This is a genomic window from Flavobacterium xizangense (assembly GCF_054075145.1).
In genome coordinates, this window is sequence record NZ_JBSIPG010000001.1 from 720,837 (window position 1) to 778,507 (window position 57,671).

The window sequence follows — 57,671 nt, forward strand, 5'->3', positions numbered from 1 at the left end:
ATTCAAAATTAACAGAATTGATCGTAACCGATTCTATTCCGTTAAAGAAACATTCAGACAAAATTAGAGTAGTGAGTTGTGCACCTCTTTTTGCAGAAGTTATGCACATGGTGCACCACAACAATTCAATTAGCGGAAAATTCATTATGTAATTTTCGCTATAGCAAAATAGAATATTTATTTAATAACTATATTTTTTTACAATGAAATCGATTACAATTAAAGGATCAGAAAGAGAAAGCGTGGGCAAAGTGTCAACTAAAGCCTTACGTAATGCTGGAGCGGTTCCTTGCGTGTTATACGGAGGAAATCAAGCAGTACACTTCTCAGCAGACGCTGCAGCGTTCAAAAACTTGGTTTACACTCCAAATGCACACACAGTTGTGATTGAGCTTGGAAAAGGAAAATCATTCAATGCAATTTTGCAAGACATTCAGGTTCACCCAGTTTCTGACAAAATTTTACACATTGACTTCTTCCAATTATTTGATGATAAAGAAATCACAATGGAAGTTCCTGTGAAAATCGTTGGTACATCTAAAGGTGTTCTTGCGGGAGGTGTTTTACGTTTAAACCAACGTAAATTAAAAGTTAAAGCTTTACCAGCAAATCTTCCTGATTTTGTTGAAGCGGACATTACTCCACTTGAAATGGGTAACAAATTATACGTTACTAAAGTTGGAAAACCAGAGTACAAAATTATGCACCCAGACAACACTGTTGTTTGTCAAGTAAGAATCTCTCGTGCTGCGATGAAAGCTGCTCAAGAAGCTGCAAAAGCTGCAAAAGCTCCTGCAAAAGGAAAGAAAAAATAATTTTTTTCAACTATACAAAAAGCCTCAATCTTTCGATTGGGGCTTTTTTTTTGAGGTTCTAAAATGCTGATACACTAAGGTTCTAAGTTTTTTTACCGCCTGAGGACTTCGACTTCGCTCACTCTGACAATTGTATCAGATAAAAAAAATGGTTCATATCAGTTTAGTCAGCTTCATCCGCGTGCTCTCTATTGCGACCTTTGCGATTAAATCACCAACAGATAATTATCTAATTTTCAAATTATCTAATTGCCACATTCTCTAATTAATCTTACTTTTGCAAACATGATAAAATGGATAACAAAACTGTTTTCATCAATACCAAAAGAAGAGAACGCAGAAGACATTATGAAAAAATACTTAATCGTAGGTTTAGGAAATATCGGAGCTGAATACGTAAACACCAGACATAATATCGGATTTAAAGTGCTTGATTTTTTAGCCAAAAAAGAAAGCCTTTCATTTGAAACAGTAAAATTAGGTGCACTTGCAGAATATAAATTTAAAGGAAGAACTTTTTTTCTTTTAAAGCCAAACACTTATATGAACTTGAGTGGAAAAGCAGTAAAATATTGGATGGACAAAGAAAATATTCCGTTAGAAAATATTCTTGTCATAACAGATGATTTGAATTTGTCATTCGGGACCATTCGAATCAAGCCAAAAGGCAGTGATGGAGGTCATAACGGACTCAAAAACATCAATCTTGTCCTAAATACACAAAACTACACTCGTTTCCGATTCGGAATTAGCGACCAATTCAAAAAAGGGCAGCAGGTTGATTATGTTTTAGGAGAATGGAATGATGAAGAAAATGCAAAATTGACAGAACGTCTTGAAACTTCAGCTGAAATTATTAAATCTTTTGGAACAGCCGGATTGGAAAATACGATGACAACTTTCAATGGAAAGTAAAGATTTTTAGGTGTTTAACATTTTAAAAATCAATTTATCGATTAATTTAATTGAATTATAACGAAATAGTATTTTCAATTCCAAAGTTAAATGTCTAAATTTGGGATAAATTATTATAAACCATAAAAATTAGAAATATCATGGCTTTTGAATTACCACAATTACCTTATGCATATGATGCATTAGAACCACATATTGATGCTCGTACAATGGAAATCCATCATACAAAGCATCACAATGCCTATACAACAAATCTAAACGCTGCAATTGCAGGAACAGATTTAGAAGGAAAAACAATCGAAAATATCTTAATTAACTTAGATAAATCGAACGCTGCAGTTCGTAATAATGGTGGAGGTTTTTACAACCACAATTTATTCTGGACAGTAATGTCTCCAAACGGTGGAGGATTGCCAACTGGTGATTTATTAGCTGCTATCGAAGCTTCTTTTGGAACTTTCGAAGAGTTTAAAGCAAAATTTGCGAAAGCTGGCGCAACTCAGTTTGGTTCAGGATGGGCTTGGTTAACGGTTCAAAAAGGAGGAAAATTAGAAGTTGTAGGTACTCCAAATCAAGATAATCCATTAATGCCAGAAGTTGCTGGTAACGGTGGAACTCCAATTTTAGGAATGGATGTTTGGGAGCATGCTTATTATTTAAACTACCAAAACAGAAGACCAGATTATATTGAAGCTTTCTTTAACGTAATTAACTGGACTGAAGTTGCAAGAAGATTTGCTTTAGACAAATAGTCTGAGAAATTAGAATAAAGAGTAAAGAAAAAAGACGGATGACTTGATAGTTGTCCGTCTTTTTTTTATAAAGTCTTTTCTCTTTATTCTATGTTCTTTTCTCTAAAAAAGGAAAAATAAAAAAGGCGGAATCTCTTCCGCCTTTTTTGCCCCAAATCTACCATAAACTTAACCTACTAATGTTATGGTTCGGTAAATGTATAACGAGTATATTTTAAAAAAAACTTTTTTAGACGAATGGCAAATATATCCGATGAAGTAAAGAGAAAAGAGCATAGAATAAAGAAGATAGAATAAAGAAAATAGAACAAAGAAAATAGAATAAAGAGAAAAGACGGATGGCTTGATGGCTGTACGTCTTTTTTTGTTTTATAATTTACGCCACAATCAGCAATCTTTATTCTATGCTCTATTTTCTTTTCTCTAAAAAAGGAAAAATAAAAAAGGCGGAATCTCTTCCGCCTTTTTTGCCCCAAATCTACCATAGACTTAACCTACTAATGTTATGGTTCAGTAAATGTATGGTGACTATATTTTAAAAAAAAACTTTTTAGATGAATGGTCGATATTCTCGACGAAATGATTCTAGTGGACTGTTTTTTAAATACTTATCTGAATAAAATAAAAAAGGTGGAATTGCTTCCACCCTTTTTGCCCCAAATCTACCATAAACTTAACCTACTAATGTTATGGTTTCCCAAAAGTATTGTAGCTTTTCATTTTTACCAAACAAACAGGATGAACGGCAAAAATAATCGATGAAATGCACAAATTAACTTTTTCTTAGCGTTTTCTTAGTATGCTCTAGCGTCTTTTCCTTCGTAAAAATTCATAAATGCACGATTTACAACTCGGTTTCCGCCTGGAGTTGGATAGTCTCCTGTAAAATACCAGTCACCTAAATTTTTAGGACATGCAATATGTAAATCTTCGACTTTTTGGAAAATGATTTTTACTTCAGCATTGATTTCTGGAGAACTTAACATTTCTGCAATTTTATCTGAAATCTCTTCTGGAGTAAATTGATCGTATATTGCTGTAACATAATTTACAACATCTTTATCGGCGAAGTTTTCCTGCGCTTTACATTTCGCATAAACTTCGTCAACAATATGATATAAGTTTCTTTCTTTTAATAAAGTCAGCGCAGCTCTAAAAGCTACAAGTCCTTCTAGTTTTGCCATGTCAATTCCATAACAATCTGGATAACGAATTTGTGGAGCAGAAGAAACAATTACAATACGTTTTGGATTCAAACGATCCATCATTTTAATGATGCTCATTTTTAATGTTGTACCACGAACAATACTGTCGTCGATAATAACCAAATTGTCCTCTGGTTTAATTACGCCATAAGTAACGTCGTAAACGTGAGCTACTAAATCATCACGGCTGCTGTCTTCAGTAATAAAGGTTCTGAGTTTAGCATCTTTGATAGCCACTTTTTCCGTACGAATTTTTACAGCTAAAAGCTCCTGAAGCGTCTCTGCAGTAAGTGTGTTTCTGTTTTCCAGAATATAATTATTTTTTCTCTGATTTAAGAAATCCTGAGCAGCTTCAACTAAACCATAAAATGAAGTTTCGGCTGTATTTGGAATATAAGAGAAAACAGTATTATCTGTGTCACTGTCAATTGCGTTAAGAACAGCAGGCAAAATTAATTTACCTAAATTTTTACGTTCCTGATAAATTTCAGCATCGCTTCCTCTTGAAAAATAAATTCTTTCAAACGAACATGCTTTTTTAATCGTTGGTTCCAGGATTTGTTTCATAGAAACATTTCCGTTTTTCTTTATGATCAAAGCATTTCCTGGGTCAATTTCCTGTACGCTTTCAAAAGGCACATTAAATACAGTTTGAATAACAGGCCTTTCAGAAGCTACTACAACAACTTCGTCATCTTGATAAAAGTATGCTGGACGAATTCCGGCTGGATCTCTAAAAACAAATGCGTCACCGTGACCTAATAATCCGGCCATTGCATAACCTCCATCTAAGTTTTTAGCAGAACGAGCTAATATTTTTGCAATATCCAAACGCTCAGCAATTACTGGAGAAGCTTCTCTTTTAGAATAACCTTCAGCTTTACAGTCTTGGTACAACTGCATTACTTCTTTATCTAAAAAGTGACCAATTTTTTCCATTACCGTAACAGTATCTGCCATTTCTTTTGGATGTTGTCCAAGTTCAACAAGATTTTCGAAAAGCTCTTTAACATTTGTCATATTAAAGTTTCCTGCTAAAATCAAGTTACGGTGCATCCAGTTGCTTTGACGCAAAAATGGGTGAACACTTTCGATGCTGTTTTTTCCGAAAGTCCCGTAACGAACGTGTCCTAAAAACAATTCGCCTACATATGGAATTTCTGATTTTATTTTATGAATATCATCAGCAATTTCAGGTTTTGCTTTTAATTCCTCGCTGATTCGCTCATTGATTTGTTTAAAAACATCTTGAATTGGTTGTGCATGATTCGAACGAACTCTGCTGATGTAGCGTTGTCCAGGATCAACATCCAATTTAATGCTTGCAAAACCAGCACCGTCTTGTCCTCGGTTGTGCTGTTTTTCCATCATTAAATACATTTTCTGGATTCCGTAAAAAGCAGTTCCGTATTTTTCTTTATAATATTCAAGCGGTTTAAGAAGTCTAACTAAGGCTATACCACATTCGTGTTTTAAAGCGTCGCTCATTTTTTTTGTTTTTTTGTGTGTTGTAAGTTGTGTGTATTAACGTAATAAAAAAGCCCCGTTTTACCGAGGCTCTTAGGCATTATATTTCTATGTCAAACTGAGTTAACGACTTAAATTGTTGTAATCGAATCGCCACCTCGGCTTTGCTTAATGTTTCCATCCTTTCAGTTCCAAATTTCTCTACGCAGAATGAAGCTAAATTTGAACCGTAAATAATTGCATTTTTCATGTTTCCAAAAGAAATGTTTTCGCTTTGTGCAATAAATCCAGAGAATCCACCTGCAAAAGTGTCTCCAGCTCCAGTTGGATCAAAAACATCTTCTAATGGTAAAGCTGGTGCAAAGAATACTTCTCTATTATGGAATAAAAGCGCTCCATGTTCTCCTTTTTTGATCACCACATATTTTGGTCCCATGTCTTGGATTTTAGCAGCAGCTTTTACTAATGAATATTCGCCAGAAAGTTGTCTTGCTTCTTCGTCGTTGATTGTAATAACATCGACACGTTTGATAACGTCTAATAATTCAGGAAGAGCGCAGTCCATCCAAAAGTTCATTGTGTCTAAAACAACTAATTTTGGTTTTTTCTCCATTTGATCTAAAACACTGCTTTGTACTAATGGATGTAAGTTTCCTAACATCACAACATCAGCATCTTTATAGTTTTGAGGAACTTTTGGCTGAAAATCTGCCAAAACGTTTAATTCAGTAACAAGAGTGTCTCTAGAATTTAGATCGTTGTGGTATAAACCGCTCCAGAAAAAGGTTTTTCCGCCTTTTACAATTTCGATACCAGAAATATCAATATTTTTTGAAGTCAATAAATCTAAATGTTCTTGAGGAAAATCATCACCAACTACAGAAACAATAGCTGATTGCAAGTTAAAAAATGACGCTGATAATCCGATGTAGGTTGCGGCACCACCTAAAATTTTATCTGTTTTTCCAAAAGGAGTTTCAATCGCGTCGAAAGCAACTGTTCCAACAATCAATAGTTTATTCATTTTATGAATTTCGAATTAGGGTGCAAAGATACTCTATAAGTTACAATATTGCAACGGTTTAGGTTCTCAAAATTTTCTTAAAAAAACGGCAACGATTTCGGGCTAAAATTCCTGTAAATGAGCTTTTTAAAAATGATATTTTTGAGAGCTTAAAATAAGGTTTCTGGATTTAAAATGCAACTTCTGTTTTCAAAAAAAAACAATTCGATATCTGGAATGAATTTCTAAGTAGAAGTGTTACAAGTGATACTTCTTATCAAAATAGTTCTTCAAAACCCCAACTTGTACTAAAATCATAAAAGGAACAATCAAAATAGAATACAATAAAGTTTTTGAAATATGAATTCCAGAAATGATTGCTGAAATTTTATCAGTATATGATTTTCCGATTTCTAAATTATTTTCCGCTCCAGCAAAAAACATATTATAAATAATCAAAAGGACCAAAGCAATTCCAATAAAAATCCATGTTGAAATCGAAATCAAAGGTTTGTAAGGTTTGATTTTTGCTTTTTCAGCAACAAGAATTTGCGACATTAAGTTTGAAGTAAAGTCGGCAGATGGCGATTGCAAAGTGTTTTCGGCCATCATTTTCTCAATAAGATTCTCTAAGTTTTTATCGCTCTCTTTCATAATACTCAACTATTTCGGGTTCTAACTGCTTTTTTAAAATGGTGGCTAATTTTTGTCGACTTCTAAATAATTTTACTTTGACATTATTAGCGTTTATGTTCATGATTTTTCCAATTTCTTCTAAACTTTGATCTTCAAAATAAAATAGCGTCAAAAGGAAATTATCGTCACTTGGCAACAAATTTAAACAATTTTGAATGGCCTGCTTTCGTTCTGTATCAACTAAAGCGCTCAAAGCATTGTCCATTGTTTTTACTAAATGAGACGAAAATTCATCGATTGAAATATTTAGGTCTTCTTTTTTGTTTTTCTTTAAACGGTCTAAACAATTATTATAAGAGATTTTATAAATCCATGTTGAAAATTTAGAATCGCCTTTAAATTTGCTCAAAGAATTATATACTTTAATAAAAGTATCTTGTGCGGCTTCTTCAGCTTCTTCTCTGTTTTTGACCATCTTGAGTGACAAAGTAAAGATCATATCTTTATAACGATCTACCAGCACGGCAAACGCATTTGTCTCGCCCTGCAGAATTTTATCGATATAATGTTGATCTGGAATTGTACTCATATTATATAGGACGACGGTTTATTATTGTAGGTTACAAGAATTTTGAAATAATTTTTAATTTTTTAAAATTCCATATTCCAATTTTTAATTTTGAAATTCTACATATATATAAAGGATTATACTTTGTCAAAGCTTTACCATAGTATTGTTATTTCGACTCGTATTTGTTGCTAAATACTTTTAATAAAATTCAAAATTAGTTCATAATCAGCAAGTTTTGGAATTTGGAATTTATTTTTTAAAAAATTTTACCGAAAGTTGTAACCTCAATTTAAAAGGCGTCGTCATATGGAGTATCAATCAATTATAAAAACATAAAAATTATGGGACCACAAGTTTTAGTACCACTTAGTCTTTTTGCGATGATCTTTGGGATTGTCTATCTTTTTTACTCGACAAGAAATAGAGAGCGTTTGGCTCTTATAGAAAAAGGTGCAGATGCCAGCATATTTTTAAAAGGTAAAACAAATGGAGTTCCAGCATGGAAAATCTTTATTTTAAATTCAGCTTTTCTTTTAATTGGAATAGGACTTGGCTTTTTTATTGCCTTACTGCTTTCAACGTACACAGATATGAATTCTGATGTCATTTATCCGGCGACAATTATTACAATGTCTGGAGTTGGATTGTTAGTTGGGTTTCATAGAGCAAAAGATTTAGACAAAGAATAAATTGTAAGTAGGAATTTAAGTTAGTACAAAAAACGCATCAAGTAATTGATGCGTTTTTTTATTCTTTAGAACCAATGGTTTCGTAATATTCATCAATGGAAAGCTTCGGTTGCATTGACGCCATAACCGCTAGTTGATCACAACGTTCGTTTTGCGGATGATTGTTGTGGCCTTTTATCCACTTGAAATCTACCTGGTGTTTTCGATATGAAACTAAAAAGCGTTTCCATAAATCTGGATTTTTTCTACCTGCAAATTTCTTTTTTTCCCAGCCTAAGACCCATTTTTTTTCAACAGAATCTACAACGTATTTAGAATCTGAAATAACTAAAACCTTCATATTTGGTTTTTTCAATTTCTCTAAACCTACAATTACCGCCAAAAGTTCCATTCTGTTATTAGTGGTCAAACGAAAGCCTTCGTAGAATTCTTTTTTATGCGGAGTTCCTACCAATTCCATCACAACGCCATATCCGCCATTTCCTGGATTTCCTTTTGCGGCGCCATCTGTATATATATGTACTTCGTGATTCATTTTTTAGATTTCTTAGATTTTTAGATTATTAGACTTCTTAGATTTTTCTTTTTGGACCTTTTAAATTTTAGCCATAAGACTTCTTAGATTCTTAAAATGTTTTAGATAAAAACTTATTAATCTAAGAAGTCTAAAATCTAATCGTTTAATATTCTATGAATAATCTCAGGAAAATGTTTTTGCTCCAATTCATGAATTTTTTCGGCCACTGTTTCCGGTGTATCTTCGTCTGTTAGTGCTACATTGGCTTGGAAGATAATGCCGCCTTCATCATAATTTTCATTTACATAATGAATAGAGATTCCGGTTTCTTTTTCCTTATTATTAACTATAGCTCTGTGTATGTGCATTCCGTACATTCCTTTGCCTCCATAATTAGGCAAAAGTGCTGGATGAATGTTGATTATTTTATTAGGATATTTCTCGATTATATTTTCAGGAAATTTCAATAAAAATCCGGCAAGAACGATCAGATCCGGGTCGATTTCTTGTATTTTTTGTAGTACATTTCGCTCTAAAAGTTCGTTTTTTGAGAAGATTTCGACGGGAATTTGATGATTTTTTGCTCTTTCGATGACTTTTGCCGAAGCATTATTTGTAAAAACAGAAACGACCTTTGCAATTTCAGTATTCGAAAAATATTTTATAATGTTCTCTGCGTTAGTTCCTGATCCTGAGGCAAAAACGATAATTTTTTTCATAATTCGCTGTGTTTTGAGAATGCAAAAAACGGAATAAAAAACGAAAATAAATAGCTTTAAAACGGCTTTCTTGAAATTAATTTTATAAATTAGTGTTACATTTATAAACTAAATCGTGGTTTTAAAATAAAGTTTTTTATTTTTGCCAACAAATTAAATTCTAAAATTAAAGATTATGTCAGACATTGCATCAAGAGTAAAAGCGATTATCGTAGACAAATTAGGTGTTGACGAAAACGAAGTTGTAACAGAAGCAAGCTTCACTAATGATTTAGGAGCTGACTCATTAGACACTGTTGAGCTTATTATGGAATTCGAAAAAGAATTTGATATTCAAATTCCAGACGATCAAGCAGAAAACATTGCTACTGTAGGTCAAGCTATTTCTTATATCGAGGAAGCTAAAAAATAATAATACCACACCCGATTTCTAGATTTATTTTTAGATATCGGGTGTTATTATTTTTTTAAAATTTAAATTTCGATTGATTTTCAATCAAAAAGATATATTTATATTGTAATGCCCATGGCTCTTAAGTAACATTACTGTTAAGAAAGCGTGGGTTTTATTTGTTTAAAGTACAAAATACATATTTATGGCATTAAGGCGAGTTGTTGTAACAGGATTAGGTGCACTTACCCCTATCGGGAATAATATCCAGGATTATTGGAATGCACTTGTGAATGGAGTAAGCGGAGCCGCTCCTATCACATATTATGATACAGAGAAGCATAAAACGAAATTTGCCTGCGAAGTAAAAAACTTCAATATTGAAGATTACATGGATCGCAAAGAATCTCGTAGATTAGATAAATTCGCACAATACGCAATTGCTGCCAGTGATGAAGCTATTAAAGATGCTGGAATTACTAATGATAATATAAACAAGCAAAGAGTTGGTGTTATCTGGGGAGCAGGTATTGGAGGTTTAGAAACTTTTCAAGAAGAAGTAATGTATTATGCGAAAGGCGATGGAACTCCAAAGTTCAATCCGTTTTTTATCCCAAAAATGATCGCTGATATTGCTCCGGCACATATTTCTATGCGTAATGGTTATATGGGGCCAAACTATACAACAGTTTCTGCATGTGCATCTTCTGCAAATGCATTAATTGATGCTTTCAATTACATTCGTTTAGGAATGTGTGATGTTATTGTATCAGGCGGATCTGAAGCAGCTGTTACCATTGCAGGTATGGGAGGTTTTAGTTCAATGCATGCTTTGTCTACAAGAAATGAAAGTCCAGAAACAGCTTCTAGACCTTTTGACGCAACTAGAGATGGTTTCGTTTTAGGAGAAGGAGCAGGAGCTTTGGTTCTTGAAGATTACGAACATGCAAAAGCAAGAGGAGCAAAAATTTACTGCGAAATTGGCGGTGGAGGAATGTCATCTGATGCTTACCATTTAACAGCACCACATCCAGAAGGAATTGGAGTTATTGCCGTAATGGAAAACACTTTGAGAGATGCCGGAATGAAACCTGAAGATGTTGATCATATCAATACTCATGGTACTTCTACACCACTTGGAGATGTTGCCGAATTAAAAGCAATTAGTGCAGTTTTTGGCAGCCATGCAAAAAACATCAATATCAATTCAACAAAATCAATGACAGGGCATTTACTTGGTGCAGCTGGAGCTATTGAGGCAATTGCTTCAATCTTGGCTATGCAGCACGGAATTGTTCCTCCAACTATTAATCATAGTGTTGTGGATGAAAAAATCGATCCATCATTAAATCTTACCTTGAACAAACCTCAAAAAAGAGAGGTGAATGTTGCCATGAGCAATACTTTTGGTTTTGGTGGACACAATGCTTGTGTATTGTTTAAAAAATTGGTTGACTAATTTTCGTATATGAATATTATCAAAAAAATATTTTCTAAATCCCGTTCTCTAGAAGACGGGATTTTTTTTGACACTATTCAGAAAATTCTTGGTTTTCCGCCAGTTAATGTAGAATTTTACAGAAAAGCCTTTACACACAGATCATCAAATAAGTTAGACGAAAATGGACAGCCAATCAATTATGAAAGGTTGGAATTTTTAGGCGATGCGATGTTAAGTGCCGTAATTGCTGCACATTTGTTTAATAAAGCACCAAACGGAGACGAAGGTTATTTGACTAAAATGCGATCAAAAATTGTAAGTCGCGAACATTTGAACGAATTGGGGAAAGATTTAAATCTGGTTCGCTTTGTGGAGAGCAAAGTGCCAATTCAACATTTTGGAGAAAACATACACGGCAATATTTTTGAATCTTTAGTTGGAGCAATTTATTTGGATAAAGGTTATTCTTTCTGCGAGCGTTTTATTCAAAAAAGAGTAATTACGCCTTATGTTGATATCGCCCGCCTTGAAGGAAAAGTTATTAGTTATAAAAGTTTGGTTATCGAATGGTGTCAGAAAGAAAAGAGAATCTTTCATTATGACATTTTTGAGGATAATGGTATTGACGGTCAGCGCTTATTTGGCGTTAAATTGAGCATAGACAATAAAGTAATCGCAAGAGCGCGAGCAACTTCAAAAAAGAAGGCAGAAGAAAAAGCATCGCAAAGAGCTTATTTTGCATTTCAGGAGAAAATAGACAAGAAATAGCTACAAAAATGCTGTAACTATCTTAAAGCTATAACGTTTTCGTTTATAAATTAACAAAAACAACCACGTCATAACTATTGATGCTCCGTTAGAAATAGTATATTTACAACTTGATTTTTCATGACATGGCTATTCATAGATTGGATTTAGACGAATTTGACGAAATTGATTATTATTTAATGGCAATTCATACTTCATTAGAAGATTATAGACTGGCCTATTTTATCAATAAGATCCTTCCGATAAACTTAAGTAAGAGCAAAAACGAGATACATGCTCAGACTAAAGAAGGAGAGGCAAATTTTTCTAGATTTTATTATTATGATTCCGAAAAAGCAGTTTCATGGAATTTAATTCAGAATAAAAATGAAATCATTTCAGTGAGTACAAATGATTTCCAGAATTTGTTTTCTAATGAAACAAGTGAGGTTTCAACAACAATTCATTTACTTCCTGAATTCAAAAAAGTAGATTTTTTCCTGAAAATAGAGAATAGCGAGGAAACTCTAAATTTTTCAGAAATTCAACAACAATTAAATACCATAGAGAGTGTTGCGGCTATTTATGCCGTCGATACAAATAAAATAAAATCAAAAAACAATCTAATTTTTTAAAAAAAATGTTAACAAACAAGAAAACCAAAATTGTTGCTACACTTGGTCCCGCATGTAGTACAAGAGAGATTATCAAGGATATGATCGAGGCAGGGGTTAATGTGTTTAGAATCAATTTTTCGCATGCAGATTACGAAGGAGTAAAAGAAAAAATCGATATCATTAGAGGTCTAAACGAAGAGTTTGGTTACACTACAGCAATTTTAGGAGATTTGCAAGGACCAAAACTTAGAGTTGGTGTAATGGAAGAAGGAACTGTTGTACATGATGGTGATGAAATTACTTTCACAACAGCAGAAGATATTATCGGAAATGCAAAAAAAGCATTTATGAAATATCAAAATTTCCCAAATGATGTAAATGTTGGAGAGCGTATTTTGCTTGACGATGGTAAACTTATTTTCGAAATTGTTTCTACAGACAAAAAAACAGAAGTTGTTGCAAAAGTTATTCAGGGCGGAGAATTAAAATCTAAAAAAGGGGTTAATCTTCCAAATACAAAAATCTCTTTGCCGGCTTTAACAGAAAAAGATATTGCAGATGCGATTTTCGCAATTGAGCAAAAAGTAGATTGGATCGCACTTTCATTTGTGAAAACTCCTCGCGATTTACAAGATTTACAAGAACTTATCGCTAAACATTCAGAAGTTAAAATTCCAATTATTGCTAAAATTGAAATGCCAGAAGCTCTTGAGAACATGGATAAAATTGTAGCATATTGTGATGGTTTAATGGTTGCTCGTGGGGATCTAGGTGTTGAGCTTCCTGCTCACGAAGTTCCATTGGTACAAAAAGATTTGATCCGCAGAGCAAAAACGGCTAGAATTCCTGTTATTGTTGCCACTCAAATGATGGAAACAATGATTACAAGTTTAACCCCAACAAGAGCAGAAGTAAATGACGTTGCTAACTCAGTAATGGATGGTGCAGATGCTGTAATGTTGTCGGGAGAAACTGCAACAGGAAATTATCCTGTACAAGTTATTCAAAGAATGACTCAAATTTGTGAAGCAGTTGAGGATTCACCGCTAATTCAAGTGCCACAAAATACACCACAAATTAAAACAAAACGTTTTGTTACTAAAACAGTTTGTCATCAAGCTGCTTTATTAGCTAATGAAATTAGTGCAAAAGCAATTTGTACATTAACAAACAGTGGGTATACTGCTTTCCAGATTTCAGCTTGGAGACCATCTTCTGCTCATATTTTAGTGTTTACTTCAAACAGAAGAATTTTGACACAATTGAATTTATTATGGGGAGTTAAATCATTCTTCTATGATAATGAAGAAAGTACAGATGATACTGTAACAGATGTAAATAAAATTGCAGTTGAAAAAGGATATGCAACTAAAGGTGATTATTTAATTAACCTTGCAGCAATGCCTATTAAAGATAAAGGAATGGTAAATACCATGAGAGTTTCTGAAATAGAATAGTTTTCTTTTTAAGATATACTAAAAGCCATTCGAGAGAATGGCTTTTTTTTTTGTCTTTTTTGAATACTTAATTCTAGTTGTAGAAGTGAAAGAAAAGTTTCTTCTTCAAGAGTAATAATTTACGATAATCCAAATCGCCTCTTTTGTTTAATAAATTTCATAAAACACTATAATAATTTGTTGTAAAGTTCCTTTTTTAACGTTTCATTTTATAAAATGAAACCATCTCATGGCTCAAAAATACTGCAATCAGGTTTTTTATTATTTAATTTTGAGTTACTTAAATAAAAGTTAAGAAAAATCTTGTTTTCATTTTCCAGCAATTAATTGAAAATAAAATTTGAACCAACGATTTTTTCAGAATGATTTTTATTTAAGATAAAGCCCTGACATTTTCGCTTTTAGAAACCCGTCTCTTTATAACGCTAATTATTAACAAATTTTATTACCATGAAACAATTTAAGTTTTACTGCAGATTTAATAATGCGATGATAATATTTGCATTAATATCTTGGAGCCTTTCACTTTCGGCCCAAAACAAAAAACCTAACATTCTGATCCTTTGGGGAGATGATATCGGAACCACTAATATTAGTGCTTATAGTGATGGACTTATGGGTTACACAACACCTAATATTGATCGCTTAGCTAATGAAGGATTACGTTTTCTTCATTATTACGGAGAACAGAGCTGTACTGCAGGACGTGCCGCTTTTTTAACAGGACAGCACGGTCTTAGAACCGGACTTACAAAAGTAGGTTATCCAGGAGCGCCAATGGGAATTAGTCAGTTAGATCCTTCTATTGGAGGAATTATGAAAAGCCTTGGTTATGCTACAGGTCAGTTTGGTAAAAATCACGTTGGAGATCGCAATGAAAATCTGCCAACAGTGAATGGTTTTGATGAATTCTTTGGAAATCTGTATCACTTAAATGCAGAAGAAGAACCAGAATTGCCAGATTATCCTAAAGATCCAGAATATTTGAAAAAATTTGGACCAAGAGGAGTTTTAAAATGTACTGCAACAAATGTTGATGATGCAACAACTGACCCACGTTTTGGAAGAGTTGGAAAACAAAAAATCGAAGATACAGGAGCGCTTACTAAAAAAAGAATGGAAACAATAGATGATGAGACTTCAGCGGCGGCAATTGATTATATCAAAAGACAAACTGCAGCTGGAAAACCATTTTTCTGCTGGTTTAATGCTACTCGTATGCACCTTCGAACACACGTTAGAGCAGAACACAGGGGCAGATATACACATGGGGACAGTGAATATATTGACGGTATGATTGAACATGACGAAACTATTGGAAGTATTTTAAAAGCATTAGATGATCTAGGAATTGCTGACAACACTATTGTGGTTTATTCGACAGATAATGGTCCTCATATGAACACATGGCCTGATGCGGCAATGACACCATTCCGTTCAGAAAAAAACACGAACTGGGAAGGAGCTTTCCGTGTGCCTTGTATTGTGCGATGGCCAGGTGTTATTAAACCAGGAACCCTTACTAACGAATTAATGAGCCATAACGACTGGATGCCAACTCTGGCTTCAATTGCCGGTGAACCAGATTTAGTTAATAAACTTTTAAAGGGCTATTCTGCGAACGGAAAATCATACAAAGTACATTTAGATGGTTTTGATCAAAGTAATTTTTTAAGAGGCAAAACGCAAAAAAGTGCCAGAGATAAATTCTTCTATACAGATGATGATGGTCTTTTGGTTGGTCTAAGAGAAGGAGATTATAAATATGTTTTTGCAGAACAGCGTATGCAGGGAACATTGGGAGTTTGGGGTGAGCCTTTTACTAAATTGCGTTTGCAGAAAATATTCAATCTATATCAAGACCCATTTGAGAGAGCCGATATAACCTCAAATACGTACTGGGATTGGGTAATGAATCATGTTCAGATGGTGTATGGTGCTATATATGATGTTGGTGTATTTGCCCAAACATTTAAAGATTATCCACCAAGATCAATACCGCCAAGTTTCTCTGCTTATACTATTATGGAAGAAGCAATGAAAGATATCAAGGCGCAAAAGTATATTGAGCAAAACGTTCTTCCTAAGTTAAAAGAAGAAGTACAAGACACTTCAAAAAAGAAAAAATAAGGTTACAGGAAAATTAAAGGAAACAGGGCTTTTACGTCCTGTTTCTTTTCACTTAAAATGATTTGTTATGTATAAGAAAATAACATTGATTGTGATGTTTTTCTTTCTATTTGTTTCATGCAAAAAATCAGAAAAAAACACAGCTGTCAGTTCAAAAGATAGTACAACAACTGTTGCGACAAGTAGCGATCCGTTGCCAAGCTGGAATGACGGAGCATTAAAAAAAGACATTATTGCTTATATTGAAAAAGTAACCAAAGAAGGAAGTCCAGATTTTATTCCGATAGAAAACAGAATAGCAACATTTGATAATGACGGAACACTTTGGGCTGAAAAACCTTATGTTCAAGAGCTTTTTGCTTTTTACAGAGTTAAGAAAATCGTAGAAGCGAATCCGGATTTAGCTCAAAAACAGCCTTTTAAAGCCGTTATAGAAAAAGATAAAAGTTATTTTGAAAAAGGCGGAGAAAAAGCGCTAATTGAATTAGTCGCCGCAACTCATACGGGAATGACTGAAGATGAATTTGAAGCATCGACAAAAGAGTTTTTTGGAGGAGCGAAATATCCAGGTAAAAATGTTCCAATAAAACAAATTAGATATCAGCCACAATTAGAGTTATTGAATTACCTCCGCGCAAACGGATTCAAAACTTTCATTGTAACTGGTGGAACAGTTGAAGTTGTTAGAGCAATATCGCAGGATTTTTATGGGATTCCAAAAGATCAAGTTGTTGGAACTTCTTTCAAATATAAATTTGATGATGCTAAAAATGCAGTTTTACGAGAGCCAGCTTTAGATCATTTTAATGATAAAGAAGGAAAACCTGTCGGTATACAATTGCACATTGGTCAACGACCAGTTTTTGCCTGCGGAAACGAAGGCGGAGCTGGAGATCTTGCTATGTTAAGATATTCTTCGGGAAGTAAATATCCTTCTTTTCAATTAATTGTAAACCATAACGATTCAATTAGAGAATACAATTATCAAGAGAAAGATAATTTGTCTTTAAACACTGCTGCAAAATACAAATATCATGTTGTAAGCATTAAAGATGACTGGAAAAAGGTTTTCCCTGACAAATGATCTGATTCTAGTTAAAGTTAGAAATGAAATGGCTCTTGCCGATTGAAGGCCACTTTATTGTGATGGTAAAAATTTAAATAAATATTCATGAAACAAATTAAGCTTCTTATCAGCCATAAATTATTTTTTAGTGTTTTCTTTTTTGCAATTTCGATAGGATCTTTTGCACAGGAAACTGAACCAAAAGCGGGATCAAGCGCACAGGAACTTGCCGATAAAATGGCAAATCCGGTTGCGAGTTTAATTAGCGTTCCGTTGCAAAATAATCTTACTTATGGGATTGGTCTTTATAATGGATCAAAATATCAGATCAATATACAACCCGTTGTTCCTTTTAAATTAAGCGAAAACTTAAATTTAATTACACGTTATATTCTTCCGGTGGTAGATCAGCAGGATGTTACTGGAGAAAATACACATGAGTTTGGTTTAAGCGACGCAACAGTAACTGCTTTTTTTGCTCCTAAAACGAAAGGAATTATCTTAGGAGTTGGGCCTGCTTTTTTAGTACCCACCGCGACAGAAAAATTGTTAGGAACAGAAAAATTCGGAATTGGACCAAGCCTTTTGGTAATGCACCAGGGAAAAGGACTTTCTATAGGTTTTTTGGCCAATCAAATTTGGTCTGTAGCAGGAAATGCTGACAGAGCCGATTTTAATCAGTTTTACACACAATTATTTCTGACACATAGTTATAAAAGCGGTGCAAGTTTAGGTATTACTTCAGAAATTACGCAAAACTGGCAGGGCAATACTACCCTCATAACAGTTAGCCCAAATGTTGGCGCGATTACAAAATTAGGCGGTCAGACCATGCAATTTGCGGTTATGCCATTAATACCAATTGTAGGTCATTCAAACATACGACCAGATTGGGGGTTAAGAGCAGTTGTAGCCTTTATATTTCCTGATAAATAATATTTCTAAGTTTCTTTTAACAGGCTGAAACTTCAAAAGAAAAAATTAGAATTGAGTTTAGATAAATCATTCTCATGACTGAAAAAGTATCAGATAGCGCCGAAAGTTTTTTTGATCGATTTGCATCGAAAGCAGAACGCTATGATAATGGTGCGGCAGTCAGGAAAAATGTGCCTCGTTCTTCTCATCAGGAATGGACACCCCCTGAAGATCGTGAAGATCCTGTTGAGATTTTGATAAAAACAAGTATCGGAAGGCTTGAACGTTTATTGCCTATTCGATATCGAAGAATGATCGAATCGCCTTTTGCTTTTTATCGAGGTGCTGCCGCTATTATGGCTGCAGATTTAGCAAATACACCAAACACAGGAATAAAACTACAGCTTTGCGGTGATTGTCATTTAATGAATTTTGGCGGTTTTGCAACTCCTGAACGAAAATTGGTCTTTGATATTAATGATTTTGATGAAACGTTTCCTGGCCCATGGGAATGGGATGTAAAAAGATTGGCGGCAAGTTTTGCCATAGCAGGAAAATGGCGAAAATTTTCGGCTAAAGACTGTAAAGCATTTGCATGGCATGTTGCGGACAGTTACAAACGACATATGCTGGATTATAGTAAGTTATCGGCACTTCAAATTTGGTATGCCGATATTGATTTGGCTGAACTTATTGATCTTGGAAAAGATGAAGAATTAAAAGAATTTCAGCAGAAGCGAATAAAAAAAGCCACCGAATATATTGCTCATGAAAAAGAGTTTGCAAAAATGACCTATTTAGATGGAGCTCGAGCCAGAATAAAAGACGATCCCCCATTAATTTATCATGCTTCGGGTGATGAAGAAAGTTATACATTAACAGAGGCTAAGCGGGCTCATAAACGATACATAGAATCATTGCCAGACGACAAACAAGTTTTGTTAAGCAGATATACGATGCATGATTTTGCTATAAAAGTAGTAGGTGTAGGGAGCGTTGGAACGCGTTGCGGTATCAGTTTATTAATGTCGGCTACTGGAGAACCTATTTTTTTGCAGTTTAAAGAAGCAAGAAAAAGCGTATTAGAATCGAATGTCAAAAATAAGGGGAAATATTCGCATCAGGGAGAACGAATTGTGATGGGACAAAAATTAATGCAGTCAGCGCCAGATATGTTTTTAGGATGGACAAATGATGATAAAGGAAAATATTTTTATGTCCGTCAGCTTCGCGATGCCAAGATAAAGCCGGTTATAGAAATAATGAAGGCCGAAAATCTGATCGATTACGCCAAAGCTTGTGGATGGGCACTCGCAAGAGCACACGCACGATCTGGTGACCCATCTCTTTTGTCTGGATATATCGGAAACAATAATGAATTTGCTAATGCCATTTCTAAATTTTCAATGTTATATGCACATCAAAATGAATTGGATTATAATAAAATGGTCGAAGCCATAAAAGAAGGAAGATTGCCTATTTCGGCAGAAATGTAATTCGCGCGCATTAAGTTACTTAGATTGGATAAAAAGATTTGTGAGAATTAAAACTTATATTTTGGATGAAATCATCAAACATAATAAGTAAGATTTTTTGCAATAAACTATGTTAATTAAAGAAAATGATATATCTTTAGGCTATGTTAAGATGTTGTTTAATAGTTGTTTGTGTTAATTTAACAGCTATTTTACATTGTATTAATGCCCCAAAGATTTTTAATGATTTTAATAAAGCATTCGAGTTAAACTAATTTAATTATTAATTTAAATATTACAACAATGAATATTAAAAGAACAAATCTTCGTATAATTCCGTTAGTTTTATTGGGATTGTTTTACAGCTGTTCACCTACAGTAAAAGTCACTACAGATTACGATCACTCTGCTAATTTCAGCCAATACAAAACTTTTACAGTTTATGATTTAAAAGCTCAGGAAGGCCAGGTAAATCAGCTTAATGCAGATCGTGTTGCAAAAGCAATTCGTGCCGAAATGACCGCTAAAGGATTTGTAGAATCATCGAATGATCCTGATTTAAAAGTAAACGCAGTTTCTATTTTAAAAAATAAAACCCAAGTAACAGCTGACACTAATTTCTATGGCTATGGCGGTATGTATCGTCCATACGGATATTGGGGCGGTGGCGCTATGATGGGAGGCGGTACAACAACATTTAATTCCTATGATTATGTTGATGGTTCGCTTGTTATTGATATTGTTTCTTCAAAAACACAAAAATTGCTTTGGCAAGGAATCGGTAATGCACAAATCGATAGTAAACCAGATAATCCGGAAGAATTTATTGCAGGTGCAATTAAAAAAATACTAGAAGGCTTTCCCCCAGGTCTCGCTAAAAAATAAGCTTTTAAAATTATTTTATAAAGACATTTATACTTATCTGGTAACAGATAAGTGTAGTCTTTATGAGTTATGGTACACAACTTTCTTTTAAAATTTATTTTTTAAGAAAGAGCAATTATTAATTATAAAAAACTAATATATGCTGGATATAGTACTTTCTCTTTTCTTTTTTATGGCTACAATGGTTGGCTTTGCGACATCATTTATGGTGCTGTTTTCTAAAAGAAATTACTCAAAGAGTTTCTTTTTAGGACTGTTTTTATTTAGCCTTGCTGTAGTTAGTGTATATAATTTTTACTTGTCGGCAAATGTTCTTAATTTTTTTCCTGATCTGTTTATGATCACGAAATCTTTTATGTTTTTAGTGGCGCCATGTGCTTTTTTGTATGTCCGAAATCTACTGTTTACAGATCGTATATTTCATAAATATGACTGGCTTCATTTCTTGCCTTTTCTGATTTATTTTAGTTTGACATTTTGTGTTTGGATTGGTAATTTGGTAAATTTCCCATTGGCACAAAAAATTTCCCCTAAAATTCAAAGTCCGTTTTCGATGTTGAGTTTGTCTATTTGGCTGCTTTATGCATTTTGCCAGACTATGATGGTTTTGAATTATGATTTAGAAAAATTTAAAAAAAATTATTTCCACAGAATAAAAGTTTTAAACTGGATACGGGTTTATAATTTGGTGATTTTGTTTTTGTTTTCGGCACTTTTTGTGCATTATTTTTTGGTCAGTAGTGTTTACACAGTCGATTTGTCTTGTTATATACTGATTTCATTTGTGCTTGTTTTTACAGTGAGTTGGCTTTATTTTAAGCCGCAAATATTCTATGATACAAATACAAATGAAGTCAATGATGATTTTCAAATCGTTGAAGAAAAACGACTCGTGATAAAAGAAAGCGAATCAAAAAACACATTACCTGTTGTTAAAGATCTTACAGTCGAAAAAAAACAGCAGTATTTGATCCAATTGGAAGAAATTTTTGCTTCAAGAGAACTTTTTCTGAAAAAAGATTTAGTGATAAGAGATATTGCCGATGAAACCGGAATATCGGTGCATCATCTTTCCAATTTAATTAATTCTGAATTTAATCTGCATTTTCAAGATTATGTAAACTTGAAAAGAATAGAATATTTTAAAGAAAAAATTAATGATCCAGAATGGAAAGACCTTTCTCTGGAGGGAATGGCTTGGGGATCTGGTTTTAAATCAAGAACAACCTGTTTTAGAGCTTTTCTTAAGCACACCGGGAAATCGCCTTCAGAATATTTTAAAGTTCTCAGAATGAGTCCAGAAAAGCGCATACATATTGTCTAAAATGATACTCAAGCTGATAGCAAGTCGTTTAAAAACAGGATTATCAAGTCTCATTAATTTTAAATGGATGAACAATGAAAACGGAATTAAATCGACATAAGCAAATCAAAAAATCAGTTGTTTTATCTTTAGTAATATTGATGTATTTGTCAGGTTATGCACAGCTTAAAGGAGGTCATATTCTTGGATCTTCCGGACTGCAGTCGGGAACTCAGGCTCCAGAAAATATGCTCACAGTTTATGTGCCGGGGTATTTTTATGAAGCAGGTTCTTTAAGAAATTCCGATGGAGACAAATCCATAGCAAATCCAGATATTAATATGTTTTTAACTGGTATAGGCGCAAATTATGTGACTGATTTTAAAATTCTTGGCGCAAATTATGGCGCAACTCTTTTAGTTGCTTTTGCATCAAATGCGATTCAGGGAAGTTATGTAGATTCAAAAAGTTGTTTTGCTTTTACTGATATGCTAGTACAACCCATTCAATTAGGCTGGCATCATAAAAAAGCTGATTTTGTTTTTAGCTATCAATTGTATCTTCCTACAGGGGAATATGAGTTGGGAGGAAGTAACAATAGCGGATTAGGAATGTTCATGAATGAATTTTCGGGAGGAACGACTTTGTTTTTTAATGACAAAAAAACAACTCATTTCTCGATTTTGGCAGCTTACGAAATCAACGGCAAAAAGAAAGATACCAATATAAAAACAGGTGATATTTTAAGTATCGAAGGAGGTTTGGGCAAAACTTTTTATATGATGAACGCTGAGAAAACTGCTCCAACTGGAATTTTGAACGCAGGATTAATCTATTATCTACAATATAAAGTATCTAATGATGAAATACCGGTTGGGACGTTGCTTCTGGAACCACATAAAGACAGAGTTGGAGCTTTAGGTGCGGAAGTGAATTATTTTCATATTGGGTGCAAAACTACAGCTGGACTGCGCTGGGTTTCTGAAATTGGAGCTGTAAACAGATTTCAAGGAAATACATTTTTTTTAACACTGGCACATGTATTCAGTTTTCAAAAAGAACAACCTAAATAATCAATTTCCTATTTACAGGAAGAAACATATTTTGCAATGAAAAAAAAATGCCTTTTTGATCGAAAAAGTATTTGGAAGACCAGATTAATTATTGTCTTGTTTCTCTTGTCTTACACAGGAATGACTTCACAAACAACAGCAACATCGGAACCTAAAAATATGCGTTATAGAGATTCTCTTGATGGAGCTATCGATTTAAGTAATTTTTTAATTTATGCAAATGGTTTTCTGGTAGTTCCAGCCATTATATCTGAACCGGCTTTAGGAGGATTTGGAGGTGCTTTGGCTCCAGTTTTTCTTAAAAAACGAAATCCTGTGATCGATGAAGATGGAAAAAAACGGTTTATAAATCCGGATATAACCGGAGGATTTGGAATGTATACAGCAAATAACAGCTGGATGGTAGGAGCGTTTCGTTCTGCAACTTTAGTAAAACCAAAAATACTATATCGTGTTGGAGCAGCGTACGGAGATATAAATCTGTCTTTTTATGCCAATAATCTTCCTGGAGATGATCAGGAATTTAAATTGAATTTTAGATCTTCGGTTTTTTATACACAATGGCTAAAACAATTTAACAATGAAAAATGGAGTGCCGGACCACAATATTTGTTTTTAAATTCAAAAATAAATCTGCCCGACTTTAATCTACCGCCTCCGTTTGTTAAACCAGGTGATATTAAAAGTACAGTAAGTCAGTTAGGGGCAGCGCTTCAATTTGACGGGCGTGACAATATATTTACACCAGATAAAGGAATACGAATTCAGTCAGATTTTTTCTGGTCAGATAAAGGACTAGGAAGTGATTATAATTTCTGGCGTATTAATTTGTCTGCAATAGGTTATTATCCAATAACGGATAAATTAATTGGCGGACTAAGGATTGAAGGGGAGCAGGCGTTGGGAAGTCCGCCTTTTTATCTTAAACCGGGAATCAATTTAAGAGGAATTCCGGCGGCCAGATATATGGGAAACACCAGTATTGTAAACGAACTTGAGTTTCGTTGGGATTTGTATCGAAGATGGAGTTTGATGGGATTTGGTGGTCTTGCAAGTGCATTTGATGATTGGGATAAAGCATTTCAGAAGCCTGTCGTTTATAGTTACGGAACAGGTTTTAGATATTTAATCGCCCGAAAATTTAAACTTCGAATGGGAATTGATGTTGCAAAAGGTAATGAAGATTGGGCGTATTACATTGTTTTTGGAAGTAATTGGATGAGGTAGTTTTTTTAGTGAAAAGTGATTAGTAATTAGTAAGAAGTGAATAGCGAAACGTGAATATTGAAAAATAAAAAAACACCCGACAATTTTTGTCGGGTGTTTTTTTATAATTGCGAGTAATTTTTTTTTATTTTTTCCAATAAGGCTTAATGATTTTGTTTTCTTTTCGGCTTAAAGCTAATAGTACAAATGCTCCTACTGCGCAAAATAAAATAGCCTGAATAGATCCTTCGGGACCAAATTCTCCCCCGGTAATGAATTCTGGACCCTGTATTTTAGCATTTAATAAACTATTTGTTTTTTCGTTTCCAGATGTTATCGCACCATAAATTCCCGATTGTGTAAAATTCCAAGCAAAATGCAATGCTATCGGAAACCATAAATTACGGCTGTAAATGAAAGCAGCTCCAAGCATAAAACCTGCCATAGTTATGCATATTGCCGAAATCAAAGTGCCATGAGGATTTGCTAAATGAAAAATACCAAACAGTACTGAAGATAAAGTAAGAGAAATATAACTTCCCAGTTTTTCTTCTACAATTCTAAAGATAATTCCACGGACTAATATTTCTTCAATAATAGCAACCGTAAACATAATAGTAAAAGGAATCAGAATGAATGAAATTGGGTTAATGTTCACAACACTGTAGCTTCCGTTTAGGTAGATTACTAAAATAGTAAGAGATTGTAAGGTAAAACCAATGAGAGTGCCAAGAATAAGATTTTTTGCGAGTCCTTTTGTAGAAAATTCTTCGATTGTTCTTTTGTCGTATTTTTTAAAGAAAAGAATGTAACTAAAAATGCATAAAGCAGAAACAAAAAGTCCTTTTAAAAGGTTTCGGTAATCTTTTTCAAGAGGTGTTAAGGTCAGTAATTTTACAGCAATTTGTTGACTAATAATAACGACTGCCATAAAAGTGAGTAAAGCAAGAATGATTTTTGTTATTGGGGAATTAAACGTTTTTTGTTTTAAAGTAAGCGTTTCCATTTGATTGTATTTAATGATTTATGATGAGACAAAAGTATCTCGAATCAAAACCAAAAAATAGAATGAAATTTGCCTCTTTATAACTTTTGAAATTGTTTAGGCAGAAATCCGGTTTGTGTTTTAAAAGTCCTGATAAAATGGCTTTGATCAGCAAATCCGCATTCTAAAGCGATTTCAGTCAAATTGATTTCATTAGATTGTATCAGCGAAAGCGAACGATTGATTTTAATACGACGCATATATTCGCCCAAAGTGCATCCAAAATATTTAGGAAAATGTTTTGAAATGGTAATAGGGTTGAGGTTTAAAACCAATGCCAAATCCTTCAGATTTGGATTTTCGTTCCAGCAGTCGTTTAATAGTTCATTTAAACTTTTTACCCAAAACGGACTTTTTTCAAATCGATCCAAATGAGTGTTAGCAACGGTTAATTGAGAAAATAGCATCTTAATTGTATCAGCAGAAAAAGCATCGGCAGTAAGCGTTTCCTTAAAAATCTTTAAAATTAAAAACTTGGTAAAAGCTTCATTTTGAATTGATTTTTCAATAACAGCTTCTGAAATTTGAAGTTCTTTGAGTAGATTTTCTTCAATTTCGATATTGATGTTTCGGGAAGGAAAAAGTGTATTCTGATTTAAATGCAATTCGTCGCTGTGATAAAATAACAACGATCCTGGTCCAACAGTTTCACTGAAATTTTTCCTTTTCTCCGTCGTGCCTCCTTTTAAAAAAAGCGTTATATGAGCATTATTGTGCGAATGCCAGCCTTCGTAAACTTTATTTTGATACTCCGTTTCAACAACTGCAATTCCCTCTGGAGTATTGAAGATGTTTTTGGTATTACCTAAATAAGTTTCTTTTTCCAGTTCGTACATGTCCGGTTTTGATGTGGCATTTTCAAGAACTAAAGTACTATTAATTTCCAAATAATAGCGGGTATTTTGAAAGTACTATTTTAAGAAAAATTTTCTAATTTTCTAATTGCCAAATTTTCTAATTAAAAAATTCAGATTGTATAATTTGTAAGATTTAAACGTATAATAAAAACATTGTATAAACATTAACTGTTAAATAATAGTTTTTTTACCGATTATTTAATTGTTTTGTAACAAAAATATAATGCGGGCTACTAATTAGTCAACTATTAAAATCTTTTGATTATGTATAAAAATACAATGAAATCAGTTTTTGCTGCATCTGCATTTTTAGTTGCTGTAGGCGGCTGTTTTGCACAAGACGTTTTGGTAAACTCATTAAAGTTGAATGCAAGTGATAAAAGTAAAGAGAACTTTAAATTCACTGAAGTAGTTAACTTAGGGACAACATCAATAAAATCTCAGGGATCTTCAGGAACTTGCTGGAGTTATGCTTCAAACTCATTTTTAGAATCAGAAATGATTCGTTTAGGAAAACAACCAGTAGAACTGTCTCAGGTTTTTTCGGCAAGAAATGTATATGTTGACAAAGGCGTAAATTATGTCCGTATGCATGGTGCAACTACATTAGGTGACGGAGGTTCGCTGCATGATGTAATCAATATGTATAAAAAATACGGAACTGTTCCAAGAGAAGTTTACACAGGATTAAACTACGGAACAGACAAAAATAAATTTGCTGAAATGGCAGCACTTATCGAAGGTGTTCTTGCAGCTGTAGTTAAAAACCCAAATGGAGAATTGACTCCAAACTGGCAAAAAGCATACGCAGCGGTTATTGATTCTTATTTGGGAAAAGTACCGGATAATTTCACTTACAAAGGGAAAAGCTACACGCCACAGTCTTTTGCTAAAGAAGTTGTAGGAATCAATCCAGACGAATATGTTGAAATGTCTTCGTTTACAACTTCTCCATATTACCAAAAAACAACTTTAATGGTACCAGACAACTGGTCGTTAGATCAGGTTTACAATGTAAAAGTTAATGATATGACGGATGTTATTGACAATGCATTGAAAAAAGGATATACAGTAGCTTGGGCAACTGACGTAAGCGAAAAAAGCTTTAGCTGGAAAAATGGTGTGGCGTATGTTCCAACAAAGAAATTTGACGACATGACAGCTGAAGAAAAAGCAGACATGTTCAACGGACCAAAAGCAGAACCAGAAATTACACCAGAAATGCGTCAGGCTGCGTTTGATAATTACACAACAACAGACGACCACGGAATGCATATTATTGGTCTTGCAAAAGATCAAACCGGAAAAGAATATTATATCGTAAAAAATTCTTGGGGAGAAACAAACGACTATAAAGGTTTCTTGTTTGTGACTAAAAATTTTGTGAAATATAAAACAACTGCATTGTTAGTAAACAAAGGTGGAATCCCTGCTGAGATTGCTAAGAAATTAGGGGTTTAATTTTATTCCGATTTAAAAATAGAAAAGCGCTGCAAGAAATTGCGGCGCTTTTTTTGTGATATTTTGCTGCGTCAAGTGCTTAAAAACAGTACTTAAACGTCTTTTAAGGTTGTTTACGGGTTAAATAAATATAAAAAAAGAAAGTATGATTACCTTTATATAGTTTTTTGAAATAAACAACTTAATCAAAATTATCATGAAAAATTATGCAGAAATTTTTGTGGCAATTGTGTGTGTTGTTCCTTTTAGCTGTTTTGGGCAAAAAGCAGTTTCAAAAGCCCCTGTTGTTGCATCGGCTGGAAGTACACATTTACAATCAGACAAGAAATCAGATAATGATCTTGTTATAGAAGCTTACTATGTTGAAGAAACAATAAATATGACCTTTGGAAGAAGAGTTACAAAATACGAAGTTTCAAAACTAGATATGGTTAATACTTATGATCTTGGTCCAAATAATACTAGAACTGTAACTCCAATTTACAGAAAACCCAAATTGAAACAAACTGAAGTACCTCTAATGGCAAAAGTAGTCATCGATATTCCTGATGAAAAGGTAGAGCCAGTAAAAGTGGCAGTAGCGCGCCCTACGGAAGCGCCAAAATATATAGATATTGATATTTCAAAAACCTATACAAAAGTGGTCGATAAAGGCTATAAAAATACCGATATGCTTAAAAAAGTAGCAGACAAATCCTATTTTGAAGGCGACATGGAATCTGCAGCTAAATATTATGGTGAATTGATAGAAGTAGATAAAAATCTAGATCCAATTTATTACTATCGTTGCGCCGAATCATTAAAAGCCATTAACAAGCCAGAAAAAGCAAATGAAATGATGGTTTTATTTGAAAGTAAAAATCTAGCGAATAAAGTAGCAAAACAATAAAAATGCGTAGAGAATGAAGGAATGAACTTTACTTTGATATAAAACAAAAAAAAGACGATCAATTTGATCGTCTTTTTTTAAGCTCCCCCTCTTGGGCTCGAACCAAGGACCCTCTGATTAACAGTCAGATGCTCTAACCAACTGAGCTAAGGAGGAATCACCTTAAAGGTAAATATGTTTGCTAAAAAAAGTTGCTCCCCCTCTTGGGCTCGAACCAAGGACCCTCTGATTAACAGTCAGATGCTCTAACCAACTGAGCTAAGGAGGAAAGTGTTGCTCTTTTTAGCGAGTGCAAATATAATCGAATTTTTAGTTTCTCAAAAATATTTTAACTCTTTTTATTCATTTTTTTTTCTACTTCATAATTGCCTTATAAATGTCGTTTCCATTTGCGAACAAAAGCAACGCTATAAGTAGTACGAAGCCAACCATTTGGGCGTTTTCAAGGAATTTATCGCTTGGTTTTTTGCCACTAACAATTTCATATAACAAAAACATCACATGACCTCCATCAAGAGCCGGAATTGGTAATAAATTCATCACTCCAAGCATAATTGACAAAATAGCGGTAATATTCCAGAAAGCTTCCCAGCTCCAAGAACTCGGAAAAATGTTATAAATCGCAGCAAAACCACCTACTTGTTTATAAGCTTTGGTTTCTGGATTAAAAATCATTTTTAATTGTTTTCCGTATCCTATTAAGCGATCTTTACCTTTCGCAAGTCCAACAGGAATAGATTCCAGAAAAGTATATTCTTTCGTACTAACTTTGTAGTATCCTAATTTTTCTAATGATTTGATGTCTAAACCACCAGCAACGACACCTAAAGTTCCTTTTGCAGAAACCTTAACCGTAATTGGAGTTTGTTTTAAATCACGTAAAACAACAGCTTGAATTGTTTTTCCTTTATTTGCGCTTAAAATTGCTTTAACCTGATCATAATATTTAGCTTCTTGTCCATTTAATGTAACAAGTAGATCTTTTGGCTTAAGCGAAGTATTTGGTGAATCATCTTGAATGCTTCCAATAACAAAAGGCATTCGAGTATCAATTAAAAAACCTTTTTCATGTTTAGATAACTGATCAACAAAATCAGTTGGCATTTTGATTGTTTTTTGTTGTCCGTTGCTTTCAATTAAAATTTCTTTTGCCATGATGACCTTCATGTTGGTGTCATCATCAAAGTTTTCAATTTTTTGACCATCAATAGAGATAATTTTATCTCCTGTTTTTATTCCAATTTTTTCCATTACAGGATTGGTTATCCATACACCATCTTTCAAATCAGAATTTGCAATATAAGTATCGCCATAAACAAAAGCCATTCCTATATATATAATAAAAGCCAGAATAAAGTTTACTGTAACACCGCCAAGCATAATAATCAAACGTTGCCAAGCTGGTTTAGAACGAAATTCCCACGGCTGAGGCGGCAAAGCCATTTGTTCTTTGTCCATACTTTCGTCGATCATTCCGGAAATTTTCACATAACCTCCCAACGGAAGCCATCCAATTCCGTATTCTGTTTCGCCGATTTTCTTTTTTAATAGAGAATATTTAACATCAAAAAATAAGTAAAATTTTTCGACTCTGGTTTTGAATAATTTAGCAGGGATAAAATGCCCTAATTCGTGAAGAATAATAAGTAAAGATAAACTCAATAGAAATTGAGAGAGTTTGATAACTATATCCATTTTATAATTTTAGTTCGTATTTAACGCACAAAAGTAACGTTTTAAAATTTAATTTAAGCCCGCAATATAATACTTAAGGTTTTAAATGTTTGTTAATTAATAAACATTTAGATTTCTCCTTTTATAAGGATACCGTAACTTTACTTTTTAAACGGCTATTGTCTTCAATTGGTAGCCTAAATTCATTAAAAGTTACAATTATGGCTTCACAATTATTTTCTCCTTTAACAATAAAAAACACTACTTTAAAAAATAGAATTGTCATTTCGCCGATGTGTCAATATTCGGCGGAAGACGGATTTGCAAACGACTGGCATTTGGTTCATTTAGGAAGCCGTGCAAGCGGAGGCGCCGGATTGATTATTCAGGAAGCTACTGCAGTTTCTCCAGAAGCGAGAATTTCTCCTGCCGATCTTGGAATTTGGAAAGACGAGCATATCGAAAAACTGAAACAAATCAATGCTTTTATTGTTTCTCAAAATTCGATTCCCGGAATCCAATTGGCGCATGCGGGACGAAAAGCAAGTGTTTCGGCTCCGTGGCTTGGCAATAAAAAATTAGATTTCGCTCAAGGCGGATGGCAAACTGTTGCGCCGAGTGCGATTCCGTATCATGAGGGCGAACCTTTTCTTCCGGAAGCTTTAGATAAAAACGGAATCCAGAAAGTGATTTCTGATTTTAAATCGGCTACAAAAAGAGTAGTTGAAGCGGGATACCAGGTTATAGAAATTCATGCGGCGCACGGTTATTTGTTGCATCAGTTTTTGTCACCTTTGACAAATATCAGAACCGATGAATATGGAGGAAGTTTCGAAAACAGAATCCGTTTTACATTAGAAGTCGTAGAAGCCGTTCAAACTGAATGGCCTTCAGATTTACCATTATTTGTTCGAATTTCAGCAACGGATTGGGCAGAAAACGGATGGAGTCCTGAAGAATCTGTACAGCTTTCAAAAATATTAAAAGAAAAAGGAGTAGATTTAATCGATGTTTCGTCTGGCGGATTGGTTTCGCATCAAAAAATTAATATTGGGCCAGGTTATCAGGTTCCTTTTGCAGAAAAAGTGAAAAAAGAAACCCATATTTTGACCGGAGCCGTTGGTTTAATTACAGAAGCAAAACAAGCAGAAGAAATTTTGAATAATGGCCAGGCCGATTTAATTTTGTTTGCCAGAGAATCATTAAGAAACCCGAATTTGCCTTTGGATTTTGCCAAAGATTTAAATGATGAAATTCAATGGCCAAAACAATACGAACGAGCTAAACTATAAATTTATCAGCCACGATCCGAGCGATAGCGAATATGTGAAATAATTCATGAATAATAAGTTTCATTTAAAAAAATAAATTCGTGAATTGCTTCGCCTGTTCACTATCGCTTGGGTCGTGGCGGAAAAAAAAATCACAACAACATGCAAAAAATAAAAACAGCACTATTATCATACGGAATGTCGGGGAAAGTTTTTCACGCTCCGTTTTTAGATATTCATCCCGGATTTGAATTATTAGGATCTTGGGAACGAAGCAAAAAACTTATTCAGGAAGATTATCCTGACGTAAAAAGTTATCCCTCAATTGATGATGTATTGGCAGATGATGTCGATTTGGTAATCGTAAACACGCCAGTTGGCACACATTATGAATATGCGAAAAAAGTACTTTTGGCTGGAAAACATGCTGTTGTCGAAAAAGCTTTTACAACAACTGTTGCAGAGGCCGAAGAGCTGACTCAAATAGCAAAAGAAAAAGGATTAAAATTAGCCGTTTTTCAAAACAGAAGATGGGACAGCGATTTTAAAACGATTCAGAAAATAATTAATGACGGCGTTTTAGGAGAATTGGTGGAAGCCGAATTCCATTTTGACCGTTATAATCCAATTTTGAGTCCGAAAGCGCACAAGGAAACCGCAAATGATGGCGCCGGAATCCTGAAAGATTTAGGTCCGCATTTGATTGATCAGGCGATTTGTTTATTTGGTTCGCCAAAATCGGTTTTTGCAGATATTCGATATACCAGAGAAAATTCATTAGTCGACGATTATATTGACTTATTACTAATTTACGAAGTTTTCAGAGTGCGCTTAAAAGCTGGATTTTTTGTTAGAGAAGCAAATCCAGCGTTTACGATTCATGGCAGAAAAGGTTCTTTCTTAAAACCGAGAGGCGATGTTCAGGAAGATGAATTGAAAATTGGTGAAAAACCAAATTTAGAATCTTGGGGAACAGAACCTGAAAATCTGCAAGGTCTTTTGCATACCGAAATTGATGGAAAAATAATTCGTGAAAAAGTCCCGACATTACAAGGAAATTATTTCTCCTTTTTTGACGGCGTTTACAATTCAATTATAAACGATACGACAGAACCAGTTACAGGTCAAGATGGCGTAAAAGTAATGCAGATTATTGAAGCAGCAATTGCAAGCAACGCACAACGCACTGTAATTAATTTGTAATAATTATCGCCCACGGATTGTACGTATTAAAACGCGTTTTCGCTGGTTTTAATTTTAAATGTGTGGCTAAAAATAAAATAATATAAATCGTAGAGACGCACAGCAGTGCGTCTTTTTTTTATGCCAAAAAATAATTATAATCTGTGTAAACCCGTTTAATTCGTACAATCCGTGGCCCAAAAACACAGCAATTTATAAACAATAACGTTGTAAATAAAGGAACATTTTTCATCATAAAAGAAATACGCCGCTTTTTTGTATTTTTATAGTATAATCCCAAAATGCATCGATTTTGATAAATTTCAATCCACTACAACTTTTTCAGACAAAAGGAAAAATCAAGAAAGTTTTTAGAGAAGCAAAAGCTTCTTATTTAAACCGAATTCGTTTTGCAGTTGGAATGTTTTATTTCGGAATGGGATTAAGTTTTGCAACTTGGGCAAGCCGAATTCCAGATATTAAAACCGCTTTGCATTTAACCGAAGGTGATTTGGGTTCAATACTTTTTGCCCTGCCAATGGGACAATTGATCATTATGCCTTTTTCAGGAAAAATGGTCACTAAATTTGGAAGCCACCGTGTTTTAATTTTCTCTTTAATAATGTATGTGTTGTGTTTGGTCAATTTAGGCCTCGCAATTACCGCATTGCAATTGTCATTTGGATTGTTTTTGTTTGGCTTATTTGGAAATTTAGCGAACATCGCCGTAAATACTCAAGGCGTTTATACCGAAGTACTTTTCAGAAAAACAATCATGTCATCGTTTCACGGAATGTGGAGTTTTGCTGGTTTTACTGGCGCTTTGGTTGGTTTAGGAATGCTGGCTTTACATTTATCTCCTTTGCATCATTTTTTAATTGTTGCCGGAATAGTGCTTCTTATGGTTGCTTTTAATTTTAAATTTTTGGTCAAAGCCAAAGAAAAAATCAAACATAAAGGCGAAAAGAAAAAACTATTTACAAAACCAGACAGCGCATTAATTTGGCTTGGTGTCATTGGATTTTGTAGTATGGCCAGCGAAGGCGTAATGTTTGACTGGAGTGGTGTTTATTTTAAAGATATTGTAAAAGCCCCAGGACCTTTGGTCATTTTAGGTTATACTTCATTCATGATTATGATGGCCAGCGGAAGATTTTTAGGTGATGGCCTAATCAATAAATTTGGACGCGAACGTGTCATGCAGATTAGCGGTGTCATGATTTCGGGCGGACTTTTTACTGCGGTTTTTTTACCTTATTTAATTCCTTGTACAATTGCTTTTATGGCAGTTGGTTTGGGCGTTGCGACTATTGTTCCTACGGTTTATAGTATGGCAGGAAAAAACCCGACTGTTCCGCCAGGTGAAGCTTTAACTATTGTTTCAAGTGTTAGTTTTCTTGGCTTTTTGATGGGACCTCCTGTTATTGGTCATATTGCTCAAAATTTTGGACTTCAATTCTCTTTTGCCTTTATCGGTATTTTTGGCGTGCTAATCGCTTTTATGGTTTCTAAAATTAGAACTTCAGTTTAAGTTTCTAAAAAGTTTGACGAGTTAAGAGTTTTTTTGCACCGTTTTTATTTTTTATTTAAAATTTGTAAGAATTTTATTTTACTTTTGAATTTTAAAACCTGTGCCAACAGGACTAAATTCTCTTTTCCAAAAACCAATTTTATCTTTTGAATAAGGATTGCGATCCTGAAATTATTTTCAAAAATAAATTGGAATTTTAATGGTTAAAAAATACTTCGCTTTATTTACTTTACTGGTTTTTAATTTTGCTTTGGCACAAGAAACAGTTTTTAGAGGAATTGTTGTCGATGCCAAAACGCAAAATCCGCTTGCGAATGTTGTTGTAAGTATTCAAAATACGACAATAACAAAGCTTACTTCAAAGACGGGCCAATTTGAATTGCATTCAACTATACAAGGAGAACAATTGCTTTTGATTCGCAGTCAAGGATGCAAAGATCTGCTTCTGAAAATTCACTCAAAATTTGGGCAAATTGTATATCTCGGAACACTGCAATTGGAAGATTTGTATTCAGATGAAACTCCAGCTGCATTAATTACATTATTAGATACTGATTTGTCTGACGATAGCAGTTCTTCAGATATGACATCTGGACTTTTGCAGTCTTCAAAAGATGCTTTTATGCAAGCTTCTGCTTTTAATTGGGGTCAGGCTCGATTCAAGGTTCGCGGTTTAGACAGTGAAAACGGAACCATGATGCTCAACGGAATGACAATGAATAAGATTTATGATGGAAGACCACAATGGAACAATTGGGGAGGCTTGAATAATGTACTCCGAAATCAGGAATTTTCAGTTGGCGCCGCAGTTTCAAATTATACTTTTGGAGGCGTTTTAGGAACGCAGCAAATTGCAACACGAGCTTCTTTGTATCGAAAGGGAACGCAGCTCACTTTTTCAGGTAGCAATACAACTTATTTATGGCGCGCTATAGGAACTTATGCTTCAGGAATGGATGTTTCAGGATGGGCTTATGTAGTGTCAGCAGGAAAAAGATGGGCAAAAGAAGGTTATTTTGACGGAACAAATTTTAACGCAGATTCATTTTTCATTAGTGTTGAGAAAAAACTAAACAACAAACATTCGCTCAATTTTACGGGATTTTATACACCAAATTCGAGGGGGAAAAATTCGCCAAATACTAATGAGACAACCAGTTTAATGGGTGAGAAATACAATTCGTATTGGGGATTTCAAAATGGCGAAAAACGGAATGCAAGGGTAAAAAATACCGAAGAACCGCTGTTCATGTTGAATCATTATTTTAAAATTGATGAAAAAACGAATCTGAATTCGGGTATAATGTATCAGTTTGGAAAAGTGGGAAACAGCAATATTGATTATCAAAATGCGAATAGCCCAGATCCAGTTTATTACCGAAAAATGCCAAGTTATTTTAGTTCGCTTTATGCAAAAGATCATGGCGAATTTTCAGGAGAATTTACTCCCGATTATGAAAATGCTGAAAAAAGCAAAACGGCATTTCTTGCAAATCCACAAATTGACTGGAACGAAATGTATTTAGGAAATCAGAAACCAACAGAAAATGGCTATGTGCCTGCGCAAAGTCATTATGTGCTGTATGAAGACCGGACAGATGATAAAACGTATGCATTAAATTCAACCGTAAATACTCAGATAAATTCGAACCTTTATTTTGACGGAGGCTTTGTTTACCGAAATTTAAAATCACATAATTTTCAGTATTTATTGGATCTTCTTGGCGGTGAATATTTTTTAGATATTGATCCTTTTTATAAAGGGAATTTGTCGCAATCTGATTTGCAGCATCCAGATCGTTTGGTCAAAGAAGGAGATGTTTATGGTTACAATTATAATCTTTTGGCTAATAGTTTAGATGTTTTTACGCAGTTTAAATTTTCCTATAATAAAACGGAATTTTATTTAGGTCAATCTTATTCGGTGTCCAATTATCAGCGGGAAGGATTATATCAAAATGGGATTTATTCCAAAAATTCTTTAGGAAAAAGTGATAGAGTAAATTTTGAGAATTTTGGTTTTAAAACTGGTTTTACGTATAAAATTTCAGGTAGACAATGGTTTTTTTTCAATGGTGAACATCTTACCAGAGCGCCATCTCTAAGAAATACATTTTCAAATTCACGATTAAATAATTCGGTTGTAGATGGAATTGAAAGTGAAAATGTAAGCAGTGCCGAAGCAAATTATGTATATCGTTCGCCAAAACTTAAAATGCGTTTTACCGTATATTATACAGCAATAAAAAACACTTCAAAAACTTCATTTTTTTATGCGGAAGGAATTTTTGAAAATGGTGGCGGTCATGATGCAACAGATGGATTCGTTAGCCAGACTTTAACAAAATTAGATAAGAAAAATACAGGAACAGAACTAAGTTTTGAGTACCAAATCTCATCAACGTTAAAAGCAATTTTTGCAGCTTCCTACGGTAATTTTATTTACAGCAGCAATCCAAATGTTGTCATTACAAATGATGCTAATGCTGAAAAAAATGGTGCGCAGACTACTTTTGACTTTGGCTCCGCTTATCTTAAAAATTACAAACAATCGGGAACGCCCCAGCAAGCTTATTCCTTAGGACTAGAGTATCGCGATCCCAAGTTTTGGTGGCTCAGTGCGAATATAAATTACCTGACGGATAATTATATTGATGTTTCACCAATTTCGAGAACATCTCAATTTTACATTAATCCAGTGAGCGGATTTCCCTTTCCCGAAGCTACTTTTGAACGAGGTGAGCAATTGCTTAAACAAGAAAAATTTAAACCAATTACATTACTCAATATTAGTGGAGGCAAGTCTTGGCGTATTCACAAAAAGTATGTTGGTATTTTTGCCAGTGTTAACAATGTATTGAATTTAATGTATAAAACAGGTGGTTTTGAACAGGCTCGAAATGCTAATTTCAGATCATTGAATCAAGACATTTCGAGTGGGACACCTTCATTTGGATCAAAATATTATTACGGCTACGGTCGAACTTATTTCTTAAATCTAACTATCGGATTATAAACTGAAAATTTATTTCTTATGAAAAAAATAGTTCTATTTTCAACTTTATCTTTGGTTTTTATTAGCTGCAGTACTGAAATTGAAACTCCAAAATTAGAGTGTACACAACCTGATTTTATGGTAAATAAAACAGTCGAAAAAGTATATGAACTTTCAAGTCCAACGGCCAGACAATATACGTATGACGACATTATAGAAGCCTATGTCGTTTCAAGTGATGAAGAAGGGAATTTTTTTAAAACCATTTCGTTTCAAACAAAATCTGTAGGGAAAAACCAGGCGATTGGATTTAGTGTGCCGCTCGACGCATCAAATTCGTACATCGATTATAGAGTAGGAAACAAGGTTTACGTAAAACTGAAAAATCAATTTACAGATTTGTATTATGGCGGGTTGCGAGTTGGAAGTCTTTATGTGAGTGGATCGGGCGATCCTACGATTGGAAGAATTTCGCAAAATGAATTTAAAAATGTTTTGAATGCGTCATGCACAACGATAGATGAAAATCAATTAGTAGAATCAATTTCTATTGAAGAAGTTTTGAACGATTCGAAATTAAATACTTTGATAGAACTTAATAATGTTGAATTTACAGAAGAAGCTTTAGGACGCCATTATTTTGAAGAAACAAATAATGTGGGCGGTTCAACGAATTGGAATTTAAGAGATAATACAGGAAATCAGATTATTTTCAGGACCAGCGGTTATGCAAAATTTGCTGATCATTTTGTTCCGGAAGGAAGCGGTAAAGTTCGTGGAATTTTGACAAAGTTTGGATCAGACTATCAATTTATGGTTCGGTTTGAAAGCGATATTAAAATGAACGGAAAAAGAAATAGTCCGTTTTTTTCAGAAGATTTTCAGTCGGTTAAAAATAATGTCAATTTTGTGCTTCCGGGTTGGAGTAACATTGTCGAAAAAGCGGCAAAACTATGGAAAAGCATGGTGTATTCAGGAAACGGATATGCCGAATTTAATACCACAAGTACAACTGCTGCCGAAAATATTGCCTGGCTGATTTCTCCAAAAATTAATTTAACAGGTTATAAAAATCCCGTACTGTCTTTTAGAAGTGCACAACATGATTTAAAGACAGATTCGCCTCTGAATACGCTAGAAGTTTATGTTTCGTCAAACTTTGACGGTTCTAATATCACGAAAGCAAAATGGACAAAATTAGAAGCAAAAATTCCTTCACTTGCCACACCTGCCCGACAATTTATAAGTTCAGGAGGAATTGATTTGTCCGCTTATTCAGGAAATATCAATATTGCATTTAGATACGTTGGATCTGGAAAAGATAAGACTCTCAATGGCGCCTTTATGGTTGATGACGTGAAGATTTTTGGTGAAAAGTAGGTAATTGTTTTTTTGATTTTGAGGAAAAAAACTAATAGTAATTGTTTTTGAGATTTAAACTATTAGAATTTGTCAGAATTTTGTATTTTGGTCATCCCAAATTAATACAAGAACAAAATGAAAACCTACTTTATCGCCATCTTGATGATGGTATTCCCATGTTTGATGCACAGCCAGGATCAGGCCGATGCTGTTAAATTAAAGCAAATCAACATTGTAAAGACAAATTACCAAAACTCAAAAGATGGTGAGATTGTAAACAAAACAGTTGTTTTTAAAGACGGAAAAATTCAGACTATTACAACTTCTGATGTTGTTCAGCATTTCTCTTACAATAAAAACGGTTTGTTGGATATGACTGTAAAAGACAAAGTTGGAAGCGACTGGAAAGAGGTTGTAAATTATACTTATGATGCAGACAACAACATTATCAAATTTGTAAAAAAATATCAGGAAGGACCTGATTATATTACAAAAGTTGTCACTTTTTTTTATGAAGGAGCACGAGTAAAAGTAACGACTAAAAAAAGTACGAATCACCAAAATTTAGTTGAAGATATTGAATACATCGTAGAAAACGGAATCATTGTAAGACGTACTTCGCGCGATAGAAACAAACAGATTATTGGCAAAATCGAATATGTGTATGTAAATGATAATGTATCCAAACACAAAGGATTGGTTGGAGATAAAATTTCGAAATCATTCACTTATGATGATAAAAAATCGGTTGATCAAATAATTGTTCAAAGCCTTTTCGGGGATAATTACAGGATAATTGTACCAATGATTTCGTATCATGAAGAAGAATTTGCATTTGAATCGATTTCATATAATAATGAAATGAATTTCAGTCCGTCATCAACTGCATTAGTTGCTGTAAGCAGAAAGTACAAATACAACAAACTGAATTTTCCAATTTCATGTTCTCAGATTGAAGAAAACGGAATTGTAAAAACAGAAAAGACATTTATTTACGAATAAAGAATCCTTAAAAATTTTAATGCCATTTATAAATTAGGTTTTTTGTCTGATTTATAAATGGTTTATTTTTTTAATTAGAATTTAAAATTGAAATTCTATAATAGTAAGTAGTGCACAAATGATTAAATTTGTAGCTTATTTAAAGATATGTTAGAGAAAGAAGTTATAAATTTTGAGAGAACAGCCATTGTTGGTATTATTACTCAAAATCAAAGTGAGGAAAAACTTAACGAATATTTAGACGAATTAGAGTTTTTGACTTTTACCGCCGGAGGTGAAGTTATAAAACGCTTTTCGCAAAAAATGGAACGCCCGAATCCGAAGACTTTTGTGGGTACGGGAAAAATAGACGAAATCAATCTTTTTGTAAAAGAAAACGGAATATCTACAGTTATTTTTGATGACGAATTAACGCCTTCGCAACAAAAAAATATTTCAAGGATTATTGATGCAAAAATTCTGGACAGAACAAACTTGATCTTAGATATTTTTGCGCAAAGAGCCGAAACATCATATGCAAGAACTCAGGTTGAACTCGCACAATGTATTTATTTACTACCAAGACTTTCGGGCTTATGGACACACCTTGAGCGTCAAAAAGGAGGTATTGGTATGCGTGGGCCTGGTGAAACGGAGATTGAAACAGATAGACGTATTGTTCGTGACCGAATTTCGCTTTTGAAAGATAAAATCAAAACGATCGATAAACAAATGAGTATTCAGCGAAGCAATCGTGGTGCAATGGTTCGAGTAGCATTGGTTGGCTATACAAACGTTGGGAAATCGACTTTGATGAATGCAGTTGGTAAAAGTGAAGTTTTTGTGGAGAATAAATTGTTTGCGACTTTAGATACAACAGTTCGAAAAGTGGTAATTAAAAATCTCCCATTTTTGCTGTCGGATACTGTTGGATTTATTAGAAAATTGCCAACACAATTAGTAGATTCTTTTAAAAGTACATTGGATGAGGTTCGCGAAGCCGATTTGTTATTGCATGTTGTAGATATTTCACATCCGGATTTTGAAGATCATATTGAATCTGTAAATCAGATTTTGCAGGATATTAAAGCACATGAAAAACCGGTTATTATGGTTTTTAATAAAATTGATGCCTACAAACATTTGACAATAGAGGAAGATGATTTGATCACGGAGAAAACCAGAAAACACTGGACACTTGATGAGTGGAAACAAACCTGGATGAGTAATGTTGGTCATGATAAAACATTGTTTATTTCGGCGACACAAAAACAAAATTTTGAGGAATTTAGAGAAATGGTTTATGAAGCTGTTCGCCAGATTCATATCACTAGATTTCCTTACAATAAGTTTTTATATCCTGATTATAAGGATGCAATTGAAAAAGAAGAGGAATAATAAAATAGAAACGGCTTTTGATTTATCAAAAGCCGTTTTTTTATGTTTAAAAGAAACCAATTGTTTGAATCTAGCCCCGATGGAGGCGGTATCCTTGCTGGCCCGAGAGGGCAACAGCGAGATATAGCCGAGAGCGGGAAACCATGTTTGTTAAAATGCCTTTTGTGATGCTCCAGATTAGAATCCGAAATTAATTCCCAAACCAAAAACTTCTCTGGTTTGTAATCCTTGAAAAGCATTATCATCATAAATTGCCTGGAAGGAAAAATTGGCTGATAAAAATTTGTTGACTTTCATGATAATATTCAGCGAATAATTGATGTCGACATTTTGTGGATCTTCCAGATAGTTTGAATAAAGATTCAAGGTGTTTTCGGCCGTTACGTTGGTCATAATGGCCAGTTTGTAATAAACTGAAGCGTAAAAACCCAACTCATATCGCATACTTTTACCTTCATCAACACCAAAATAAGAACCATCAACATAAGGCAGACCTGTGAATCTATCGATTCCGCTTGTGTAAGCATTGTCTACAAAGGTGAATTTTGAAGTCAGTGGTGCAAAATTTATTTTAAGATTATCATCTTTTGTCCAATAAATTCCGGGACCAGTAGTAAGGTATCCAGGAGACATGAATTTGGTTTGTTCTGTCCTGATTTGTTTCCCGTTGACGTCCTGACCGTAAATGTAACCGGTTGAAAATTGTGTCCTAAAATTTAGGAAGTAGGAGTAATACCATTGTCCAAAAGCTTTTTTTCCGACAATGGAATTGAATTCTAAGCGGTCATCCGTTTTTTTTGTAAAGTCGTCATTTTTAGTTTGTAGAAGACCGTATGATGCTAAAACTTTATTATCCCAAGTTAGATCATCTTTTTTATAATTAAAATCGTAGTTGATTCCTAGTGTTCCTGAAAAGCTGTCTTCGCCTCCTGCAATCCAGTTATTGAAACTCGACTGATTTAATAAAAGTGAGACAGTTCCTTTTGTTTTCCAGCCTTCTCCTTCGATGGTGTCATTAATTTTTTTTACTGCTTTTTCAGTGTTCTGAATTAACTCTTTTTCTGAATTTTGGGCTTGTACAAATGTGAAGTTTACTAAAACGAAAAGTAATAAGGTTAGCTTTTTCATGGTTTTTAGTTTAGAAGTGTATAAACAAATATACTAAAAACCGATAAAAGCTTAAGTGTTAATTGATTGTAAAAGCAAGTTATTTCTTAGATTCTTTGTATAAAGGTACTGCAGAGCAAGCTTCCCCATACATAATGCTTCTTGCAAATGGCTGTAAGTAGGTTGTAGCTAAAATATACGCACGCATTGGAACGGGTTTTTTGGAACAGCCTTTTACAATTACGGGTTTATTTTTGTAAGCAGAATAATCTATGTTTTTTAAGATTTCTTCGTATAAACTTGAGTCTAAATCTTCAATGATTCCGTTAACTACTTTTTTGGCAAAAGGAGCCAAATGAACACTCACTAATATTAAAGCCCAAGCTGGAACAATAGCGTCTGTACTACAATGTACAGCGACATATTGATCTTGGTATTGTGACCAGTCGTGATTTTTAAGATGTTCTCTAAAGTCTTTTTCTTTCAATAAAAAACCTTCTAAAAGCCATTGCGAAATGTCAATCTGTACACGAGCCCCTTTTGGATAATAATCCTCAAGGTCAAATACTTCTAAAGCACTATTGGCAACTTTATTGATGATTTCTTCCATTTCTTTTTAGTTTTCAGTCACAGTTTTCAGTCCCAGTTGAACACTGGGACTGAGACTGTAAACTGTATACTTTTTTAAAGCATTCCTAATTCTAATTTTGCTTCTTCGCTCATTAAATCTTTGCTCCAAGGCGGATCGAAAGTAATTTCAACATCAACATCTTTGATGTATTCAATTGTTTTTACTTTCTCTTCTACTTCTCTTGGTAAGCTTTCTGCAACCGGGCAGTTTGGAGATGTAAGTGTCATTAAGATTTTTACTTCGTAATCAGTGTTTACCATTACGTCATAAATTAATCCTAATTCATAAATATCAACAGGAATCTCAGGGTCGTAAATACCTTTTAAAACTTTTACGATTGATTCTCCTAATTCATTTGTGTCTATTTCTTGTTCCATTTTTATTTTTTGTTTTTACCATTAAGATATTAAGAAGATTAAGTTTTGCAGTACGCTTAATTTTCTTCTAACTGCCAAGAAAATTAAGTTTAGTACTTATAGACCTTAATGCCAGAATGGTTTAAAATTTTTTAATTTTTGTTTTTTGCATCAAAAGCCAAAGCGTACATTTTGATGTTTTTTATCATCGAAACTAAACCGTTTGCACGAGTGGCTGATAAATGTTCTTTTAATCCGATTTCATCAATGAATTCAGTATCAGCATTTATAATATCTGATGCTTTTTGGTTAGAGAAAGCGCGAATTAAAATCGCAATAATTCCTTTGGTCAAAATTGCATCGCTGTCTGCGGTGAAAACAATTTTGTCATCGTTTTGCTCGCCTTGCAACCAAACTTTCGACTGACAACCTTTGATTAAATTTTCATCGGTTTTGTATTCTTCTTTTATCAGCGGAAGACTTTTTCCTAGTTCGATGATGTACTCATAACGCTGCATCCAGTCGTCGAACATTGAAAATTCGTCTATTATTTCGTTTTGAATTTCTTTTATTGTCATAATTATTCTTTAGCAAAATCAACCAGCAAATTTACCAGTTTTTCTATTTCCTTTGGAGGAAAACCATTGTCGAAACCTTTTGTTTCGTAGGTTTTTTGATTTTGAGTTATTTTTAAATTTCCAATCGCAGCTCCATCATAAAAACGTTTTTCGGTTGGAGCTTTCAAATTTGGAATATTATCTAAATTCACTTTTGAAAATTCAGTTACAATTTGTTTCCATTTTGTTTCGTCAATTTTCTTTTCTACAGGTTCTGAGTTTCTACCGTTTGTAACTGTAGCTGTTTTATTTTGAACAATAATCTTTTTGAAAAGTCCTCTCGAAACCGCAGAGTATTCAATTTGTGTTGTTGTCATATCTGCTTTTTTTTGACTGGAGCAGCTCGTACCGATAAAAATCGTTAAAAGCAATAAAGATATTATTCTCATAAAATAGATTTTAGCTTAGCATTGTTTGCGCTTTTTTAACTGCATCAACCATTTGATCAATTTCTTCTTTTGTATTGTAAAAAGAGAACGAAGCTCTAATAGTTCCCGGAATACAGAAGAAATTCATGATAGGTTGTGCACAATGATGTCCGGTTCTAACTGCAATTCCTAATTTGTCAATAATCGAACCAACATCATAAGGATGAATTCCGTCAATATTAAATGAAACTACGGATGCCTTATCTTTTCCTGTTCCGTAGATTCTCAAACCTTCAATTTCTAGTAAACGTTTTGTCGCGTATTCTAAAAGTTCGTGTTCGTATTCCTGGATATTTTCAAAACCAATAGTATTCAAATAATCAATTGCAGTTCCTAAAACAATTCCGCCCGCGATATTTGGAGTTCCAGCTTCAAATTTATGTGGAAGATCTGCGTAAGTTGTTTTCTCGAAAGTCACTTCTTTGATCATTTCACCACCGCCTTGATAAGGAGGAAGTTTGTTCAGCCATTCTTCTTTTCCGTATAAAATTCCAGTTCCGGTTGGACCGCACATTTTATGCCCTGAAAAAGCATAAAAATCACAATCTAATTCCTGAACATTTGGTTTTAAATGCGGAACTGCCTGCGCACCGTCAATTAAAACTGCAGAACCAACAGCGTGTGCTTTATCAATAATATACTTAATCGGATTTATGATTCCGAGTGCGTTTGAAATATGATTTACCGTAACGACTTTTGTTTTTTCTGAAAGAAGTTTATCGAATTCTTCCAAAATCAATTCGCCGTTTTCGTTCATCGGAATCACTTTTAAAATGGCGCCGGTTTTTTCGCATAACATTTGCCACGGTACAATATTACTATGATGTTCCAAAGAAGAAACCATTACTTCGTCGCCAGGTTTTAAAATAGAAGCAAAACCATTTGTAACCAAGTTGATTCCGTGCGTAGTTCCCGAAGTAAAAAGGACTTCGTGCGCATGTTTTGCATTGATATGATCTTTCACTTTGCCACGAGAAATCTCGTAAGCATCAGTCGCTAATTGGCTTAAAGTGTGAACGCCACGGTGAATATTGGCGTTTATTTCCTGATAATATTTTACTTCAGCATCAATCACGATTTGTGGTTTTTGCGAAGTAGCTCCGTTGTCGAAATATACTAAAGGTTTCCCGTTTACTTTTTGCGAAAGGATCGGAAAATCAGCTCTTATTTTTTGAATATCTAGCATGTCTTATTTAGAAAAAATCTATTTACAAAAGTACTAAAACTAAATTTGTTTATACAGGAATTCTATAATTTCCTTTTATGGCGCCATTACTACAAGGTGTAAATGCTGATTCTGTAAAAATCGATTCCCTTTTCTGCATTATCCGAATCATATTTGTGATTTGAGTTCTAAAATCGTGAACATAAATTATTTATATTGCATTAAAAATATCTAACGCATCATGAAAAAATTTCTAAAAGTACTGGCGCTTGTCCTTGTTCTTGCCTTTTTGTATTTCGGATTTACAACTTATCCTAAACTTGATTTGATTTCTGGTTTTTCAGCTAAAAGCGTCGCGTCGGGCCATTTTATGGATCATCGATCACTGGATTTAATTCAGAAAACAGATAATGATATTCATTTATTGGATCTCGCAACAAACACAATTGACGATGCCGGAAAATTTGCAACATCGGCGGTTTATGGTTTGAAAGAAAGAAAAGCGATTTATAGAGAAGGTTTAGGTGCTTTGTTGATTAATGATGATTATGATATTTCAAAACCGTATTTGCTTCCGAAAAGAACAAAATTGGTTAATAATCTTCCTTTTCCATATGGAAATAACGAACCGAAAGATACCGCTTTCGCGAATGTGGATTACGCGAAATTGAAAAAAGCAATTGATGATTCTTTTGATAAAGATGGCGGAAAAGCAAAACGTACACGTGCGGTTGTAGTTTTATATAAAGACAAATTAATCGGAGAAAAATACGATACAGGTTTTAATAAAGACAGCAAAATTCTGGGTTGGTCGATGACAAAAAGTATCACAAGTTCGGCATTTGGCGTTTTAGCAAAACAAGGAAAAATTGATATTTACAAACCAGCGCCTATCAAAGAATGGCAAAATGATGAGCGTAAAAATATTACGGTTAACGATTTGCTTCACATGAATTCCGGTTTAGAATGGGAAGAGAATTACAGCACAATCTGTGACGCCACGCAAATGCTTTTCCAATCTGAAGATATGGGAAAAGTGCAAATGGACAAACCAGCAAAATATAAACCAAACACACATTGGTATTATTCGTCCGGAACAACAAACTTATTATCAAGAATTTTAAGAGGCCAATTTAAAACACAACAAGAATATCTTGATTTTTGGTACAGCGCCGTAATCGACAAAATCGGAATGAACTCGATGATTGTGGAACAAGATATGTCTGGAACTTTCGTTGGTTCATCTTACGGATGGGCAACACCAAGAGACTGGTCAAAATTTGGGTTATTATATCTTCACAAAGGAAACTGGAATGGCGAGCAAATTCTAGATGAAAGCTGGGTAAAATACACAGCAACTCCAACGAATACTTCTGAAGGGAAATATGGAGCTCAATTTTGGCTAAATGCCGGAGGAAAATTTCCAGATGTTCCGCGTGATATGTTTTATTGCAGTGGATATCAAGGGCAAATGGTGGCGATTATTCCGTCTTTGGATATGGTTATTGTGAGAATGGGAGTGAAGGAAGAAGAACCTGGATTTGATTTTAATGGGTTTTTGAAGGGGATAATTGAGAGTGTGAAGAAATAATTTTGTAATATATTTCATTCTTTTTTATATCTTGCTAAGAAAATATCAATGGAATCGTTTGAAAATATATTTTTTATTGGGGGTATTCATGGAGTTGGAAAAGGAACTATTTGTAAAGAAATTGCTTCTAAAACTGAATTGATACATATAACTGCAAGTAAAGTTTTAAAATGGAGTGAGATCAGTTCTTCTGATAATAAGTTAGTCGAAAATATTTCTTCCACACAAGAAAAATTAATTTTCGGATTAAATAAATTAATTGATAAAAATAAAAAGTATTTACTTGATGGTCATTTTTGTTTGCTGAATTCATTAAATGTTCCTTGCAAAATTGACGAAGAAACTTTTGATATTCTTAACCCGAAAGTGATTTCTATTGTTCTAGATCATGTAGAAAAAATAACTAAAAGATTGGAAAATCGTGATAGTAAAAAATATGACATCAAAGTTTTGAACGAATTACAGAATATGGAAATTGAATATGCAAAATATCTTTCGAGAAAGTATTCTGTTCCGTATATCGAGATTATGGATAATAATTATGAACAGTTATTAAATATCACTAGGTAATGAAAGTTTTGCTAGACACAAATATTATTATTCATAGAGAAGCAAATAAAATATACAAACCAGAAATTGGTCAACTTTTCAAGTGGATAGATAATCTCAAATATTCAAAATACATCCATCCTTTGACTGTTGAAGAATTAAAAAGATATCAAGATTCAAATGCTCTCGATACTATGAGTATTAAAATTGAGAGTTACAATTTGCTTAAGCATCAAGCTCCGCTGGGTGAAGAAATTCTTAAAGTTAGTAGGAAGATTGATAATCAAGATAATGATATAAATGACACCCAAATCTTGAATGAAGTTTATGAAGGTAGAGTAAATATTCTAATTTCAGAGGATAAAAAAATACATACTAAAGCAAATTTATTAGGAATTTCAAATAAAGTTTATAAAATCCAAACTTTTTTAGAAAAAGTAATTTCAGAAAATCCGGAATTAGTTAATTATAAAGTTTTATCCGTTCAAAAAGTCGATTTTGCCAAAGTTAACATTAAGGACTCATTCTTTGATAGTTTTAGAGAAGATTATGAAGAGTTTGATATTTGGTTTAATGACAAATCGGAAGAATCATGTTATGTCTGTTATAGTGATGGAAACTTAACAGCATTTCTTTTTGTTAAAATCGAGAGTGAAAAAGAAAATTATTCAAACATTTCACCTTTTTTTCAACCAAAAAAGAGATTGAAAATAGGCACTTTAAAAGTTACTGGGAATGGTTATAAAATAGGGGAACGTTTTCTTAAAACTATTTTTGATAATGCAATTAAGTATAATGTCGAAGAAATTTATGTTACTCTCTTTACGAAAAGACCTGAGCAAGAACAGCTGATTGAAATGCTTGAAGAATGGGGATTTTTGTACCACGGAATAAAAACAACTAAAAATGGTGAAGAGAGAGTGTATATTCGATCTTTTGGTAAAAACTTACCAAAGAATATTCAAAATCCCAAATTAACTTTTCCCTTTTTTTCTTGGGAAACGGATAAATACATTATAAAAATTGAACCGCAATATCATACTGAACTTTTCCCAGATAGTATTAATACAAGAGAAGATAAATCTAAATACATCGAAAACGAACCACATCGAAATCGAATAAGTAAAGTCTATATATCACATTCGAAAGATCGAAATTTAAAATCTGGTGATATAGTTTTGATTTATAGAATTGGAGAAGAAGGAACTCAAAAAATTTATACAAGTACGATTACAACAATCTGTATCGTTGAGAATATTAAAAATGAATTTGAAAATTTTGATGAATTTTTTGAAACTTGCAATAGGAAGACAATGATTTCAAAAGAAGACTTAAGAAATAAATGGTGGGACAAATTCCCTAAATACCGACCTTTTGTAATCAATTTTTTATTTGCATATTCATTACCAACACCAAAGCCAACAATAAAAGATTTAATTGACTTAAAGATTTTTGAAGATAGTAAAAGTATACCTTTAGGTATTATAAAATTAACGAATGAACAGTTCAAAGATTTAATTAATTTTGCATATAAAATAAAAAAATAATTATGAAAGTAGTGCTATCAATAAAGCCCCAGTTTGCAAACAAAATATTTGATGGGACAAAAAAGTTTGAATTCAGAAAAGCTATTTTCAAAAATCAAAATGTAACATCAGTTTTGGTTTATGCTTCTTCACCTGTTCAAAAAGTGATTGGAGAATTCGAAATTGAAAAAATATTTAATCTTGATCTTAAAGAACTTTGGGATAAAACCAAAGAATACTCAGGTATAACAGAAGATTATTTTTATGAATATTTCGAAAACAGACAACAAGGTTTTGCCATTCAAATAAAAAATAAAAATAAATTCGAAGAGCCTAAATGTTTAAAGGCTGATTATAATTTAACACCACCTCAGTCATTTGCATATTGGTCAAATGAAAAAAGATAAAATAAAAAAACCGATAAACTTTAAAAGATTATCGGTTTTTTATTTTTATAAATAGAATTTTTCTACAAATCAAATCCTAAATTCACGCCTAATTTCATGGCAATGATTTTAGTAATTCTTTGTTTTAATTCTGGTATCTTAATGCTTTCGATAACGGCATTTGAGAATGCGTACATCAATAAAGCTTTTGCTTCTTTTTGCGGAATACCACGTGACTGCATGTAGAACATTGCTGTTTCATCCAATTGTCCAACTGTACAACCGTGAGAACATTTTACATCATCTGCAAAAATCTCTAATTGTGGTTTTGCGTTGATAGTAGCTTTGTCACTCAATAAAATGTTATTGCTTTTTTGGAAAGCATTTGTTTTTTGAGCTTCTTTTTCTACCAAAACTTTTCCGTTGAAAACTCCTGTTGAACGATCAGAAAAAATTCCTTTATAATCTTGGAAACTTTCGCAATTTGGCGTAGCGTGGTTTACCAAAGTATAATGATCAACGTGTTGTTTGTCATTTAAGATTGAAATTCCGTTTAACGTACTTGTCAATCTTTCACCAAAATGATAGAAATTCAAATTGTTACGAGTTAAATTTCCTCCAAAAGAGAAAGTGTGTACATAAGCATGACTTTCCTGTTGTTGTGAAACGTAAGTGTTGTCAATTAAATTGGCTTCACTATTATCGTTTTGAATTTTGTAATAATCAACAATCGCACGTTTTTGAGCAAAAATCTCAGTAACAGAATTTGTTAAAACCGGATTTTCATTCAAACTTTGGTGACGCTCAATAATTTGAACATGTGAATTTTCGCCCACAATAACCAAATTTCTTGGCTGCACCATTAAAGCCGATTCGTTTCCAGTTGAGAAATACATAATCTCAATTGGTTTATCAGCTACTTTTTTCTTCGGAATATTGATAAATGCACCTTCAATTGCAAAAGCAGTATTTAATGAAGTCAAGCTATCATCTTTACTTGCAATTTGGTTGAAATACGTATCAATAACCATTTTATATTTTGGTTTGGTCAATGCCGATGACATCAAGCAAACATCGATTCCGTCATGCGTTGTAGAAGATAAATGCGAACTGAAAACGCCATCGATAAATACTAATTTGTAAGTATCGATTTCGTGTAAAAAGTATTTTTTTACCTGATTAAATTCGATTGCATTTTCTTGCTTTGGAAAAACCGTAAAGTCATTTTTTAAGATGGCATTTAGCGATGTATATTTCCAAGCTTCTTCTTTTTTGGTTGGGAAACCTTTATTTTCGAAGTTTTTTAAAGCATTTGTGCGTATATCATGTAAATCTGAATGTACATCGACACGCTCTTCAAAAGCCATAAAAGACGATACTAATTTTTCTTTTAAATCCATTTCTTTAGTTGTAAGTTATGAGTTATGAGTTATGAGTTTTTGCAAACTGTAAACTGTAACTGTAAACTAGTTTTCTGCCTTGATCCAGTCGTATCCTTTTTCTTCTAATTCGTAAGCCAATTCTTTACCGCCAGATTTTACGATTCTTCCGTTGTAAAGAACGTGAACGAAATCAGGAACGATATAATCTAACAAACGTTGGTAGTGTGTGATAACAATAATTGCGTTTTTGTCGCTTTTTAATTTGTTTACACCATTTGCTACAATTCTTAAAGCATCGATATCAAGACCAGAATCGGTTTCGTCAAGGATCGCTAATTTTGGCTCTAACATTGCCATTTGGAAAATCTCGTTTCTTTTTTTCTCTCCTCCAGAAAAACCTTCATTCAAAGAACGAGATAAAAATTTACGGTCAATTTCTAACAATTCCGATTTCTCACGAATTACTTTCAACATTTCGTTTGCCGGCATTTCTTCCTGTCCGTTTGCTTTACGAGTTTCGTTGATTGCCGTTTTCATAAAGTTAGTAACGCTAACTCCAGGAATTTCTACCGGATATTGAAACGAAAGGAAAACACCTTTATGTGCTCTTTCTTCAGGAGCTAAATCAGCAAGATCTTCTCCGTCAAGGATAACTTCTCCGTCTGTAACTTCATAGTTTTCGTTTCCTGCAATAACAGCAGAAAGTGTACTTTTTCCAGAACCGTTTGGTCCCATGATAGCGTGAACTTCTCCAGCTTTAACTTCTATATTAATTCCTTTCAGGATTTCTTTATCACCAATCGCGGCGTGAAGGTTTTTTATTGATAACATTGTTTTTTATTTTATATAAATGTCAATTCTATTTTTGTTTGTTGGTTTAGGATGTTGGCATTAAAATGCGCGTGACCTAAATATTCCATGCCTAAATAATCGGCTGATTTTTGAAACGGGATATAAAAACTATCTTCAATTTCATTATCGTGTGAATTCGTAATCACTCCAATTTTCTTTCCTCTTAGTTTTCTTCCGGTTTCTTTTTCAATTCGGATTAAATCTGAAATCCTGTCGAAAAAGACCTTCATAATTCCGCTCATATTATACCAATAAACCGGCGTTGCAAAAAGTAAAGTGTCGTATTCTTCCAGTATTCTTCTTATTAAAGGAAGAAAATCATCGTCTATATTTTTGCTTTCGTAATCGTAATACGAAATATTGTAATCACTTAGATTCACTATATCGATGTGATGTTCCTTAGAAATTTCATCCACAATTTTCGTTGTGTTTCCGTTTTTTCTTGAAGAACCTAAAATGATGACTTTTTTATTTTCCATCTTCAAATTATCCTACAGAACCTTCTAAAGAGATCTCTAATAATTTTTGAGCTTCAACCGCAAATTCCATTGGCAATTTGTTCAAAACATCTTTACTGAAACCGTTTACAATTAAGGCAATCGCTTTTTCAGTCGGAATACCTCTTTGGTTGCAATAAAAAACCTGATCTTCTCCAATTTTACTTGTCGTTGCTTCGTGCTCTATTTTAGCCGATGGATTTTTACTTTCGATATAAGGGAAAGTATGTGCACCGCAATTGTTGCCCATTAATAATGAGTCGCATTGCGAAAAGTTTCTTGCATTTTCTGCTCTTGGAGAAATCTGCACTAAACCACGGTAACTATTTTGTGATTTTCCCGCCGAAATACCTTTAGAAATAATAGTCGATTTAGTATTTTTACCTAAATGGATCATTTTAGTTCCAGTATCTGCTTGTTGGTAATTGTTGGTAACCGCGATAGAATAAAATTCTCCTACCGAATTATCTCCTTTAAGTACGCAAGAAGGATATTTCCAGGTTACAGCAGAACCTGTTTCAACTTGTGTCCAAGAAATTTTAGCGTTTGTTTCGCATAAACATCTTTTTGTCACGAAGTTGTAAACTCCACCTTTTCCTTCTTTGTTTCCAGGGAACCAGTTTTGAACAGTAGAATATTTAATTTCAGCATCGTCAAGAGCGATTAATTCAACCACAGCAGCGTGCAATTGGTTTTCGTCACGGCTTGGAGCTGTACATCCTTCAAGGTAAGAAACGTAGCTTCCTTCATCCGCAATAACTAGAGTTCTTTCGAATTGTCCTGTTCCTGCTTGATTAATTCTAAAGTAAGTTGAAAGTTCCATTGGGCATTTTACACCTTTTGGAATATAACAGAAACTTCCATCAGAGAAAACCGCTGAGTTTAATGCTGCGTAGAAGTTGTCTTTTTGAGGTACAACAGTTCCTAAATATTTTTTTACTAATTCTGGATGTTCTTTGATAGCTTCAGAAATTGGACAGAAAATAATTCCTTTTTCGGCCAAAGTTTTCTTGAACGTTGTGGCAACAGAAACAGAATCGACAACAATATCCATAGCGACATTGTTCATCATTTTTTGTTCGTCAACAGAAATTCCTAATTTTTTGTACATCTCTAACAATTCCGGATCAACATCGTCCAAAGTTTTGTTTGGATCTACTTGTTTTGGAGCTGAATAATAAGAAATTGCTTGAAAATCTGGTTTTTCGTAACGAACATTTGCCCATTCTGGCTCGATCATTTCTTTCCAGGCACGAAAGGCGTCGATGCGCCATTCGGTCATCCATTCAGGTTCTTCTTTTTTAAGAGAAATAGCTCTCACGATGTCTTCGTTTAAGCCAATAGGAAACGTCTCAGATTCTATATTGGTATAAAATCCGTATTCGTATTCTTTAGTTTCGAGTTCGATTTTTAAATCGTCTTCTGTGTATTTGCTCATTATTTTGTTATTGTCTAAGTAGTTTTAAAGTCCAAAGTTTGAAGTCAATTTAGTCTTTATGACTTTTACGACTTTCAGCTTTTGACTAAAGAGAAAATGATTCTCCGCATCCGCAAGTTCTGCTGGCATTTGGGTTGTTAAAAACAAATCCTTTTCCGTTTAATCCGCCTGAAAATTCAAGAATTGTTCCAGCTAAATACAAAAATGATTTTTTTTCAACTGCAATTTGTATATCATTGTCTACGAATATCTTGTCGTCATCGCCTTTTGTTTTGTCAAATTTCAAATCGTATGACAATCCAGAGCATCCGCCACTTTTCACTCCCACACGTACGTAGTCATGTGCGGCGTCAAAACCATCATCGGTCATCAAATCGATGATTTTCTTTTTGGCTGTATCAGAAACTTTTATCATTGTGTTTATGGTTTTTAATTTTCTTTTATTGTTAGAAATGTTTAAAAAAGTAATCAAATTATTACAATTTAAACAGCTGTCTATCAATGTTCAAATGAAATTGTCTGCAAAGATACGACTTAAAAACCTTTTTCCATAACGGTTCACATTATTATAACAAATGTTAAAATAGATAGAAGTTATTTTGCGTTCAAAAATTGCTTACTAAATGCCTAAATCCTTAACTAAATAAAAAGAAACTTACAAAATTTGTCTTGTTGGTTACTAAATTATTAACTGTTCTTGTATATTGTTAAAATACCGTATTTTTACCTGTCCGTAGTTTTAAATTTTTGGTACTTTTGCATAAAATTATGATTAATCATGAAAAAAAATTACAAAGATAGCTGGATTAAGGCCCTTTTTGCAATAGTTTTTATTTTTGGGATAGGTGCGACGTATTTAATTTTTAGCAACGAACCAAATGATATCATAGAGAAGCCTTCTGCCACTAGATTAGAGATTACGGGAGCAAGCTCAGAAACACTCGATCAGGAAAATATATTGGATTCTTTGAATAATTTGAAACTGGCTTATGATGTTGCCATTTTTGAAAAAACGGCACTTTCTGAAGAATTGGAGCTCCAAAAAAAGAATATTGAGAATTTGATGGAAATCATAAAAGCTTCTAAAAACCCTTCAGTTGAACAGATTAAAATTTACCGTAAACAACTATCCGATCTAAAAGTTTCATTGGATCTAAAAGTTGCGGAAATTAAAAAACTGAAATCTCAAAATAAAAATCTGCTTACTGAAATTGAAAGTCAGAATGTAGTAATGTACAAGCAAAAAGCAGAAAATGATACGCTGATTTTAAAACAAAAAAAGTTGGAATCTACCTTGAAAGACGCTTCAAGACTTTCGTTGGGTAATTTTAAAGTGACTGCTATCAACGAAAAAAGTTCGGGAAAAGAACAGGAAACTACAAAAGCTAAAAACACTGATAAGCTTAAAATTAGTTTTTCTGTTAACGGAAATTCGGTTGCAAAAACAGGAAAAAGAGTTTATTATATTCAGGTTTTAGATCAAAAAAATACCGTTTTAGGCGAAAATAAATTAATCGAATTTGGAAATGATAAAGCCTTGGTTTATAGTTTTTTAGTTAGTGTTGATTACCAAGGAAAAACGGCCAATGTTTATGGTGTTTTGAATAATGATTTAGCCAAGTTTAAAAAAGGAACTTATTTTGTCAATTTCTTCGACAAACAAGAAATAATGGGTAGTTCTTCGATTACTTTAGAATAGTTCTTCAAAAAGTTTTACAACGAATTTTTAGTTTAAAGCAGCAGGATTTGCTAGCTTTGTTTGCTTACTAGAAATTATTTTTATGAAACTTTATCCAATCGAATCTGGAAATTTTAAGTTAGACGGAGGTGCCATGTTTGGCGTCGTTCCTAAAACAATCTGGAACAAAACCAATCCTGCTGATGCTAATAATCTGATTGATATTGCAGCGCGTTGTTTGCTTATTGAAGATGGAAATCGTCTGATTTTGATTGATACCGGAATGGGCGACAAGCAATCAGAGAAGTTTTTTGGATATTACTCGCTTTGGGGCTCGCATTCCATAGATAAATCACTTGCAAAATACGGTTTTCACAGAGATGATATTACCGATGTTTTTATGACGCATTTGCATTTTGACCATTGTGGAGGAAGTGTTCAATGGAATTCTGATAAAACTGGATATGAACCTGCTTTTAAAAATGCAAAATTTTGGACGAATGAAAATCATTGGGAGTGGGCAACAAAACCAAATGCTCGTGAAAAAGCCTCTTTTTTGGCAGAAAATATTTTACCGATGCAGGAAAGCGGACAATTGAATTTTGTTGAAAGACCGGAAAGTGATTTTGGTTTTTCGAAAGAATTGGGTTTTGATATTTATTACGTTGACGGGCATACCGAAAAACAAATGATTCCGCATATAAAATATGAAGATAAAACAATCGTTTTTTGTGCCGATTTATTGGCGACAGCCGGACATATTCCGCTTCCTTATGTAATGGGATATGACACAAGGCCATTGCTTACGATGCCTGAAAAAGCCAAATTGTTGAATTCAGCTGCAGATCAAAATTATTTTCTATTCTTAGAACACGATGCTCATAACCAAATTATAACAGTTGAACAAACTGAAAAAGGCGTTCGTCTGAAAGAAGTATTTACTTGCGAAGATATTCTTTAGACTTTTTATAAAAAATAAAAACTCCTGCTTTTTTTGAGAGAAAGAGCAGGAGTTTTTTCTGCTTTTTAATTAAGAAAATTCTGTAGTCAAACAACTATAAAGTAGGTAATTTTGGGTTAAATTATACTTCAATCTTTTGCAAATAAATTTTCTAATATTCTGATAAACTAATATTTAACCTGTGTGAAATTTAACGCAAACTTCTTGAGTTGATAGTCTTATAAAGTTGTTTTTTAGGAAAATTTTAGATAGGTTTGTTCCTCAAAATTTATTAATAATTAACCTATGAAAAAATTTATTGTTTTTGTTTTATTAATGTCTGTTTTCAGCTCCAAAGCTCAGAAAGTAGATCTTGACCGTTTTTATTTTGGTGTGAATTATCAAATTCTTCCTAAAGAATATGTTCCATTCGAAAAAAGAACGTTCTCATCAAGAGTAAAATTAGGTTCAGCTTTATATAGTTATGTAAATCCAGAAACCGCAAATGAAAAAGTTTATATAACAGGATGGAAAAAAGTTGAATCGAACGGTACTGTTGATATCGAACTTAACTTAGAAGATTTTGTTGAAAGAAGTGCTTCAACTCAAACAAGAATTGAAGAAGAAAGAAGAGATAAAGATGGCAAAGTTACATCACCTCGAAAAGTATATTATTATGTAGTTGCAACCTATGCTACAAGAGGTTATGCTAAAGTAAAAGGTCCAGTTACTGCGGCGCCAGTTTCAGATAAACAAATCGAAGCCGAAAAAGCAAAACAAGCTGCTGCGTCAACCAACAGATTTTTGAAAAATGCAGTTGTGAAAAAAGATTCTACTGCATCAAACGAAGGCTTTAATGTTAGTTTTAATGGTGAATTAAAATACACTTCAAAAGAATCGTTAGATCCTTCATTGCCTTTGAAGGAGTTTAACATGAACAGAACAGCTATCAAAGATCAGACATTAAGAGATTTTGCTAATAATTCGTTATCTACTTTCGGTAATAATATTGATAGAGTTTACGGTTTTAAACCTAAAAGCGATAACGAAATTCTATGGATTTTGGATGCGAAAAGCGACGAAGGAAAAACTCAGATCGAGGCAATTCAGGCAGTGAAAGCGTTATTCGCCACTATGAAAGCCGATGAGCCAATTGATGATTTAAAAGCTAACATGCAGCCTCTTATCGAATATTTTGACTCATTGAAAACAAAATATACTGAAGACAACAAGCCTTCGCGCAAAATGAGATATTCAGCTTATTATAATTTGGCCGTTATTTATCTTATGTTAGATCAGCCAGAAAAAACTATTGCTGAATCTGAGAAATTGATTGCTAATGATTACGATAAAAGTGACGGAAAAGCGCTTATAGAAAGAGCAAATAATTTAATTGCAAGCTTTAAGGCGTCAAAATTGAATACTACACATAACCCAGCCCTTAAATAAAAATCCATGAAAAAAATTACAAAAATTGTTTTATTTGTTGTACTCGCAGGAATCACTCAGACAGTAAGCGCACAATCTACAGGTTGGTTTGGTAAAGCAGTGTTATCAAACTCACTTAATTTGCGTGGTCCTGTGCCACCAACAAATCTGGAATACGGAAAATACAAATCATACGAGATGATTCTAGACCTTGCGCCTGGATTGGAAAACAGTATGAACAATAGAAAAATTCCTTATTCTGCAGAAAAATATTATGAAGCTTTTTCAATTTCTGGTTTGAAAAAACAGAAAGAAGGCGATTTTAAAGTAAAGTACAATCTGACTCGTTTTGAACTTGTAAACGACGAAGATTATGTACAAAACACCTATCAAAAAGCTCCGGCATATTACATTGGTTTAGAGTCTAATTTAGAAATTACAGACAAAACAGGAAAAGTA

Annotated in this window: 55 protein-coding genes and 2 tRNA genes (2 of these 57 cut by a window edge); 35 read left to right on the forward strand and 22 right to left on the reverse strand. The window is 33.6% G+C overall.

Features of this window, described 5'->3' with window-relative positions; translation table 11 throughout:
• The 4 genes from ACWA1B_RS03035 to ACWA1B_RS03050 form a co-directional block, all read left to right on the forward strand.
• Positions 1 to 152: the end of a ribose-phosphate pyrophosphokinase gene (locus tag ACWA1B_RS03035; protein WP_012023211.1), read on the forward strand. The gene continues 790 nt to the left of window position 1, outside the view; 152 of the gene's 942 nt are visible here — the last part of the coding sequence; its start codon lies beyond the left edge, outside the window; it ends in the stop codon at positions 150 to 152.
• 51 nt (positions 153 to 203) lie between these two features.
• Positions 204 to 815 carry a 50S ribosomal protein L25/general stress protein Ctc gene (locus ACWA1B_RS03040; RefSeq protein ID WP_035646439.1) on the forward strand — a complete coding sequence of 204 codons (612 nt, stop codon included), beginning with the start codon at positions 204 to 206 and terminating at the stop codon, positions 813 to 815.
• Positions 816 to 1,100: 285 nt separating this feature from the next.
• Positions 1,101 to 1,730: an aminoacyl-tRNA hydrolase gene (pth, locus tag ACWA1B_RS03045; protein WP_456904413.1), complete on the forward strand. Its 630-nt coding sequence runs from the start codon at positions 1,101 to 1,103 to the stop codon at positions 1,728 to 1,730.
• Positions 1,731 to 1,870: 140 nt separating this feature from the next.
• Positions 1,871 to 2,482, forward strand: coding sequence for a superoxide dismutase (locus ACWA1B_RS03050; RefSeq protein ID WP_456904414.1), 612 nt, complete (start codon positions 1,871 to 1,873; stop codon positions 2,480 to 2,482).
• Between the two features lie 794 nt (positions 2,483 to 3,276).
• On the opposite strand, the gene ACWA1B_RS03055 is transcribed toward ACWA1B_RS03050, so the two are convergent.
• The 4 genes from ACWA1B_RS03055 to ACWA1B_RS03070 all read right to left on the reverse strand — a co-directional run bounded on the left by ACWA1B_RS03055 (position 3,277) and on the right by ACWA1B_RS03070 (position 7,382).
• Entirely contained in the window at positions 3,277 to 5,175 is a 1,899-nt protein-coding gene (locus ACWA1B_RS03055; RefSeq protein WP_456904415.1) for an amidophosphoribosyltransferase, read from the reverse strand.
• A gap of 79 nt (positions 5,176 to 5,254) precedes the next feature.
• A complete protein-coding gene (locus ACWA1B_RS03060) occupies positions 5,255 to 6,178 on the reverse strand; it encodes a PfkB family carbohydrate kinase (protein WP_426483343.1) in 924 nt (307 codons plus the stop codon).
• A gap of 237 nt (positions 6,179 to 6,415) precedes the next feature.
• On the reverse strand, positions 6,416 to 6,811 hold the full coding sequence (locus tag ACWA1B_RS03065) for a hypothetical protein (protein WP_456904416.1): 396 nt from the start codon (positions 6,809 to 6,811) through the stop codon (positions 6,416 to 6,418).
• A complete protein-coding gene (locus tag ACWA1B_RS03070; protein WP_456904417.1) occupies positions 6,795 to 7,382 on the reverse strand; it encodes an RNA polymerase sigma factor in 588 nt (195 codons plus the stop codon). The genes ACWA1B_RS03065 and ACWA1B_RS03070 overlap by 17 nt, the downstream gene beginning before the upstream one ends.
• Before the next feature lie 323 nt (positions 7,383 to 7,705).
• Between ACWA1B_RS03070 and ACWA1B_RS03075 the strand changes: the two genes are divergently transcribed.
• Positions 7,706 to 8,053 (forward strand): DUF6249 domain-containing protein, encoded by a 348-nt coding sequence (locus ACWA1B_RS03075; protein WP_035646420.1) that lies wholly within the window; start codon positions 7,706 to 7,708, stop codon positions 8,051 to 8,053.
• A gap of 58 nt (positions 8,054 to 8,111) precedes the next feature.
• On the opposite strand, the gene rnhA is transcribed toward ACWA1B_RS03075, so the two are convergent.
• Both rnhA and purN read right to left on the reverse strand, forming a co-directional pair.
• Positions 8,112 to 8,588: a ribonuclease HI gene (gene rnhA / locus ACWA1B_RS03080; RefSeq protein WP_456904418.1), complete on the reverse strand. Its 477-nt coding sequence runs from the start codon at positions 8,586 to 8,588 to the stop codon at positions 8,112 to 8,114.
• 137 nt (positions 8,589 to 8,725) lie between these two features.
• Positions 8,726 to 9,289 (reverse strand): phosphoribosylglycinamide formyltransferase, encoded by a 564-nt coding sequence (gene purN, locus ACWA1B_RS03085; RefSeq protein WP_035646415.1) that lies wholly within the window; start codon positions 9,287 to 9,289, stop codon positions 8,726 to 8,728.
• 175 nt (positions 9,290 to 9,464) lie between these two features.
• Here purN and ACWA1B_RS03090 point away from each other — a divergent pair, with 175 nt between their 5' ends.
• From ACWA1B_RS03090 to ACWA1B_RS03150, 13 genes are all read left to right on the forward strand, one after another.
• Positions 9,465 to 9,701, forward strand: coding sequence for an acyl carrier protein (locus ACWA1B_RS03090; RefSeq protein WP_007137004.1), 237 nt, complete (start codon positions 9,465 to 9,467; stop codon positions 9,699 to 9,701).
• A gap of 184 nt (positions 9,702 to 9,885) precedes the next feature.
• A complete protein-coding gene (gene fabF, locus ACWA1B_RS03095) occupies positions 9,886 to 11,139 on the forward strand; it encodes a beta-ketoacyl-ACP synthase II (RefSeq protein ID WP_142449980.1) in 1,254 nt (417 codons plus the stop codon).
• 9 nt (positions 11,140 to 11,148) lie between these two features.
• Positions 11,149 to 11,889, forward strand: coding sequence for a ribonuclease III (gene rnc, locus ACWA1B_RS03100; protein WP_456904419.1), 741 nt, complete (start codon positions 11,149 to 11,151; stop codon positions 11,887 to 11,889).
• 125 nt (positions 11,890 to 12,014) lie between these two features.
• On the forward strand, positions 12,015 to 12,503 hold the full coding sequence (locus ACWA1B_RS03105; RefSeq protein ID WP_026727192.1) for an IPExxxVDY family protein: 489 nt from the start codon (positions 12,015 to 12,017) through the stop codon (positions 12,501 to 12,503).
• A gap of 5 nt (positions 12,504 to 12,508) precedes the next feature.
• Positions 12,509 to 13,942: a pyruvate kinase gene (pyk, locus tag ACWA1B_RS03110; protein WP_456904420.1), complete on the forward strand. Its 1,434-nt coding sequence runs from the start codon at positions 12,509 to 12,511 to the stop codon at positions 13,940 to 13,942.
• A gap of 450 nt (positions 13,943 to 14,392) precedes the next feature.
• Positions 14,393 to 16,072 (forward strand): arylsulfatase, encoded by a 1,680-nt coding sequence (locus ACWA1B_RS03115; protein ID WP_456904421.1) that lies wholly within the window; start codon positions 14,393 to 14,395, stop codon positions 16,070 to 16,072.
• A gap of 67 nt (positions 16,073 to 16,139) precedes the next feature.
• Positions 16,140 to 17,156, forward strand: coding sequence for an HAD family hydrolase (locus tag ACWA1B_RS03120; RefSeq protein ID WP_456904422.1), 1,017 nt, complete (start codon positions 16,140 to 16,142; stop codon positions 17,154 to 17,156).
• An 87-nt stretch (positions 17,157 to 17,243) separates the two neighbouring features.
• On the forward strand, positions 17,244 to 18,074 hold the full coding sequence (locus tag ACWA1B_RS03125) for a hypothetical protein (protein WP_456904423.1): 831 nt from the start codon (positions 17,244 to 17,246) through the stop codon (positions 18,072 to 18,074).
• A 74-nt stretch (positions 18,075 to 18,148) separates the two neighbouring features.
• Positions 18,149 to 19,549 (forward strand): DUF2252 domain-containing protein, encoded by a 1,401-nt coding sequence (locus ACWA1B_RS03130; RefSeq protein WP_456904424.1) that lies wholly within the window; start codon positions 18,149 to 18,151, stop codon positions 19,547 to 19,549.
• 282 nt (positions 19,550 to 19,831) lie between these two features.
• Entirely contained in the window at positions 19,832 to 20,413 is a 582-nt protein-coding gene (locus ACWA1B_RS03135) for a DUF4136 domain-containing protein (protein WP_456904425.1), read from the forward strand.
• Positions 20,414 to 20,552: 139 nt separating this feature from the next.
• Positions 20,553 to 21,737, forward strand: coding sequence for a helix-turn-helix domain-containing protein (locus ACWA1B_RS03140; protein ID WP_456904426.1), 1,185 nt, complete (start codon positions 20,553 to 20,555; stop codon positions 21,735 to 21,737).
• Positions 21,738 to 21,811: 74 nt separating this feature from the next.
• Complete coding sequence (locus ACWA1B_RS03145; protein WP_456904427.1) at positions 21,812 to 22,789, forward strand: SphA family protein; 978 nt, start codon at positions 21,812 to 21,814, stop codon at positions 22,787 to 22,789.
• 36 nt (positions 22,790 to 22,825) lie between these two features.
• On the forward strand, positions 22,826 to 24,016 hold the full coding sequence (locus ACWA1B_RS03150) for a BamA/TamA family outer membrane protein (RefSeq protein ID WP_456904428.1): 1,191 nt from the start codon (positions 22,826 to 22,828) through the stop codon (positions 24,014 to 24,016).
• Positions 24,017 to 24,140: 124 nt separating this feature from the next.
• Here ACWA1B_RS03150 and ACWA1B_RS03155 read toward each other — a convergent pair whose 3' ends face one another.
• Together ACWA1B_RS03155 and ACWA1B_RS03160 are read right to left on the reverse strand one after the other, a co-directional pair.
• Positions 24,141 to 25,001, reverse strand: coding sequence for a CPBP family intramembrane glutamic endopeptidase (locus ACWA1B_RS03155; RefSeq protein WP_456904429.1), 861 nt, complete (start codon positions 24,999 to 25,001; stop codon positions 24,141 to 24,143).
• Between the two features lie 77 nt (positions 25,002 to 25,078).
• On the reverse strand, positions 25,079 to 25,927 hold the full coding sequence (locus ACWA1B_RS03160; protein WP_456904430.1) for an AraC family transcriptional regulator: 849 nt from the start codon (positions 25,925 to 25,927) through the stop codon (positions 25,079 to 25,081).
• Positions 25,928 to 26,161: 234 nt separating this feature from the next.
• Between ACWA1B_RS03160 and ACWA1B_RS03165 the strand changes: the two genes are divergently transcribed.
• Entirely contained in the window at positions 26,162 to 27,358 is a 1,197-nt protein-coding gene (locus ACWA1B_RS03165; RefSeq protein ID WP_456904431.1) for a C1 family peptidase, read from the forward strand.
• A gap of 196 nt (positions 27,359 to 27,554) precedes the next feature.
• Positions 27,555 to 28,247: a hypothetical protein gene (locus ACWA1B_RS03170; protein WP_456904432.1), complete on the forward strand. Its 693-nt coding sequence runs from the start codon at positions 27,555 to 27,557 to the stop codon at positions 28,245 to 28,247.
• 82 nt (positions 28,248 to 28,329) lie between these two features.
• Here the strand turns inward: ACWA1B_RS03170 and ACWA1B_RS03175 are convergent.
• From ACWA1B_RS03175 to rseP, 3 genes are all read right to left on the reverse strand, one after another.
• Positions 28,330 to 28,403 (reverse strand) — tRNA-Asn (locus ACWA1B_RS03175).
• A gap of 38 nt (positions 28,404 to 28,441) precedes the next feature.
• Positions 28,442 to 28,515 (reverse strand) — tRNA-Asn (locus ACWA1B_RS03180).
• Positions 28,516 to 28,601: 86 nt separating this feature from the next.
• Positions 28,602 to 29,942 carry an RIP metalloprotease RseP gene (gene rseP / locus ACWA1B_RS03185; RefSeq protein WP_456904433.1) on the reverse strand — a complete coding sequence of 447 codons (1,341 nt, stop codon included), beginning with the start codon at positions 29,940 to 29,942 and terminating at the stop codon, positions 28,602 to 28,604.
• 200 nt (positions 29,943 to 30,142) lie between these two features.
• Here rseP and namA point away from each other — a divergent pair, with 200 nt between their 5' ends.
• The 7 genes from namA (at position 30,143) to hflX (ending at position 40,641) form a co-directional block, all read left to right on the forward strand.
• On the forward strand, positions 30,143 to 31,213 hold the full coding sequence (gene namA / locus ACWA1B_RS03190; RefSeq protein WP_456904434.1) for an NADPH dehydrogenase NamA: 1,071 nt from the start codon (positions 30,143 to 30,145) through the stop codon (positions 31,211 to 31,213).
• 141 nt (positions 31,214 to 31,354) lie between these two features.
• Positions 31,355 to 32,395, forward strand: coding sequence for a Gfo/Idh/MocA family oxidoreductase (locus ACWA1B_RS03195; protein WP_456904435.1), 1,041 nt, complete (start codon positions 31,355 to 31,357; stop codon positions 32,393 to 32,395).
• A 292-nt stretch (positions 32,396 to 32,687) separates the two neighbouring features.
• A complete protein-coding gene (locus ACWA1B_RS03200) occupies positions 32,688 to 33,905 on the forward strand; it encodes an MFS transporter (RefSeq protein ID WP_456904436.1) in 1,218 nt (405 codons plus the stop codon).
• Positions 33,906 to 34,104: 199 nt separating this feature from the next.
• Entirely contained in the window at positions 34,105 to 36,921 is a 2,817-nt protein-coding gene (locus ACWA1B_RS03205; protein WP_456904437.1) for a TonB-dependent receptor, read from the forward strand.
• 18 nt (positions 36,922 to 36,939) lie between these two features.
• Positions 36,940 to 38,280, forward strand: a complete 1,341-nt coding sequence (locus ACWA1B_RS03210) for a DUF5689 domain-containing protein (protein ID WP_456904438.1) — start codon at positions 36,940 to 36,942, stop codon at positions 38,278 to 38,280.
• A gap of 117 nt (positions 38,281 to 38,397) precedes the next feature.
• Positions 38,398 to 39,264 carry a hypothetical protein gene (locus ACWA1B_RS03215; protein ID WP_035646343.1) on the forward strand — a complete coding sequence of 289 codons (867 nt, stop codon included), beginning with the start codon at positions 38,398 to 38,400 and terminating at the stop codon, positions 39,262 to 39,264.
• A 147-nt stretch (positions 39,265 to 39,411) separates the two neighbouring features.
• Positions 39,412 to 40,641: a GTPase HflX gene (gene hflX, locus ACWA1B_RS03220; protein WP_035646341.1), complete on the forward strand. Its 1,230-nt coding sequence runs from the start codon at positions 39,412 to 39,414 to the stop codon at positions 40,639 to 40,641.
• Between the two features lie 177 nt (positions 40,642 to 40,818).
• Here hflX and ACWA1B_RS03225 read toward each other — a convergent pair whose 3' ends face one another.
• The 6 genes from ACWA1B_RS03225 to ACWA1B_RS03250 form a co-directional block, all read right to left on the reverse strand.
• A complete protein-coding gene (locus tag ACWA1B_RS03225; RefSeq protein ID WP_456904439.1) occupies positions 40,819 to 41,769 on the reverse strand; it encodes a DUF3078 domain-containing protein in 951 nt (316 codons plus the stop codon).
• A 79-nt stretch (positions 41,770 to 41,848) separates the two neighbouring features.
• Positions 41,849 to 42,358 carry a DUF2480 family protein gene (locus tag ACWA1B_RS03230; RefSeq protein WP_456904440.1) on the reverse strand — a complete coding sequence of 170 codons (510 nt, stop codon included), beginning with the start codon at positions 42,356 to 42,358 and terminating at the stop codon, positions 41,849 to 41,851.
• Between the two features lie 74 nt (positions 42,359 to 42,432).
• Entirely contained in the window at positions 42,433 to 42,756 is a 324-nt protein-coding gene (locus ACWA1B_RS03235) for an iron-sulfur cluster assembly protein (RefSeq protein WP_073483842.1), read from the reverse strand.
• A gap of 131 nt (positions 42,757 to 42,887) precedes the next feature.
• Positions 42,888 to 43,313, reverse strand: coding sequence for a SufE family protein (locus ACWA1B_RS03240; protein WP_134148336.1), 426 nt, complete (start codon positions 43,311 to 43,313; stop codon positions 42,888 to 42,890).
• Between the two features lie 2 nt (positions 43,314 to 43,315).
• Positions 43,316 to 43,669 (reverse strand): protein kinase family protein, encoded by a 354-nt coding sequence (locus ACWA1B_RS03245; RefSeq protein WP_456904441.1) that lies wholly within the window; start codon positions 43,667 to 43,669, stop codon positions 43,316 to 43,318.
• A gap of 82 nt (positions 43,670 to 43,751) precedes the next feature.
• Positions 43,752 to 44,966 carry an aminotransferase class V-fold PLP-dependent enzyme gene (locus ACWA1B_RS03250; protein WP_456904442.1) on the reverse strand — a complete coding sequence of 405 codons (1,215 nt, stop codon included), beginning with the start codon at positions 44,964 to 44,966 and terminating at the stop codon, positions 43,752 to 43,754.
• Between the two features lie 220 nt (positions 44,967 to 45,186).
• On the opposite strand from ACWA1B_RS03250, the gene ACWA1B_RS03255 reads away from it, so the two are divergent.
• From ACWA1B_RS03255 to ACWA1B_RS03270, 4 genes are read left to right on the forward strand one after another with little or no spacing between them, the layout of a single operon-like run.
• Positions 45,187 to 46,536 (forward strand): serine hydrolase domain-containing protein, encoded by a 1,350-nt coding sequence (locus ACWA1B_RS03255; protein ID WP_456904443.1) that lies wholly within the window; start codon positions 45,187 to 45,189, stop codon positions 46,534 to 46,536.
• A gap of 48 nt (positions 46,537 to 46,584) precedes the next feature.
• A complete protein-coding gene (locus ACWA1B_RS03260; RefSeq protein ID WP_456904444.1) occupies positions 46,585 to 47,106 on the forward strand; it encodes an ATP-binding protein in 522 nt (173 codons plus the stop codon).
• Positions 47,106 to 48,632: a PIN domain-containing protein gene (locus ACWA1B_RS03265; protein ID WP_456904445.1), complete on the forward strand. Its 1,527-nt coding sequence runs from the start codon at positions 47,106 to 47,108 to the stop codon at positions 48,630 to 48,632. The genes ACWA1B_RS03260 and ACWA1B_RS03265 overlap by 1 nt, the downstream gene beginning before the upstream one ends.
• 2 nt (positions 48,633 to 48,634) lie before the next feature.
• Positions 48,635 to 49,018 (forward strand): ASCH domain-containing protein, encoded by a 384-nt coding sequence (locus ACWA1B_RS03270; protein WP_073483828.1) that lies wholly within the window; start codon positions 48,635 to 48,637, stop codon positions 49,016 to 49,018.
• A 62-nt stretch (positions 49,019 to 49,080) separates the two neighbouring features.
• On the opposite strand, the gene sufD is transcribed toward ACWA1B_RS03270, so the two are convergent.
• The 5 genes from sufD to ACWA1B_RS03295 form a co-directional block, all read right to left on the reverse strand.
• Positions 49,081 to 50,397 (reverse strand): Fe-S cluster assembly protein SufD, encoded by a 1,317-nt coding sequence (sufD, locus tag ACWA1B_RS03275; protein ID WP_115887934.1) that lies wholly within the window; start codon positions 50,395 to 50,397, stop codon positions 49,081 to 49,083.
• A gap of 66 nt (positions 50,398 to 50,463) precedes the next feature.
• Positions 50,464 to 51,210: a Fe-S cluster assembly ATPase SufC gene (sufC, locus tag ACWA1B_RS03280; protein ID WP_008466070.1), complete on the reverse strand. Its 747-nt coding sequence runs from the start codon at positions 51,208 to 51,210 to the stop codon at positions 50,464 to 50,466.
• A gap of 11 nt (positions 51,211 to 51,221) precedes the next feature.
• Complete coding sequence (locus tag ACWA1B_RS03285; protein WP_456904446.1) at positions 51,222 to 51,710, reverse strand: flavodoxin family protein; 489 nt, start codon at positions 51,708 to 51,710, stop codon at positions 51,222 to 51,224.
• A gap of 7 nt (positions 51,711 to 51,717) precedes the next feature.
• Positions 51,718 to 53,166 (reverse strand): Fe-S cluster assembly protein SufB, encoded by a 1,449-nt coding sequence (sufB, locus tag ACWA1B_RS03290; protein WP_456904447.1) that lies wholly within the window; start codon positions 53,164 to 53,166, stop codon positions 51,718 to 51,720.
• An 85-nt stretch (positions 53,167 to 53,251) separates the two neighbouring features.
• Positions 53,252 to 53,581, reverse strand: a complete 330-nt coding sequence (locus tag ACWA1B_RS03295) for a HesB/IscA family protein (protein ID WP_026727150.1) — start codon at positions 53,579 to 53,581, stop codon at positions 53,252 to 53,254.
• 363 nt (positions 53,582 to 53,944) lie between these two features.
• Here ACWA1B_RS03295 and ACWA1B_RS03300 point away from each other — a divergent pair, with 363 nt between their 5' ends.
• The 4 genes from ACWA1B_RS03300 to ACWA1B_RS03315 form a co-directional block, all read left to right on the forward strand.
• Positions 53,945 to 54,865: a hypothetical protein gene (locus ACWA1B_RS03300; protein ID WP_456904448.1), complete on the forward strand. Its 921-nt coding sequence runs from the start codon at positions 53,945 to 53,947 to the stop codon at positions 54,863 to 54,865.
• A gap of 82 nt (positions 54,866 to 54,947) precedes the next feature.
• Entirely contained in the window at positions 54,948 to 55,805 is an 858-nt protein-coding gene (locus ACWA1B_RS03305) for an MBL fold metallo-hydrolase (protein ID WP_456904449.1), read from the forward strand.
• Positions 55,806 to 56,090: 285 nt separating this feature from the next.
• Positions 56,091 to 57,233: a hypothetical protein gene (locus tag ACWA1B_RS03310; protein ID WP_456904450.1), complete on the forward strand. Its 1,143-nt coding sequence runs from the start codon at positions 56,091 to 56,093 to the stop codon at positions 57,231 to 57,233.
• A 6-nt stretch (positions 57,234 to 57,239) separates the two neighbouring features.
• A protein-coding gene (locus tag ACWA1B_RS03315; protein WP_456904451.1) for a hypothetical protein crosses the window boundary here: on the forward strand, positions 57,240 to 57,671 show its beginning. It continues 1,209 nt past the right edge of the window; the window shows 432 of its 1,641 coding nt (coding positions 1–432); it begins with the start codon at positions 57,240 to 57,242; its stop codon lies off the right edge, out of view.

What these genes read in the sequence shown, in the direction of transcription:
- ACWA1B_RS03245 (WP_456904441.1), bottom strand. Translation starts at nt 43,669, where the DNA reads ATGACAACAACACAAATTGAATACTCTGCGGTTTCGAGAGGACTTTTC.
- ACWA1B_RS03040 (WP_035646439.1), top strand. Translation starts at nt 204, where the DNA reads ATGAAATCGATTACAATTAAAGGATCAGAAAGAGAAAGCGTGGGCAAA.
- fabF (WP_142449980.1), top strand. Translation starts at nt 9,886, where the DNA reads ATGGCATTAAGGCGAGTTGTTGTAACAGGATTAGGTGCACTTACCCCT.
- hflX (WP_035646341.1), top strand. Translation starts at nt 39,412, where the DNA reads ATGTTAGAGAAAGAAGTTATAAATTTTGAGAGAACAGCCATTGTTGGT.
- ACWA1B_RS03250 (WP_456904442.1), bottom strand. Translation starts at nt 44,966, where the DNA reads ATGCTAGATATTCAAAAAATAAGAGCTGATTTTCCGATCCTTTCGCAA.
- sufB (WP_456904447.1), bottom strand. Translation starts at nt 53,166, where the DNA reads ATGAGCAAATACACAGAAGACGATTTAAAAATCGAACTCGAAACTAAA.
- ACWA1B_RS03285 (WP_456904446.1), bottom strand. Translation starts at nt 51,710, where the DNA reads ATGGAAAATAAAAAAGTCATCATTTTAGGTTCTTCAAGAAAAAACGGA.
- sufC (WP_008466070.1), bottom strand. Translation starts at nt 51,210, where the DNA reads ATGTTATCAATAAAAAACCTTCACGCCGCGATTGGTGATAAAGAAATC.
- ACWA1B_RS03195 (WP_456904435.1), top strand. Translation starts at nt 31,355, where the DNA reads ATGCAAAAAATAAAAACAGCACTATTATCATACGGAATGTCGGGGAAA.
- ACWA1B_RS03225 (WP_456904439.1), bottom strand. Translation starts at nt 41,769, where the DNA reads ATGAAAAAGCTAACCTTATTACTTTTCGTTTTAGTAAACTTCACATTT.
- rnhA (WP_456904418.1), bottom strand. Translation starts at nt 8,588, where the DNA reads ATGAATCACGAAGTACATATATATACAGATGGCGCCGCAAAAGGAAAT.
- ACWA1B_RS03115 (WP_456904421.1), top strand. Translation starts at nt 14,393, where the DNA reads ATGAAACAATTTAAGTTTTACTGCAGATTTAATAATGCGATGATAATA.
- ACWA1B_RS03310 (WP_456904450.1), top strand. Translation starts at nt 56,091, where the DNA reads ATGAAAAAATTTATTGTTTTTGTTTTATTAATGTCTGTTTTCAGCTCC.
- purN (WP_035646415.1), bottom strand. Translation starts at nt 9,289, where the DNA reads ATGAAAAAAATTATCGTTTTTGCCTCAGGATCAGGAACTAACGCAGAG.
- rseP (WP_456904433.1), bottom strand. Translation starts at nt 29,942, where the DNA reads ATGGATATAGTTATCAAACTCTCTCAATTTCTATTGAGTTTATCTTTA.
- pyk (WP_456904420.1), top strand. Translation starts at nt 12,509, where the DNA reads ATGTTAACAAACAAGAAAACCAAAATTGTTGCTACACTTGGTCCCGCA.
- rnc (WP_456904419.1), top strand. Translation starts at nt 11,149, where the DNA reads ATGAATATTATCAAAAAAATATTTTCTAAATCCCGTTCTCTAGAAGAC.
- ACWA1B_RS03105 (WP_026727192.1), top strand. Translation starts at nt 12,015, where the DNA reads ATGGCTATTCATAGATTGGATTTAGACGAATTTGACGAAATTGATTAT.
- ACWA1B_RS03215 (WP_035646343.1), top strand. Translation starts at nt 38,398, where the DNA reads ATGAAAACCTACTTTATCGCCATCTTGATGATGGTATTCCCATGTTTG.
- ACWA1B_RS03065 (WP_456904416.1), bottom strand. Translation starts at nt 6,811, where the DNA reads ATGAAAGAGAGCGATAAAAACTTAGAGAATCTTATTGAGAAAATGATG.
- ACWA1B_RS03235 (WP_073483842.1), bottom strand. Translation starts at nt 42,756, where the DNA reads ATGGAACAAGAAATAGACACAAATGAATTAGGAGAATCAATCGTAAAA.
- ACWA1B_RS03240 (WP_134148336.1), bottom strand. Translation starts at nt 43,313, where the DNA reads ATGACAATAAAAGAAATTCAAAACGAAATAATAGACGAATTTTCAATG.
- ACWA1B_RS03155 (WP_456904429.1), bottom strand. Translation starts at nt 25,001, where the DNA reads ATGGAAACGCTTACTTTAAAACAAAAAACGTTTAATTCCCCAATAACA.
- ACWA1B_RS03295 (WP_026727150.1), bottom strand. Translation starts at nt 53,581, where the DNA reads ATGATAAAAGTTTCTGATACAGCCAAAAAGAAAATCATCGATTTGATG.
- ACWA1B_RS03075 (WP_035646420.1), top strand. Translation starts at nt 7,706, where the DNA reads ATGGGACCACAAGTTTTAGTACCACTTAGTCTTTTTGCGATGATCTTT.
- ACWA1B_RS03210 (WP_456904438.1), top strand. Translation starts at nt 36,940, where the DNA reads ATGAAAAAAATAGTTCTATTTTCAACTTTATCTTTGGTTTTTATTAGC.
- ACWA1B_RS03165 (WP_456904431.1), top strand. Translation starts at nt 26,162, where the DNA reads ATGTATAAAAATACAATGAAATCAGTTTTTGCTGCATCTGCATTTTTA.
- ACWA1B_RS03150 (WP_456904428.1), top strand. Translation starts at nt 22,826, where the DNA reads ATGAAAAAAAAATGCCTTTTTGATCGAAAAAGTATTTGGAAGACCAGA.
- ACWA1B_RS03300 (WP_456904448.1), top strand. Translation starts at nt 53,945, where the DNA reads ATGAAAAAAAATTACAAAGATAGCTGGATTAAGGCCCTTTTTGCAATA.
- ACWA1B_RS03050 (WP_456904414.1), top strand. Translation starts at nt 1,871, where the DNA reads ATGGCTTTTGAATTACCACAATTACCTTATGCATATGATGCATTAGAA.
- ACWA1B_RS03125 (WP_456904423.1), top strand. Translation starts at nt 17,244, where the DNA reads ATGAAACAAATTAAGCTTCTTATCAGCCATAAATTATTTTTTAGTGTT.
- ACWA1B_RS03255 (WP_456904443.1), top strand. Translation starts at nt 45,187, where the DNA reads ATGAAAAAATTTCTAAAAGTACTGGCGCTTGTCCTTGTTCTTGCCTTT.
- ACWA1B_RS03130 (WP_456904424.1), top strand. Translation starts at nt 18,149, where the DNA reads ATGACTGAAAAAGTATCAGATAGCGCCGAAAGTTTTTTTGATCGATTT.
- ACWA1B_RS03230 (WP_456904440.1), bottom strand. Translation starts at nt 42,358, where the DNA reads ATGGAAGAAATCATCAATAAAGTTGCCAATAGTGCTTTAGAAGTATTT.
- ACWA1B_RS03270 (WP_073483828.1), top strand. Translation starts at nt 48,635, where the DNA reads ATGAAAGTAGTGCTATCAATAAAGCCCCAGTTTGCAAACAAAATATTT.
- ACWA1B_RS03205 (WP_456904437.1), top strand. Translation starts at nt 34,105, where the DNA reads ATGGTTAAAAAATACTTCGCTTTATTTACTTTACTGGTTTTTAATTTT.
- ACWA1B_RS03145 (WP_456904427.1), top strand. Translation starts at nt 21,812, where the DNA reads ATGAAAACGGAATTAAATCGACATAAGCAAATCAAAAAATCAGTTGTT.
- ACWA1B_RS03055 (WP_456904415.1), bottom strand. Translation starts at nt 5,175, where the DNA reads ATGAGCGACGCTTTAAAACACGAATGTGGTATAGCCTTAGTTAGACTT.
- ACWA1B_RS03070 (WP_456904417.1), bottom strand. Translation starts at nt 7,382, where the DNA reads ATGAGTACAATTCCAGATCAACATTATATCGATAAAATTCTGCAGGGC.
- ACWA1B_RS03090 (WP_007137004.1), top strand. Translation starts at nt 9,465, where the DNA reads ATGTCAGACATTGCATCAAGAGTAAAAGCGATTATCGTAGACAAATTA.
- sufD (WP_115887934.1), bottom strand. Translation starts at nt 50,397, where the DNA reads ATGGATTTAAAAGAAAAATTAGTATCGTCTTTTATGGCTTTTGAAGAG.
- ACWA1B_RS03120 (WP_456904422.1), top strand. Translation starts at nt 16,140, where the DNA reads ATGTATAAGAAAATAACATTGATTGTGATGTTTTTCTTTCTATTTGTT.
- pth (WP_456904413.1), top strand. Translation starts at nt 1,101, where the DNA reads ATGATAAAATGGATAACAAAACTGTTTTCATCAATACCAAAAGAAGAG.
- ACWA1B_RS03260 (WP_456904444.1), top strand. Translation starts at nt 46,585, where the DNA reads ATGGAATCGTTTGAAAATATATTTTTTATTGGGGGTATTCATGGAGTT.
- ACWA1B_RS03140 (WP_456904426.1), top strand. Translation starts at nt 20,553, where the DNA reads ATGCTGGATATAGTACTTTCTCTTTTCTTTTTTATGGCTACAATGGTT.
- ACWA1B_RS03135 (WP_456904425.1), top strand. Translation starts at nt 19,832, where the DNA reads ATGAATATTAAAAGAACAAATCTTCGTATAATTCCGTTAGTTTTATTG.
- namA (WP_456904434.1), top strand. Translation starts at nt 30,143, where the DNA reads ATGGCTTCACAATTATTTTCTCCTTTAACAATAAAAAACACTACTTTA.
- ACWA1B_RS03060 (WP_426483343.1), bottom strand. Translation starts at nt 6,178, where the DNA reads ATGAATAAACTATTGATTGTTGGAACAGTTGCTTTCGACGCGATTGAA.
- ACWA1B_RS03305 (WP_456904449.1), top strand. Translation starts at nt 54,948, where the DNA reads ATGAAACTTTATCCAATCGAATCTGGAAATTTTAAGTTAGACGGAGGT.
- ACWA1B_RS03170 (WP_456904432.1), top strand. Translation starts at nt 27,555, where the DNA reads ATGAAAAATTATGCAGAAATTTTTGTGGCAATTGTGTGTGTTGTTCCT.
- ACWA1B_RS03265 (WP_456904445.1), top strand. Translation starts at nt 47,106, where the DNA reads ATGAAAGTTTTGCTAGACACAAATATTATTATTCATAGAGAAGCAAAT.